The following is a 57,671-nucleotide window of genomic DNA, read 5'->3' as shown; positions in this document are numbered from 1 at the left end:
AAGGGGCGGCCGCCGAGCTGGGGGCGCTGAAAGTCGCCAAATTCAATACGGTGACCGACTATCACAACTTCATGTTCGAGTTCGGCATCACCCCGAAGAAGCTGCGTGATCAAAAAGATCGCGGCAAGTTCTACCGCCTGATCGAAGCCTCCCTCTACGGCGGCATCTCCTCGTCCATCAGCCGTTCCCTGCGCGAATACCTGCTGCCGGAGAACTCTGGGGTGCGCAAGGCGTTTGCAGATATGGAGGCGGCCATCTATGAAAACCGCCGCACGCTGGAGGCCATCAAGGAGACCCAGGGTCAGCGGGATCTGTTCAAGAACCTGATCACCGAGACCACCCACTATGTGGCAGCGGACTATGTGCGCAACGCCGCCGAGAAGAGCCGCCTCTCCGAGCTGGCCCTCAAGGCTCGCCAGGAGCTGGCCGACAAGCGCCGCATTCTGGCCGAAGAGAAACAGCGCGCCATCTATCTGGCCGACGAGGTGGAGCAGCTCACCAACCGCGAAAAATTGCTGACCGACGAGCTGGAGTCCGCCTCCGAGCATCTGGCCAAGGTGATGGCGGCCGTCAGCTTGCAGAAGAAGATCGAGATGTACCGCGCCGATCTGGCTGATCTCTCTGACAAACTCGAACAGCAGCAGGCGGTAGTGGAAGAGATCCACGGCCAGCTGCTGGAGGTGGAAGAGCGCAAGGAGCTGGCGCAGGCCGAGGTAGACAGCCTCAAGACCCAGCTGGCCGACTACCAGCAGGCGCTCGATATCCAGCAGACCCGCGCCATCCAGTACCGTCAGGCGGTGCAGGCGCTGGAAGCTGCCCGCGAGCAGTGCGAGCTGCCGGGGCTGACCGCCGAACAGGCGAGCGACACCCTGCACCAGTTCCGCGCCGCCGAGCAGAGCCTCACCAGCCGGGTGCTGGGGGCAGAACAGCAATTGGCGCTGGCCAAGGCGGCAGTGGCCGAGCACGAAGCGGCGCTGGCGCTGCTGCTCAGCATCGCTCCGGAAACAGTGCGCGAGGCCGCCTGGCCTACCGCGCAGGCGCTGCTCAAGCGTCACATCGAAGACAAGGCCCGCATTGCCCAGGGGCAGGGGCTGCGCGCTGCGCTGGCTCGCCTCGAGAAAGAGAGCGAAAGCCAGAAGAGCCTCTTCAAGCTGCGTGACGAGCTGCAGCAGGCCTCTGGCCAGCTGATTGCCAGCAGCGATGAGCTGGAGATTTTCCTCGAAGCCCAGCGCACCCGTCAGGAGGAGCTCTCCGAGCAGCAGGCGGAGGTGAATCAGTGCCGCGCCAGCCTCGAGCATCAGGGCACCCAGCTGGGTCGCGATATTGCTGAGCTGACCAAGCTGGCGCCGCGCTGGCTCAAATCCTTTGAAAAGCTCGAGCAGCTGCGCGAGCAGAGCGGTTTGCCGCTCGCCACCGCCGAAGAGCTTTCGGCCGGTATGCAGACAGTGCTCGACAAGGAGCGCGAGTTCGAGCAGGAGAGCAACCGCATCGCAGCACAGAAACAGGCGCTGGAGCTGCAAATTCGCAACCTGCAGCTGGGGGCTGGCGAGGCGGATCCCCGTCTTGCCCGCATCGCCGAGCAGGTGGGGGGCGTGCTGCTCTCCGATGTCTACGACGACATCTCCATCGACGATGCCCCTTACTACTCGGCGCTCTATGGCCCGGCTCGCAGCGCTTTGGTGGTGCTCGACCTTGAGGGCGCCATCGAGCGGCTGAAAAAGCTGGAAGATTGCCCGGAAGATATTTACCTGATTCAGGGCAACCCCGACTCCTTTGACGAGGATCTGGTGGAAGCGGATGAGCTGGGGGACGCCGTGCTGGTGCGTACCAGCAAGCGTCAGGTGCGCTTCTCCCGCTACCCCGAGCTGCCGCTGTTTGGTCGCGCCGCCCGGGAAAAACGGATCGAGCAGCTCGACCTTGAGCGCGAAGGTCTGATCGAGGGTTACGCCAAGGCCGCTTTCGAGCAGCAGAAGTACCACCGTCTCTACGGTCACTTTCGCGACTTTATCGGTCAGCATCTGGATATCGCCTTCCGCCCCGACCCCGAAGCCGAAGTGCAGGCCAAACAGGCCGAACTGCGCACGCTGCAAGCAGCCATCGGTGAGTGTGACAAGCAGCTGAGTGATGCCAAAGCGGCGTCGCCCAGCTGACTCGCCATATCCAGCTGGTGCAGGGGATGCTGCCCTTTGCCCACCTGTTTGCCGAGACAGACCTGGCGGCCCGCCTCGAGGCGGCTCATGCCGATGTGGACGCCCTGAAACAGGCCGAAGCCTTTATCGCCAAACACGGCAAATCGCTGGAAAAACTGGAAACCATGGTGCAGGTACTGCGTCAGGATCCGCAGGATCTTGCCGCGTTGCAGGCAGCTTACGATGAGGTGAGCGACCTGCTGGCCGAGCAGAAGCGCCGTTGCTACGCCCTCGATCAACTGGTGGCCCGTCTGCCGCACTTTGCCTATCAGGATGCACAAGATCTGCTGGGCAAGGCCTCCGAGATGAGCGAGCGGCTCAAAGAGAAGCTCAAGGCGGCCGAGCTGGCTGCCCGCACTGCCAGCGAGCAGCACAAGCAGATTGCCCAGCGTCACACCGAGGCGCTGCAGTTGCGCACTGCCCTTAACTCCAGCGTCGAAGCCAAGCGCCAGACCCTGACCGAGTTTGAGCAGGAGCTGGCGGCCATGGGCCTGACCCTCTCTGATGACATGGAAGAGAAGGCGCGCGCCCACAAGAAAGAGATTGAAGAGCTGCTGATCCGCACCCGTTCCCGTCGCACCAGCGCCGAGGCCCAGTTGCAGGTGACCAAGCGCGAGATCGAATCCCTTGGCGGTCGTCTCAAGCTGGAAGGCAAGGATTACTACAGCGCCCGTAAATCCCTGGTGGGTCACAAGGCGAGCTGGTCGCGGGTGGTGCGGCTGGCGCGGGAGACCGACGTCGAGAAGCGCCTCAACAAGCGCGAGCTGGCGTATCTGGACAGCGACGAGCTGCGCTCCATGTCGGACAAGGCCCTCGGCGCTCTGCGGGTGGCGGTGGCGCACGATGAGGCCCTGCGCGATGCGCTGCGTCTCTCCGAGGGCAACCGTAGCACCGAGCAGAAGGTGGCCTTCTATGTGCAGGTCTACCGTTACCTCAAAGATCGCATTCGCAACGACATCATCCGCTCCGATGATCCGGTCGAAGCGATCGAGGAGATGGAGATCGAGCTGGCCCGTCTGGCCGACGAGCTCAAGCAGCGGGAAACCCACCTGTCGCTCTCCTCTCACGAGGTGGCGGCCAAGATCACCAACATCATCCGCCGCGAGCAGAACCGCATCAGGGTGCTCAACCAGGGCTTGCAGAACATCGCCTTCGGTCTGGTGCGCGGAGTGCGCCTCAACGTCAATATCCGCGAGGCCCACACCCGTCTGCTGACGGCGCTGGCCGATCAAACTGCCATGCACAACGATCTGTTCGCCGACAAGGAGCTGAGCTTCTCCGAGGCGATGGCCAAGCTGTTCCAGCGCCTCAATCCGCAGATCGAGCAGGGGGATCGCAGCTATCAGGTGATGGGCGATGTGTTGCTCGACTATCGCAACTATCTGGAGCTGGAGATCGAGGTGCAGCGCGGGGCCGACGGCTGGCTGCGTGCCGAGAGCGGTGCGCTTTCCACTGGTGAGGCGATCGGTACCGGTCAGGCCATCCTCTTGATGGTACTGATCAGCTGGGAGGAGGAGTCACGCCGTCTGCGCGGCAAGGATATCGCCCCCTGCCGCCTGCTGTTCCTCGACGAAGCGGCCCGACTGGATGGCAAATCCATCGCCACCCTGTTCGAGCTGTGCGAGCGGCAGGATATGCAGCTGCTTATCGCGGCGCCCGAGAACATCAGCCCCGAGAAGGGCACCACCTACAAGCTCATCCGCAAGGTACAGGGCAAGCACGAGCATGTGCATGTGGTAGGCCTGCGCGGCTTCGGCTTTGCCGATGACAAGCTGATTGCCTGAGAAGTCGCTGGCCCATCCCGTCACGGGATGACCGGTAACTAGTTGAAAGGGAGGCATTTGCCTCCCTTTTTACATGGAAGATATGGCAAAGTAGCCGCACCGTCGCTGCTGCCTGACAACAAGGCGAGTAACATGGCGAGTGCCTTGGAGCTATGGCAAGGTGAGAGGTTGCTTGCAAACATGCCGCGAGCATCACGGACTGCATCGAAGAGTAAAAATAACGCAGAGCGAAAAGAAGAGAGGAGAGGGGGAAAGGTGCAACATATCCAGAAAGGGCTGCTGTTATCTCTTTGCCTGCTGCTGGTGGCCTGTAGCAGCCGTTATGACGAGAGTCACGGCGGTAGCTGGCGCGGCTATAGCGAGACCGGTTACGCCAGCTATTATGCCGACCGTTATCATGGCAAAAAGACCGCCAGCGGCGAGATCTATCGCAACAACCTCAATAGCGCCGCCCATATGGAATTGCCCTTTGGCGCCATGGTGCGGGTCACCAACCTCGCCAACGGCAAGAGCGTAGTGGTCAAGGTCAATGACCGTGGCGCCTTTAAAAAAGGGCGTATTATCGATCTCTCCAAATCTGCCTTTAGCGCCATCGGCAATATTCGCGACGGGATTATCAAAGTAAAAATAGAGGTGCTCTAGGCTGGGTGAACCCGTTTATACACGAAAATGGATGTTGATGAATGATATTGGAAGGCTGACATCGACCAGTCAGCCTTTCGGTAGATAAAGATATAACATTGACATGGATCAATATTTAATTCAGCTAAAAATGGATTTGTTATCAATGGAAAAAATCGATAATCGTGATTGATATTTATTTTAGCTTATCTCGCCTGTTCGGCCTTACTATGGGGCAAACGGAGGGATTAGTGATGATTATCTATGGTAAATATGGTGGTGCAGCGCTGAGAGCTGTTCATCTGATGGTGCAGAATAATTATGGGCATGCCACCGCCTGGGATATGGCTATTGCTGAAGCATTTGGTGGTGATATCAGTACAGGAAAATTCAAAAATAATCCAAAGGTAACTTTTTTGACTCTTTGCAGTCTTGGTTTTATCAGTTGCATCATGCCAGTTCATTATGTAGCTGCGACCAAAACCAGAGCATATGTGTTGGCTGCCATTGATTTATTGTCACACAAGGATATTACCAAACCGATTAATCCCGAGCAGTTATGGCTGGAGGTGATCTCGGCCTGTAAGAGCGGCAAGGTTGTGAAGCATAACAATCAGATGGATGTCATTCTGACACTCTGGTATGCCGGTGTGCTCAATCCCGAGTGGGATAGGGATGCCATCAGGATAGACTATCGACGAATATAAAAAAGCCAAGGTAATGAATACCTTGGCTATGAAACATCAATTGGTTCTGGTCAGGGATGCACTATCGGAGTGTGCGAATGGCTTGCCATACACCATCAGGTTGGTGGTTTGACTGTATTTGAGGAGATCTTTCTCTGAGAAGTCCAGAGTCATCGAGAAATCCGTGGTGGAATCATTAATGGTCATATAATTGCTTTCCGCAATACCACGCTTGCCCGTCTTGAACTCGATTTTGTTACCCGCTTTGCCTTCAGTGACCACACAGACTGCACGGGGTATACAATATGAGTTGTAAACAAGCTGATTAGTCTTGTCATAAATCAGATAGCCGCGTTGGTCATGAAATTTCCCATTATCGCTTTTTCTGAATACTTCCTGTTTGTAATACATGGCTACCAGATATTGTTCGCTAGCATTTTTTGCATCGGCCGCCGGTTCAAAGGTAATGACTTCGTAAAAGGGTTCAACTGCTGGCCCCCCTTTGCCAACTTTGCTGCCCTCCTGGCCGGGTGCTACATCTACACCACCAGCATCGGTGCTTTTCCATGTGCCAGCCAACTGAGCTAATGGACCAAAATCCAGACCATTGATAATAGTGCTGGACTCTGCGTGAGCGAGCGTGGCACAGGTAATTAATGCTATGGGTAAGATAACTTTATTCATTGTGATAACTCCATCACTAATAATGACTTGCGAATAAATATGTTCAGCAAAGTAATTGTTATAACGGACCAAGGATGTGGTCAATGATATTGAGTGATGGTGGTTAGTTTTTGTGAGTTATGATTTGTTTTTTCGGGGCTAAATAAATTGAATTTGATATAAGACAATATTGTATTTTTTCATCGCGCTTCCTCAGATATATCGTGGTAGCGAGAAAGGAACATTGACATGATGCGATGATTATTATGTCAACGGCGTGAATATTTCACTCAGCCCCATCAATTGAAGGCGATAGTCACTAACTCTGCGGCACCCTGACCCCTTTATCGAGATAGAGGCTGCTGTAGTGGGCGCGGTGGGTGACAAACATCACCTGATGGCGGCTGCCGTCGGAGAGGATAATAAAATCCCCCGCCTGAGCGGGGCTTTGCAAGGTGATCTCCTGCTCGGGGGCGGTCAGGCGGTCGACATCATCTTTGAAGGTGAGGGTGTAAGAGAACATATGGCGCTCCACTGCTGGCTCATATCAAACACTCCGTTGAAGGTAGTTGCTGGCAAGGGGGCGCGCGGCGCCCGATTGGCGCTGTTAGACCAAATATCAGCGATGAGAACGTGCGTGGCTTCAGTCGGGTTGTTCTGCTGAGGTGCGCTTGAGGCGTTTACATCAAGTCCATCGTTATCAAAAGCGATGGGAGAGGGGCAAAAAGGGATGAAAAAACCGCCAGCTGGCGGTTTTTCTTATGCGATGGGCCCTACTTCAGGGCCTTCTTCAGCTTCTTGATCTTGCCTTCATGCTTGGCAATTTTCTCAAGACGAGCGGCGATCTTCTTCTTGATCTCTTTCTTGCTTGCTTTGGCCATCGGTGGCGCCCCTTTGCAGTGGGGACACATGAGGTGTCAGTGTGGGTCTTCCCTTTGACGTCCCAGAGTGCCACAGGGCTCCTTTGTGAACCAGCACTCTGTTGCTTTAATAGCCAGCTCGCTATAACTGCAAGGGGTCGAGCCAGCGCAGCAGTTGCTGGCCCACTTGCGGGCTGGCGAGCAGGGCCATATGGCTGGTGCGATAGACGATCAGGGTATGGGCGGGGAGGAAGGCAAGCTGATGACGCGCCTCGCTGTGCTGACCGAGGGCGCTGCGTAGCGGCACCAGTCCATCGCCAATCAGCCGGTCGGCCAGCAGGCTGCGCTTGGTGGCAGTGGTCGCGGCAATGGCATAGCAGTTGACTCTGCAGGGCAAGGGGAGTGGGACGCGGGGATCGCGCAAGGGCGCGGCAAGGTCGGGTTGGGCCACTTCATCGATCACCTTGCCGTGGCGCAGATCCTTGATGCCAGCACTGCGCAGCCGCGCCAGTCTGACGAAGGGCTCGCTGTAGGCGGTGGTGGGCAGCAACTGCTCCAGCCAGTGACCGGCATGTTCGAGCGGCGCGCCGTGGTGTGGTGTGCCGAGAAAGATCAGGTTGGCAAGGTGCGCAGGCCAGGTGAGCTCGGCCACGTCGGCATGGTGGCAGGCGCTGCGTGCAACTAGCCCCCCCATGCTGTAGCCCATTATCGTTATCTCTTTGAGTTCTCCCGGCCAGTGGGCGAGCAACTGCTCCAGCAACAGGGTCAAGGCCTGCCCGTTCTGTGCGATGGGCAGGCCCGAGTTGTAGCGCAGGTAAAGAGGCTGATAGCCAAGCGCGTTGGCAAGTTGCTCTCCGTGATTGACCGGCTTGCCTTGGTGTTCGGTCTGCCACTGCAGATCGTTCATGCACAGGCCATGGATCATCAGCAGCACCCGTCCCTCGCTGGGTAGATCCTCCGGCATTGCTTGCCAATCGAGGGGCTTGCCCTGATAGCGCAGGGTCATGGGGGTGGCGAGGGCATTGTGGTGCTCGACCAGCTTGTCCCCCAACACGCCGTTGAGCGTGGCGATCAGGGCCGCGCGTTTCGGGGTTTCGGGGATCTGGTGGGGCGGCGGGGTGGCTGGCAGGCGGCTGAGCAGATGGTTGATGCCGCTGCTTAGGTTGTTGGCGGTGCCATGTACCCCCTTGTACACCAGTCCGGTGATCCCGGCTGTTTTTCCCTCATCCCGTCCCTTGAGCCCCATACCACTCAGTACCGCCTGATGTACCGCTTCGGTGATCTCTACCGCGGCGGGCAGCGCCAGAGTCAGCAGGTGCGCCAGCTCGCGGATATCCGAAAGATGCCAGGAAGAGGATGGCGAGGGGTCTGTGGCGTCGGTCATGGCAAGCCCTTATGAAAGCGGGTATCGCGTTGTCGTGCCGCGAAGAGCGCAGCGTATCTCTATATCAAACCAGCTTGCGCCCTTTGTGGCGGGTTTACCAGTAACGGGCCATGCATGGCGGGGTTGATAAGAACCGCTTGCGAAGCCGGTCACGGTAATGACAGGGAAAATCACCTCTACTTCGTCATATGAAGCCACATGGAGAGGTGAGGATGTCGCTGTTTAATGAGGTGCGGGTACAGGATTTGTGTGCACGGTTGCTCGATAGCCAGAACGAGAAGGGCTGCTCCCTTGAGAGCCGGCATGGTAGGGAGTTGAAGGATCTGTTGCAGGCGGTGGGCGGGATCAAGCCGGTTGGCCGTGGTGCTCCTTATGTGTTGACCGAGGCGGGACGGACTTATTTGCTCGGGCAGCTGGAGCAGGTCGTTCCCCCCGAACTGGACAAGCGTAAGCAGTTGCAACGAATGGGAGTGAGTTTGCCTGCACGGCTTAATCAGGCCTGCTTTTATGCCCTCTGGCATGGGGACAGCAAGCATTCGCGGTCAGCATCCCTTGCCGCGCCACAGCTTGCGGAATTGTCGCTCACGCAGGATGAGGTGATCCGCATCCGCACCCTCGAGCCGCTCTCGCTGGTCGATCTGCAGGGTCAGCAGCACGATATGACGGCAATGATGGCGCTGCTGGGGGAGTTTGCGTTGCCGGAGCGGACTCTGGGCACGCTGGCTTCCATCGGCTGGCAAGGGGAGCGGGTCATTACGGTGGAGAACAAGGGGGCCTTTGTCGACTACCCGCTGCAACCCGGGCAACTGCTGCTCTTTGCCCCCGGTCGCAATACCACCCTGGCCAAACAGCTGATCCCGCTGCTGCCTGCGGGCGTGCAGTGGGCCCATTTTGGCGATCTCGATCAACGGGGTATCGATATTGCCATCGAGCTGGCGCACGAGCTAAATCGACCGGCCATGCTCTGGCTTCCCTGTGAGTTGCAACCTTATCTGGATCACTATGCCCGTCCGGTACGCACCTTTGCGACGGACAGTGGCAAGGTGCCCTGGCGTGTGACGATGCAGGCTGATCAGGTCGATGGTCATGGCGCGTTAGCAGGCATTCCCTGGCTCGATAAACTGATCACAGACGGGACTTGGCTGGAACAGGAGGTATTAATTCTGGCCCCTCACTGGCGGAGCTGGTCATTGGAAGAGATAGGCAATCAGGTGTGAAACGGGGAGCCCGCGCTCCCCGTCATTTCGTGGTCAGCTGCTTACTTGGCGTTGATGGGCCCCTTGGTGCCAGCATCATTATCGACCCAGCCATCTTCACCCTTGATGCGGCGATCCCCCTGAATGGTGTAGATGACCATGCCATCCTTGAACACCAGCGTGCCATCGGATTTCTTGGCATTGACCTTCTTGTCGTTGACCCACACCTGATCCTTGCCATCGATGCGGATATTGGCCACGGTAGCGCCGGTTTGGGGGAAGGTGGCGATCCAGTTGCCCGCATAGGGGCTGGCGCTGGTTGCCGCGGCCGGAGCATTGCCAACACTGGCAGCCGCGTTCTCAGCCTTGGTTTTGTTGATATCGCAGCCATTAAGCTCGCTCACCTGAGTGCATCCCGAGCGCTCCAGCTTCTGCTCATAGCTCAGATTCAGACCGCCCTCCGCGGCCGGGCCAAATCCCGCCTTGGCATTTTCCGCTTTGGTTTTGTGAATGTCACAGCCCTGCGCCTCGGTGACCTGGGTACAACCAGATCGCTCCAGCTGCTCGGCATATTTGGTACTGATGGCGTGGGCAGGGGTGATACCGAGCAGGGTCAGGGTGATGAGCAGAGCAGCATTCCTGGACATAGATAATCCCTCAAAGATGTAAGTCATGCAGGTTCACCCGCGTAGTTGCGGTCGTGAACATCGGCCTCTCCTGAGCATCCGAGACAGATGCGCAGCTGGCGTATTCACGTTAGCACCTTGGGCCAACCGCGCCCAGCGATGTGGCCGGAAGATAAGGCGAGAGGTGATACGGGAGTGCAGGGGAGGCGAGATAGCAGCAGTGTCAACGCTGGAGAGATCATTCCAAGAGAAAAGGTGTTGCGGGCATTATCATAATGATAACGACAACCCCGCTGATATCATTTCAGCCCCTGAGACTGGCCTTTGATGATAATTATCACCGACAAAGGGATATTGCCTCTGATTATTATCGCTCGGCTATTTTATGGCTTGGCTGATCCGCTCACCTTTTTATTGAATAAACCGCTTAAATAGCCGCTGATTTTGTGGGTGGCATCACACACTTTCGCCATTTATTAATATCTGCCTGCATTTTATTGGTTTGGCATGGTTATTGATTGCCTCATATCGACGCTAACCGACGCGCTCACCCACAACCGGGATGCTGGTGACATCGTGAGTGAAAGGGGAGCTATCCATATCTCATCCAATGATTGGGGCGAACGATGAAAGCAGTTAACGAATTAATCAAAGAGATCAGAGCACTCAAATCCAACCTGCATGAAAAAGATTTTCTGCTGACCTGGGAGCAAACCCCTCAGGAGCTGGAGCTGGTATTGAAACTGGCCGAATCCCTCAAGACCCTGCGCGCCGAAAATATCTGCACCAAACTGTTTAACAGCGGGCTCGGTATCTCGGTTTTCCGCGATAACTCCACCCGAACCCGCTTCTCTTACGCCTCTGCGCTGAACCTGCTCGGTCTGGCCCAGCAGGATCTGGACGAGGGCAAATCCCAGATCGCCCATGGCGAAACCGTCCGTGAAACGGCCAACATGATCTCCTTCTGCGCCGATGCCATCGGGATCCGTGACGACATGTTCCTCGGTGCTGGCAACGCCTATATGCGCGAAGTGGGCGCCGCCCTGGATGAAGGGTTCGAGAAGGGGGTGCTGCCCCAGCGTCCGGCACTGGTCAACCTGCAGTGCGACATTGATCACCCGACCCAGTCGATGGCTGATCTCGCCTGGTTGCAGGAGCACTTCGGCAGCCTGGAGAGCCTCAAGGGCAAGAAGATTGCCATGACCTGGGCCTACTCCCCCAGCTACGGCAAGCCGCTCTCCGTGCCCCAGGGCATCATCGGCTTGATGACCCGTTTCGGTATGGACGTGACCCTGGCCCATCCGGAAGGGTATGACCTGATCCCGGACGTGATCGAAGTGGCCAAGGAAAATGCCAAGGCCTCCGGCGGCAGCTTCCGTCAGGTCACCTCGATGGAAGAGGCGTTCAAGGATGCCGATATCGTCTATCCGAAGTCCTGGGCCCCCTACAAGGTGATGGAGCAGCGCACCGAGTTGCTGCGTGCCAATGACCACGCAGGCCTCAAAGATCTGGAAAAACATTGCCTTGAGCAGAACGCCAAGCACAAGGATTGGCACTGCACCGAGGAGATGATGAAGCTCACCAAGGGTGGCGAAGCGCTCTATATGCACTGCCTGCCCGCCGATATTTCCGGCGTCTCCTGCAAGGAAGGGGAAGTAACCGAAGGGGTATTCGAGAAATACCGTATCGCCACTTACAAAGAGGCGAGCTGGAAACCCTATATTATCGCCGCCATGATCATGGCCCGTAAATTCTCCGCCCCGGCAGAAACCCTGGAAAATCTGATTAAAGAGGCGCAAAAGCGGGTGAAATAAATTACGGCAGGGCAGGGTGAATATTCATCCTGCCCACGCTGTCGAACCCATTATTTCGAGTTTTCTCCCCGTGGTATCTGAATAACGGATCTCCCGGCGAGGCAGCTCTTTGTCAGGTAACGCCTAGTGAGGTAAGCATGTCCCAATTTTCGCTGAAGATGGATATTGCCGATAACCGCTTTTTTACCGCCGAGCCATCTCCGCTGTTTTCTCGCGCCGAAGCACAAAAGGCTCGTGCCTTTCATAAAAAACTGGCCGGTTATGAGCCGACCCCCTTGTGCGACCTGAAAGATCTGGCCGCCTATATCGGGGTAAAAAATATTCTGGTCAAGGATGAGTCAAAGCGCTTTGGTCTCAATGCCTTCAAGATGCTGGGTGGCGTTTATGCCATCGCCAACCTGCTCTGTGAAAAGTACGGGGTGGCCATCGAGGATTTCTCCTTCGATCTCATCAAACGCACCATCAAGGAGCCGATGACTTTCGCCACCACCACAGATGGCAACCACGGTCGCGGCATTGCCTGGGCCGCCAAGCAGGTGGGTCAGCATGCGGTGGTCTACATGCCCAAGGGCTCGGCCCGGGAGCGGGTGGATCACATCCTCAATCTCGGGGCCGAGTGCATCGTCACCGACATGAACTACGACGACACCGTGCGCCTGACCATGAAGATGGCCGAAGAGCGCGGCTGGCACATCGTTCAGGACACCGCCTGGGAGGGTTACACCAAGATCCCGACCTGGATCATGCAGGGTTACTCCACTCTGGCCGACGAAGCGGTCGAGCAGATGCAGGCCATGGGCATCAAGCAACCGACCCACGTGCTGCTGCAGGCCGGGGTCGGGGCGCTGGCGGGCGGGGTGCTCGGTTATCTGGTGGACTGCTTCGGGGCGAAAAACCTGCACAGCATAGTGGTCGAGCCGGATCAGGCAGACTGTATCTACCGCTCCGGTGTGGTGGGGGAGATGGTCAACGTGGGGGGCGATATGCGCACCATCATGGCCGGTCTCGCCTGCGGCGAACCCAATCCCCTTGGTTGGCCACTGCTCAGAAGCTGCACCACCCAGTTCATCTCCTGCCACGACAAGGTGTCGGCGCTGGGCATGCGGGTGCTGGGCAACCCCCTTGGCAATGATCCACGCATCATCTCCGGCGAATCCGGCTCGGTCGGTACCGGCGTGCTGGCGGCAGTGCGTCACCACCCTGATCGTGCGGCGCTGATGGAACGTCTGGGGCTGGATAGCAACTCGGTCGTGCTGATCATCAACACCGAAGGGGACACCGATGTGAAGCATTACCGGGAAGTGGTGTGGGAAGGCAAGCATCCTGCCTGCGACTAACTCTCCCGCCAGAGCAGAGACACGAATTGAAGAACTGATCGCGCCTCGCCAACGGGGCGCGGTAACGGGCACAGGGCGCTGCCGACGAACAGGTCGCGCACTCTCAGTTGTTATGGAGAATCACAATGAGCAAGCAAATTCCGTTTGAAATGGTGTTGGAGAAGGCCTACCAGTACAAGGCCGAGATGAGTCAGTTCCTGCGTGACATGATCGCCATCCCGAGCGAGAGCTGCGATGAAGAGCGCGTCGTGCTGCGCATCAAGCAGGAGATGGAGAAGGTTGGTTTTGACAAGGTCGAAATCGACCCCATGGGCAACGTGCTGGGCTATATTGGCCACGGTCCGCACCTGATCGCCATGGATGCCCACATCGATACCGTGGGCGTCGGCAACATGGCCAACTGGAAGTTCGACCCCTATGAGGGGATGGAAGATCACGAGATTATTGGTGGTCGCGGCGCCTCCGATCAGGAAGGGGGCATGGCCTCCATGGTCTATGCGGGCAAGATCATCAAGGATCTGGGGCTGGAAGATCAGTACACCCTGCTGGTGACCGGTACCGTGCAGGAGGAGGACTGCGATGGCCTCTGCTGGCAGTACATCATCGAGCAGAGCAAGATCCGCCCCGAGTTCGTGGTCAGTACCGAACCCACCGACTGCCAGATCTACCGTGGCCAGCGTGGCCGCATGGAGATCCGCATCGATGTGCAGGGGGTCAGCTGCCACGGCTCCGCACCGGAGCGCGGTGACAACGCCATCTTCAAGATGGGCCCCATCCTTGGCGAGCTGCAGGAGCTGAGCCACAACCTCGGCAATGACGACTTCCTCGGCAAGGGCACCCTGACCGTCTCCGAGATCTTCTTCACTTCGCCGAGTCGCTGCGCCGTGGCGGACAGCTGCGCCGTCTCTATCGACCGCCGCCTCACCTGGGGCGAAACCTGGCAAGGGGCGCTCGACGAGATCCGCGCTCTGCCAGCGGTAAAAGCCGCCGGTGCCGAGGTCTCCATGTACCAGTACGATCGTCCGGCTTACACCGGTCTGGTCTACCCGACCGAGTGCTACTTCCCGACCTGGAAGGTGGAAGAGGATCACATCACCGTAAAAACACTCTCCAAGGCTTATCGCGAGCTGTTCAACAAGGAGCCGGTGGTGGACAAGTGGACCTTCTCGACCAACGGGGTCTCCATCATGGGTCGCCACGGTATTCCGGTCATCGGTTTTGGCCCGGGTAAAGAGCCGGAAGCCCACGCCCCGAACGAGAAGACCTGGAAAGAGCATCTGGTCAAGTGTGCCGCCATGTACGCCGTGATCCCCATGCTCTATCTGGCCGAGCTGGACAAGTAAGGGGTCTGCCGGGTGGTGACTGCCATCGCCGCCCAGCAGTTGAAAGTGCCCCGTCTCCATTGAGGCGGGGCCTTGCTGTTTGAAGTGATGTTCGAGGTGGTGGGGATGAAACGGCTGATCAAAAACGGTGTGCTGGTCGATGCGCAGGGTGAATATCGTCAGGATCTGCTGATCGAGCACGGGGTGATCCGCGCCCGTGCCGCCGATATCCAGCCCGATGGCGAAACCGAGCTGATCGATGCCAGCGGCTGCTATGTAATGCCGGGCGGTATCGACGTCCACACCCACTTCAACATCGATGTGGGGATTGCCCGCAGTTGCGATGACTTTTTCAGCGGTACCCGTGCCGCCGCCTGTGGTGGCACCACCACCATCGTCGATCACATGGGATTTGGCCCAGCGGGGTGCAATCTGCATCATCAGCTGGCCCGCTATCACGACTACGCCGCCGATCAGGCGGTGATCGACTACAGCTTTCACGGCGTGATCCAGCATGTGGATGACGCCATCCTTAATGAGATGGCCGCCATGGTGCAGGAGGAGGGGATCAGCAGCTTCAAGCTCTACCTCACCTACCAGTACAAGTTGGGGGATCACGACGTGCTACGCGCCCTGGCTTGCCTCAAGGAGGTGGGGGCGCTCGCCACCGTCCATCCCGAGAACGATGCCGCCATCGCGACGCGCCGGGCGGCCCTGCTGGCCGCCGGTCACCATGAGCCCTGGTATCACCCGCAAAGCCGCCCGCTGGAGTGCGAGGCGGAGGCCATCGCCCGGATGATCAATCTGGCGGGGCTGGCGGGCAACGCGCCGCTCTATATCGTCCACCTTTCAAATGGACTGGGGCTGGAGTATCTGAAACTGGCGCGCCGTCAGGGCCAACCGGTCTGGGTGGAGACCTGCCCGCAATATCTGCTTTTGGATGATTCCTGCTACTACCGGGAGAACGGAGTCGACTATCTGCTCAGCCCGCCGCTGCGCTCGCGCCGCGAGCAGGACAAGCTGTGGGTCGGCATCGCTGCGTGCGACATCGACACGGTGGCGACCGATCACTGCAACTTCTCCCACGCCCAGCGCATGACCCTCTCGGGGGCGATTTCAGCCGCTGCCCCAACGGCTTGCCCGGGGTCGAAAACCGGATGCTGCTGCTGTTTGCCCACGGGGTATTGGGCGGACGCATCTCGCCGTCCCGCTTCGTGGTCCTCACCAGCGCCAACCCGGCGCGCCTGTTTGGCCTCTGGCCGCGCAAGGGTAACTTGCAAGCGGGGTCTGATGCCGATCTGGTGCTGATGGATCCCCGTGGCGAGACCCTGATCCGTCACGCCGCCCTGCACGACAACGGCGACTACAGCCCCTACGAGGGGATGCGTTGTCCCGGCCAGATCAGGATGACCCTCAGTCGCGGCGAGATCGTGGCCCGCGACGGCGAATTTACCGGACAACGGGGGCATGGCCGCTTTCTGGCCAGGGCACCCTTTGATCCGCTGCTGGGCGAAGCGGCCCGAGAACAGCAATTAGCACAGTGATAGACAGAACAACCGAGCCGGTATGACGCCGGCCCACCCTTATCATCGGAGAGCACAAGATGAAACAGCGTATCGTACTGGCCCTGGGGGGCAATGCTCTGGGCAATAACCTGCCCGAGCAGATGAAGGCGGTGCAGAGCACGGCGCACACTATCGCCGACCTTATCGCTCAAGGACACGAGGTGGTGGTCACCCACGGCAACGGGCCGCAGGTGGGGATGATCCAGCAGGCGTTCGAGGTGGCGGCCCGCCACGAGCCCAAATCCCCCCATCTGCCCATGTCGGTCTGTGTGGCCCTGAGTCAGGGTTATATCGGCTATGACCTGCAAAATGCCCTGCGCGAAGCCCTGCTGGAACGCGGCATTCACAAGCCGGTCGCCACGCTGGTGACCCAGGTTGAGGTGGATAAAAATGATCCCGCCTTCCTCGACCCCAGCAAGCCCATCGGCGGTTTCTTCAGCAAGGAGGAGGCCGAGGCGCTGATGGCCAAGGGCGAGCGGCTCAAAGAGGATGCCGGCCGTGGCTATCGCCGGGTGGTCGCATCCCCCAAACCCATCGACATCATTGAGAAGGAGACCGTCTCTGCCATGCTGGCCGCCGGTCAGGTGGTGATCACAGTTGGTGGCGGCGGCATTCCGGTGTTGCGCGAAGGCAATCACCTGCGCGGCGCCAGTGCGGTGATCGACAAGGATTGGGCCAGTGCCAAGCTGGCGGAGCTCATCGATGCCGACATGCTGATCATCCTTACCGCCGTGGAGAAAGTCGCCATCAACTTCGGCAAGCCCGATGTGCAGTGGCTCGATACCCTGAGCGTGGCCGATGCCAACAGCTTTATCGCCCAGGGGCAGTTTGCCAAGGGCTCCATGCTGCCCAAGGTGGAGGCGGCGCTCTCGTTCGCCACCTCCTTGCCGGGGCGAAAATCCCTGATCACCTTGTTGGAGAAGGCCGCCGAGGGGATCGCTGGCAAGACCGGGACCGTGATCAGCCTGTAATCATGCGTACTGATCCACAGGGGCATCCGGCCCCCTGACAGAGTGTGGAGCCTTGGCTCCACACTCAGTTTTATTGGGATGGCGGTGACGGATCATCACTGTCGATCGTGTTCTGCAGGCCAGATGAACCGCTCTGTGGGAGTGGCAATGGGGCTAGTTGGAGTGGCAACCGGTTTTTGTGGATGGCAGAAACCTGTAGAGGCCGATACCGGCGAGCAAACCAATCATCGCCAGCAGCAGCCAGATGACTGTGGCGGGGCGGCTGCCCGCATCCCCCAACATAAAACCGATGAGCAGGTTGCCAAAGAGCGCCATGCAGCCGCCAGCGCTGGCATAGAAGCCGTAGTAGCTGCCGAGCTGCTCGGGAGGGGCGTATCGGGGCAACTGGGCGGAAAAGAGCGGGAAGCAGAGAATGGATCCGAGCGATAGCAGGGCTACCTGCGTCAACACGCCTGCCGTCGGCCAAGGTGCCAGCAGCGGTAGAGCCAGGTAGCTCAACCCCATCATCCCGATACCCAACCCCATGGCGAGCGGCACTCCCAGGCGCCTCTCTACCAGACGGGAGGCTGGTAGCTGGAGCAGGACGCCGATCACCGCCGAGAGGGTAAAGACGCCGCCGAGCAGGTAGGTGGCGTCCGGCAGACTCTGGATATGGGCGGGCAGGGCGAGATAGAGCTGGTGGAACAGGATCTGGTAGCTGCCCGCCAGCAGGGTAAACACGATAAATGGGCGCTGGCGCACTATCTCTCTCCATTGGCGCAAAATGGCGCCACGCGGACTCTGGTGGCTCACCGGGCGTTTGGGCAGCACCCGGTATTGCAGCACGCCGAGCAGGGCGAACAGACTCGCCGCCAACAAGCCGGTCAGGGTATAGCTCTGCTGGGTCAGTGTCAGTCCAACCAGGGGCCCGAGCAGCATGCCCGCCTCGCTGGCGAGATTGTGCAGGGCAAAGGCGCGCTGACGCTGGCTCGGGTTGTGGCATTCGCTGGCAAGATACGCCTGGGCGCAAGGGGTGAACAGGGCCCCCGCAAAGCCGGTGAGGGCGGCGGCCAGCAGCAGGATGGGCAGGGACTCGGCCCAGCCGAGCAACACGAAGCCTATGGAGCGCACCAGGCAGCCCCAGACGATGGCGGGGTGATAGCCGATGCGATCCCCAAGGGTGCCCCCCAAGAGAAAGAGCCCCTGCTGGCTGAAGACCCGCATCCCCATGACCAGGCCACAGGCCCAACCGGCGAGACCCAGCCCGCTACCCATGTGCTGGGCGAGGAAGGGCATCATCATGTAGAAGCCGAGGTTGAAGGCCAGCCCGTTGGTGATAAGCAGGCGGGCTGCCGGGCTCATGCCCTGCCAGTCCCGCCAGTAGGAGGCGCTGTTCATCTTCGCCTCCCGTTTGTATGTCGGGATGGGGCCGCAGGGGTTGTGCTGCGCTCTGTCATGAGGCCTTTCGCACGGTTCTGAGGAAGGGGATGCCGCTCTGATCGTGGCTTATCTCCACCGGCACATGGTAGAGGCGCTCGATGAGGGCCGCGTCGAGCACCCGGTCGGGGGGGCCGAAGGCCTGCAGATCGCCCCCTGCCAGCACGATCAACTGATCGGCAAACTGGGCTGCGAGGTTGAGATCGTGCAGCACCACCAGGGTGATCCACTGCTGCTCGCGGGTCTGCTGACACAGGTGCTCCATCAGTTGCATCTGGTGGTGAAGATCCAGGGCGCTGACCGGCTCATCCAGCATCATGATGCGGGGATCGCGTAGCAGCACCTGGGCGAACAGTACCATCTGTCGCTGGCCGCCGCTCAAGGAGTAGAGGGGGCGATCCGCCAGATGGGCGATGCCGAGCGCTTGCAGGGCGCGGCCCGCCGCCAGAATGTCCTCGTCAGCCAGACGCATGGAGAGGCTGTCGAGGCGACCGAGTACCACCACTTCGATGACGCTCAAGTCCAGCTCCAGCTGGATGTTCTGGGGCATGTAGCCAAACTGCTGGCGCCACTTGGCCTGCGTCATCTGGCGGGCACTCTGGCCCCCCAGGCGGATATCGCCGCCATCCGGGGTCAGTTCACCAAACAGGGTGCGCATCAAGGAGGTCTTGCCGGTACCGTTCGGACCGATGATCACGTGGACCTGACCCGGATGCAGGGTGAGGCTGAGATCTCGCAGCAGGGTCTGCTGGCCGAGGGAGAGGGAGAGTCGGGATATTTCAAGCACGTTTACGCCCCCTGCCGAGGATCAACCAGATGAAGAAGGGCACGCCAATCAGGGCGGTGACAATGCCGATGGGAAAGAGAGCCCCCGGAATAATGGACTTGGAGAGCACCGAGGCCGCCGAGAGCATGCAGGCGCCGCACAGGGCCGAGAGCGGGATAAGAAAGCGCTGATCCTCCCCCACCAACATGCGAGCAATATGGGGCGCCACCAAGCCAACGAAGCCGATGACACCGACGAAACTGGTGGCGGTGGCGGTGAGCAGGGCGACCAAGATCAGGGTCTTCATGCGCAGTCTGTCCACATTGACCCCGAGGCTGCGGGCGCGGGCTTCACCGAGGCGAAGGCTGGTGAGGGCCCAGGCATCCCGGTAGATGAGCAGGGTGCAGATCAGGGTGACGGCGGCGGTGATGATCAGGGAGTCCCAGGTGGTGCGCATCAGGCTGCCAAACAGCCAGAACAGGATCTGCTGGTTGAGCTCGGGGGAGGAGAGAAACTGCAGCAGGGAGAGCAGGGATTGGAACAGGAACAGCAGGGCGATGCCCGCCAGGATCAGGGTCTGGCTGCTGACATGGCGCATCATGGCCAGGCCAAATAAAAGGCTCGCGGCAAACATGCAGAGGATGAAGGCGCCAGCCGGAATGGCAATCAGGGGAGGGAGCCCAAGACCGCCGGTATAGAGTGCCAGTGCGGCACCGAGCCCCGCTGCCGCCGCGAGCCCCAGGGTGTAGGGGCTGGCCAGCGGATTGTCCAGCAGGGTCTGCATCTGGACGCCGCCAAGGCCCAGCGCCGCACCGACCACCAGCGCCATCAGGGCGATGGGCAGGCGCATGTCATGGACTATGGTGCGGGTCATGGGATCGGCCTGGGCGGGGGCGAGCAGGGCATCGACCACTTCGCCCAATGGCAGCAGAGAGGGGCCGGTGGCGATGTCGAGCACCAGGGTAATGCACAGCACCAGGGTGAGCAGCAGGAGCCAGTGCCCGCGACGGCGCTCCCGTTGCCGCTGGCGGGCGAGGGTCTGCTGCAGGGCAGCCAAATCATTCATGATGACAATCCTGAAACGGGCGCCATGAGAGGCGCCCACAAGGGTGAAAGAGGGATGAAGAGGGTTCTGCCTAGACAGGCAAAGCCCGAACGACCGGATTCAGTTTGCGTCACCCTGCTTGATGCCCAGCATAAATGTGCCCTGGGGACGGATGGGCAGATAGCGCTGGTAGAAGCCCTGATAGGTGGCCAGGGGATCGAGATCCTGGTACAGATCCGGGTAGAGGGCCTTGGCCATGAACTCGATGAGCGCGGCATCCATGATGCTGCGGGTGGCGCCGTGATAGACCGCATAGAGACGACCCTGCTGCACTGCGGGCAACTCGCTCCAGCCCGGGCGGGCGGCAAAGCCATGCAGGCGCTGGCGCACGGTCTCGGCCGACACATCCTGGCCGACCTGCATCGCCTCTGCGCTGCTCACGCTCTCGTAGCCCGCCATCAGGATGACCTCGGGTTTGCTCGCCAGCAGTTGCTCAGGATGGATGGGGCCCCAGCGCTCGACGAAGGGAGCCGCGACGTTGTCACCCCCGGCCAGCAGGGCCATCGCGCCCCACATGTCCTTGCCATAGGTGTAGCTGTATTCTGCAGGTCCCTTGTCCCCCAGCTCGATATAGACCCGAGGGGGCTGGCGCTTCGCGTTGGCAACGCGGGAGGTGATGATGTCAATCTTGGCCTTGTATTCGTCGGCCATCTGTTGGGCACGAGCTTCCTGACCTGTCACCTTGCCCAGCAGCAAGGTGCTCGCCATGTGGCGCTCCAGGGTCTGGGCGTTGTAGTCGATGACCACCACCGGGATCCCGGCCTGTTCGAAGCGTGGCAGATCCGGGCCGAGAGCCTCATATTGCCACTGTGCCAGGATCAGCAGATCGGGCTTGACCGCCAGGGTCTTCTCGATGGAGAAGCTCTGATCCTGCACATTGCCAAGGTCAGGCACCTTGGCCAGTTGCGGCAGGCTGGCCACATACAGCGACCAGATGGCGGGGCGGGACTTGACGAACCAGCCACGGGACATGCCCACCAGCCGATCGGCGCCGCCTTCACCGGCCACGGCCAGATAATCCTCGGGATAGAAACCGAGCACGATACGGCTGGCCGGCAGGCTGAGGGAGACCTTGCGGCCCATCACATCTTCTACTTCAACCGGGGGATTTGCCTGCGCCATCCAGCTCATCAGGGCGAGCTGACCGAGCAGCAGCAACTTTGCCAGGGGGTGACGAAACATCTTGTGAAAACCTTGAACGGATTTTGGGGTGAGAAGTATTAGCATTTGTATTTAATGATGACAATCGATTTTACTAGGGGGCACATAAGGGAGGTATATAGCGTGTTGGTCGTTCGAGGCCCACCTTGGCAAGGTTCTTCGTCAACGCCCCTCTTCAGGGGGCGTGCACGTTTGGGCTGTCGGCCCCCACAAGAGTAAGATAGTCCTTTTAGGGGCTGGTTAGCCCGGCATGCAGGCGCACAGGCGCCAAAAAGGCAGAGTAATGAGCACAAAGATCAATATGGCGGCGTTGGGGGGACTGGTCCTGCTCACCGCCATCTGGAGTTACAGCTGGATCGTGATGAAGCAGGTGATGCTCTACGCGGGGGCCTTCGAGTTCACCGCCCTGCGCTGTCTGTGCGGTTCATTGGTGTTGTTGCTGGTGCTGGCACTGCGCGGGCGCTGTTATCTCAAGCCCACCCCGTTTCGCTATACCCTGGCCATCGCCCTGTTCCAGACTTGTGGCATGGTGGGGCTGGCCCAGTGGGCGCTGATCAGCGGCGGGGCGGGCAAGGTGGCTATTCTGAGTTACACCATGCCGTTTTGGGTGGTGATCTTCGCGGCGCTCTTTCTCGGCGAGCGGATGCGCAAGCTGCACTATCTGGCTGTCGGGGTGGCGGCCTGCGGCCTGCTGTTGGTGATCCAGCCCTGGTTGCTGCATCTTGAATCCCTCAAGAGTGCCCTCTTGGCAATCCTCTCCGGCATCTGCTGGGGGATCAGCGCCATCATCGCCAAGCGGATGTATGCCCGCCATCCCGGGGTGGATCTGATGTCCCTCACCACCTGGCAGATGATCTACGCCACCATAGTGATGGCGCTGGTGGCGGCGCTGGTGCCGGAGCGCCCCATCGACTGGCAGCCCTACGTGATGGGGGCGCTGGCCTATAGCGCCATCTTCGCCACCGCCATCGCCTGGAGTCTCTGGCTGTTTGTGCTGAAAAAGCTGCCTGCGGGGATTGCCAGCCTCAGCACCCTGGCGGTGCCGGTGACCGGTGTGCTGCTCTCCTGGTGGCTGCTCGGCGAAAATCCGGGGCCGGTGGAGGGGAGCGGTATCGCCCTTATTGTGCTGGCATTGTTGGTGATCAGTCGCAAGGGTAAACGCTCCGTGGTGTCGGTCGCAGGAGAGACCCGCATCAAACACGGTTGAGCCGATTGCTGGCAACGAAATAAAAGGGCCCGCCATCATGGCGGACCCTTCTGGTTTTAAGAACACTCTCTTATCTGCGCTGGGCCAGATGCATCATGGCTTCCAGCACGGCGCCGCCGATGGCGCGGGCCTTGTCAGAGACGGTGGTGGCATCGGCGCGCTCGCCTCTGGGGTCGATATCGCCAATCTTGAAGCCGACTGGCACCTCGATGCCATCGCTGAGCAGCCCCCGCACCATGCCAGAGAGGGGCGCTATGATGGGGGCATCCCCTACATGGGCAATCACATCCCCCTCCTGAACCAGATCGCCGAGCTTGATCAGGCTCTTCATCACGCCGGGGGCGGGGGCGCGTACCACCCGGCGGGCGGAGTGCCCCTCGATCACTCCGGGAATGCCTGTGTTGGGCTGGGCAGGGCCCTGATAGATGACCCGGCCCAGATGATGACCGCGGTTGGTCTCAATGACCGCATCGCAGTCGCGCCCCGCCTCAAACCCCGGGCCAAGGGCCACCGTAATGGGGGCCATCTCCTTGTGGGTGCCGAGATTCTGCTTGGCGAGGATGGCATCCACCAGATAGCGGGGCTTGAGCTCGGCGAGGGTGGCACAGTCAGGGTCAACCAGTAGCGGAATGACGCCCCGATCCAGCTGCTCGAACGCCTGTTCGACGCTCTCGACCCGCTTGGCACGCACTCCCTCGACCCTTGTTTCGCCGTCGAACATCCCCTGAGCGAAGGCGACGGTGCGGCGGATCACCGTGGGCTTGTCGAGATCCAGCATCACCACCTTGAAGCCGGCATTGTGCAGGCGCAGCGCCACCCCGGTGGCGATATCGCCGGAGCCGCGCATCACCACCAGCTGATCCCGCTTGAGGCGCACATCATCCTGCATCAGACCGCCTGCCTTGCCGTTTTTCACCTGCAACAACTCGGCGAGAATGCTGATGGCGATCTCCTCGGGGGTCTCGGCGCCGATGTTGTAGCCGATGGGGGCGTGCAGCTGCTGCAGTTGCTCCTGGCTCACCCCTTGTTGGCGCAGCGCCTGGGTGAAGGTCTGCACCTTGCGCTTGCTGGCGAGCAGCCCCAGATAGGCGAGGGGACGGCTGATGAGCCGATCCAGCGCCTCCTTGTCCTGATGGTTGGTAGCGATGATGACGAAGTTGGCGGGCTCGATGGCCAGCGCCTCGATCACCGCGCTGATGGTATCGGCCTGTTTGAGGTGAGTGCCGACGGGGAAGAGATCGGGATTGAGGCTCCCTTCAAAACAGTCACCCACATGGATATCAAAACCCAGTGGCGCGGCGGCATGGGCCAGCGCCCGGTTGACGTGACCGGCACCAATGAGCACCAGCCGTGGCCGCAGGCCATAGACATCGATATAGACCGACATGGCGCCACCACAGTCCGACCCGACCGCATGTTCGCCGTTGCGGGCCATCCGGCCGTGGAAGATGCGCGGCTTGCGCTCGGCAATGGCGGCCATCGCTTCCTCGATCACCAGCCGCTCGATCATGCCGCCGCCGATGGTGCCTAGGATCTGGCCATCGGCCATTACCAGCATCTGGGCCTGATGGCGGGGGGTGGAGCCACGGCTCTCGATGATCTGGGCCATGGCAAAGGGAATGTTCTCCTGTTCCAGTCGGGCTGCGTGTGCAAACAGATTCATAAGGTACCTCTTCTTATCCTTAAACCATCATGGGTGAGGCGGCTGTGCCTCATCCTGAGCGAAGTAACCGAGTGCGTGGCGAATGGGCTGTGGCTCGCGAACCGCCCCCTGCCAGATGGCATAGATCTCGGGGTGGCGGCTATGCAGCTTTATCAATTCATCGAGCCACGACGCCTCATTTTGATAATCCCCATTGATAAACCAGATCCGGCGCGCCCTGGCCGGGGTGCCCTTGAACAGCCCCTCGGGGTGGGAGAGCAGCTGGTGAAACAGGGCCCAGTCGAGGGGGTCACCGGCCTCTATCCCGCACAGGGCCTGAAGCTCTGCCCAGCGGTGGATCTGCTGCGGGTCGGCCTTGGCACCCACCATGGCGCCGCCCGTCAGGGCGATCACCCAATCACTGCTCTGGGGAATGCAAGGTTCGTGCAAAGCGGGCACTTTCAATAACTTGTGATGGGCGCCATCCGCCTCGACCAGGATGAGATCGAAGCGCTGCTGCCCCTTGATGAGATCAATCTGCTGGGGCGTGGGGCCCGCCACCTTTCCGGTGCGCTCGTCGAGATGGCTGAACAGGGCAACCAGCGCCGGGCCATCCGGTAGCGTCTGACAGCGGGTAAGTTGACGAACGGGATCCGTCTCGATAATCAATTCCCGATAGTGTGACGGGGCAGGCAGAAACATCCGGGTGGTGGTGGTAATTAGCACCCTTTTACCCTGTTGATAAAAATATTCCGCCAGCCAGAACAGGGTGCTGGTTTTTCCACCGGCGCCGCAGAGGCTAATTAAGGTGGTATGGCTATCAATATTTTTTGTGAGCGAGTTTAATAGCGGTTCTATATCTGGAAATGCGACAGCAACAACGTGTGGTAGCGACATAATGACGACCAAAATAAATATCGAAGGGAGTGGAAAACAACGTTGCCAGGAACAAGAGCAGTGTGACTGTATAATAACGGCGGCGGGTTTATCTTCCCGAATGGGTACCTGGAAAATGATGCTACCTTATTGCCAGGGGACAATGCTTGATGCAAGTCTCAAAAATGCCCTGGCTTTTTGTCAGCGGGTTATTCTGGTGGTGGGCCATCGTGGCGAGGAACTTCAAGCGCGCTACGGATCACGGCCGGATATTGCTGTCGTCCACAACCTCGACTATCGGCAGGGGCTGGGCAGCTCCATCCGCTGCGCCCTGGCGGCCAGTGACGCTGACTACCTCTTTATCAGTCACGGGGATCTCCCCTGTATCCCGCGCGAGGTCTATCAACAGCTCTGGCAGGCACGGGGCTGTGAGACACTCTTTCCCACCTGGCTGGGGGAGGCGGGCCATCCGGTGTTGCTGCCAAAATCCCTTGCCCGCGAGTTGGCAGCGGCCCCGGTGCAGTCGTCGGTACGACGCTGGTTGCAAGGGTATCCCCACCGTATGGTGCCCGTCGACAGCCCCGCCATCCTGTTTGATGTGGATACCCCGGAGCGCTATCAGGCGCTGCTGGGTGGCATTCTTGAAAATGAGAGCGAGCCCACGAAATAACCCAGTTTAAAAAGATAACGGGGAGATAAATGGCGTATCAAAGTGATATTTCTCGCACTTGATCTGATAGGGTGAGTTCTTTTTGAACTGTTCATTAAGTAAATTCCAGAGTGATTGATAACTACTCGCAATACCCATAATGGTGGCATCGTAAATTCTCTCCATTAATTGGAGCTGTCTCACGCTTTTACCGTAAAAAATAGTTTTGTAACTGTAGTGGCCTGATTGTTGCTCTTCTCCTTGCCAAGGGGGAACACCCGTGCGGGATACCCCATTTATTCATGCTGCCAATGGGCAGAACAGCTGCAAGGAGATAGCCATGGGCGATATTATGCGACCCGTTCCGTTCAAGAACCTGCTGACCCGTATTTTTGCGGAATATAAAGAGAGTCAGAGCATTTTCGGTATTCCCGCCGCGCAATTCTATCGCAAGCAGGACGAGCGCAAGATCAAGGTGTTCGGTGAAACCTGCGAGACCCCCATTGGCCCGGCAGCCGGCCCCCATACCCAGTTGGCCCAGAACATCGTCACCTCCTGGCTGACCGGCGGGCGCTTTATCGAGCTCAAAACGGTGCAGATCCTGGACCGTCTCGAACTGGAAAAGCCCTGCATCGATGCCGAAGACGAGTGCTTCAACACCGAGTGGTCTACCGAGTTCACCCTGCCCAAGGCGTTTGACGAGTATCTTAAAGCCTGGTTTGCCCTCTACCTGTTAGAAGAGGTGTTCGACCCGCGCCTCGACGGAGAGGCCAAGTCCTTTATCTTCAACATGAGCGTGGGGTACAACCTCGACGGCATCAAACAGCCACCGATGCAGCAGTTTATCCACAGCCTGATGGATGCCGGCAGCAGTCCGAAATTTGCCGAGTACCAGCAGGTGCTGCGCGAGCTGGTGGCCGACGAGCAGTTTATCGCCGAGCTGGGACTGGGGGCGCGCCGCGATCGCCTGCAACAGCTGGTGGATCGTATCCCGGCCAATCTGGTTCATGGTGTCACCCTCTCTACCATGCACGGCTGCCCACCGAACGAGATTGAGGCCATCTGCCGCTACATGCTGGAAGAGAAGGGGCTCAACACCTTCGTCAAACTGAACCCGACCCTGCTGGGTTACCCGCGGGTGCGCGAGATCCTCGACACCTGCGGCTTTGATTACATTGGTCTGAGCGAAGCGTCGTTCGATCACGACCTCAAGCTGGATCAGGCCAAGGCGATGCTGACCCGTCTGATGGCGCTGGGGGCCGAGAAGGGGCTCACCTTCGGGGTCAAGCTGACCAACACCCTGGGCACCATCAACCGCAAGGGGGCGCTGCCGGGGGATGAGATGTATATGTCCGGCCGGGCGCTGTTCCCGCTCTCCATCAACGTGGCGGCCGTGCTGTCCCGCGCCTTCGATGGCAAGCTGCCTATCTCCTACTCGGGCGGCGCCAGCAAGTTCAACATCGCGGAGATCTTCGAGACCGGTATTCGTCCCATTACCATGGCCACCGACCTGCTCAAGCCGGGCGGCTACCTGCGCCAGATCGAGTGCCTCAAAGAGATCGACGCTTCTGACAGCTGGGGCATGGCTCAGGTGGATGTGGCGAAGCTGGAGGCGCTTGCCGCCAAGGCGCTCACCATGGATTACACCCAGAAGGAGTGGAAGTCCGACGATCGCATCGAAGTGGGTGGCGGCCTGCCGCTGACCGACTGCTACGTAGCGCCCTGCGTCACCGCCTGCGCCGTGCATCAGGACATCCCCGAGTACATTCGCCTGATGGGCGAGGGGGAGTATGTGGCAGCCCTTGAGCTGATTTATCAGCGCAACGCCTTGCCCGCCATCACCGGTCATATCTGCGATCACCAGTGTCAGTACAACTGCACCCGCCTCGACTACGACAGCGCGCTCAATATCCGTGAGCTGAAAAAGGTGGCACTGGAGCGCGGCTGGGAAGGGTACAAGGCTCGCTGGCATAAACCGGCAGGCAGTGGTGACAAGCACCCGGTTGCGGTGATTGGCGCAGGCCCCGCCGGTCTCTCCGCCGGTTACTTCCTGGCCCGTGCCGGTCACCCGGTCACCGTGTTCGAGCGCGAAGCGGATGCCGGTGGTGTGGTCAAGCACATCATCCCCGAGTTCCGTATTCCGGCTGAACTGATCCAGCACGACATCGACTTTGTCGCCGCCCACGGGGTCAAGTTCGAGTTTGGCTGCGATCCGGTGCTCACCGTCGACAAGCTGCACGCCCAGGGCTTTACCTATGTCTTCGTCGGCATCGGCGCCGACAAGAATGGCGGCATGCGTCTCGAAGGGGGTCATGATCGGGTCTACAAATCCTTCCACTTCCTGCGCAGCTTCAATCAGGGCAAACCGCTGCCGCTGGGCCGCCATGTGGCGGTGATCGGCGCCGGTAACACCGCCATGGACTGCGCCCGCGCCGCCCTCAAGGTGCCGGGTGTCAGCGATGTGACCGTGATCTACCGTCGCAGCGAAAAAGAGATGCCCGCCTATCGCGAGGAGGTTCTGGAAGCAGTGGAGGATGGGGTACGTTTCTGCTTCCTCACCAATCCGGAGCGTTTTGAGAAAGATGGCAAGCTCACTGTGCGGATGATGGCGCTGGGGGAACCTGACGAGCAGGGCCGCCGCCGTCCGGTGCCTACCGAGCAGACCGAAGTGATGCAGATGGATGCCCTGATCACCGCCATCGGTGAGCAGCCTGATTGCGAAGTATTGAAAGCGATGGGCATTCCCCTTGGCAGCGATGGCTGGCCCGAGGTGGATAGCCAGACTGGCGAAACCAGCCGTCGCAACGTCTTCCTGATCGGTGACGTGCAGAGCGGCCCATCCTCCATCGTCGGTGCCATCGGTGGTGCCCGCCGTGCCGCGGATCTGGTGCTCTCTCGCGAGCATATCGCCAGCCAGCAGAGTGAAGTGACCATCCAGCCGTCGGGCAAGGATGAGATCTACCGCCGCAAGGGGAGCATCGCCGTCACCCTGGTCGACAAGAGCGAGCGGGAGGCCTTTGTGGCGCAAGAGGCGCACCGTTGCCTCGAGTGCAACTACCTCTGCAGCAAGTGCGTGGATGTCTGCCCCAACCGGGCCAACGTCGCCATCGCGGTGCCGGGCTTCAAAGATCAGTTCCAGACCTTGCACCTGGATGCCTACTGCAACGAATGTGGCAACTGCGCCCAGTTCTGCCCGTGGCAGGGCAAGCCCTATCAGGACAAGGTCACCATCTTCAGCCTGCCCGAGGACTTCGACAACAGCCGCAACCCCGGGTTCTATCTGGCGGATGGTGGCGAACTGCGGGTGCGTCAGGATGGCGAGACCTATCGCCTGACCATAGATGCCCAGAGCCGGATCAAGGACGCGCCAGCAGCCCTTGGCGACATGTGCCGGATCATCAGCCATGTCCATGCCCATAACCACTACCTGCTGGGGGCCGTCGAGGCCTGAGCGAACCACGAATAAGCGAAGGAGCAAACCATGTTTATTCTGAAGAACGTCACCGCTGTCCAGCTGGAGCCGACCCGGGTGCTGGAAGGGGTGGATATCGCCATAGAAGGATCGCTTATCAAAGCGGTGGGGCCCAATCTGCGGGCCCTCTACCCGGAGGCCAACTATCGGGAGATGGGGGGCAAGCTGGTGATGCCGGGCATCGTCTGTGCCCACAACCACTTCTACTCCGGCCTGTCGCGGGGGATCATGGCCAATATCGCCCCCTGCCCGGATTTTATCTCCACCCTGAAAAACCTCTGGTGGCGGCTCGATCGGGCGCTTGATGAAGAGTCCCTCTACTACAGCGGCCTCATCTGCTCGCTGGAAGCGATCAAGAGCGGCTGCAGCGCGGTGATCGACCACCACGCTTCGCCCAACTTCATCAAGGGCTCCCTGAATGTGCTGCGCAAAGGGTTTATGGAGGCGGGTCTGCGTGGCATGACCTGCTTCGAGACCACGGATCGCAACGGCGGCCTCGCCGAACTGCAGGCCGGGGTAGAGGAGAACATCCTGTTCGCCCAACAGATAGATGCGGCCAAAGCCAAGGGGAGCGAACCCTATCTGGTGGAGGCCCATATCGGCGCCCACGCCCCCTTCACCGTGCCCGACGAGGGACTCGCCATGCTGCGCGAAGCGGTACAGGTCACCGGTCGTGGTCTGCATATCCATGTGGCTGAAGACCGCTACGACATGGCCCACGGTCACCACCACTATGGCAAGGAGCCCATCGCCCGGCTGGACGAGTTTGGCCTTGTCGACAGCAAGACCCTGATCGCCCACGGTATCTACCTGAGCCCGGCTGACATCGAGCTGCTCAACAGCCGCGATGCCTTCCTGGTACATAACGCCCGCTCCAACATGAACAACCATGTGGGCTACAACATGCACCTGCCGGAGTATCGCAATCTGGCGCTTGGCACCGATGGTATCGGCTCCGACATGCTCGAAGAACTCAAGTTCGCCTACTTCAAGCACAAGGATGCCGGCGGCGCCCTGTGGCCCGACAGCTTTGCCCGCTTCCTCTGGAACGGCAACACCCTGCTGGAGCGCAACTTCGGTGCCAAATTTGGCCGCCTGGAGCCGGGCTACAAGGCCGACCTCACCATTTGCGACTACGACGCACCGACCCCGCTGGCGCCGCGCAACCTCGGCGGCCATCTCGCCTTTGGTATGGGATCGAACAGCGTCAACAGCGTGATGGTGGAGGGGCGCATGGTCTATCAGGACCGCGAGTTCCCGTTCGATGTCGCGCCCATTTATGAGCAGGCCAGCAAGGTGGCGAGCCGCCTGTGGCAACGGATGGATCAGCTGGCCTAGAGCCATCTTCCACAGTTTTGGACCGGATTGCCCGCCCTGTGGATCTCCCCGGCGGCGGGCAGCAAGAGTAAGGACGACACATGATTGAGCAATTCTTCCGACCCGAGCAACTGGGTCAGGCTTTGGAACTCAAGGCCCGCTTTGGCAACGACGCCGTCTACATGGGGGGCGGCAGCAAGCTTAACGCCGCTCCGACCCGCACCGACAAGAAGGTCGCTATCTCGCTGGACAAGCTGGGACTGAACCAGATTGAGCAGCAGCACGGCCAGCTCCATATCGGCGCCACCGTCACCCTGCAGACCCTGAAAGATGATCCCCGTACCCCGGCCGCCCTGTGCGAGGCGCTGGGGTTTGTCTACTCCCGCCATCTGCGCAATCAGGCCACCATCGGCGGCGAACTTGCCTGCCAGCAGCAGGACTCACCCTTGCTGCCGGTACTGCTGGTGCTCGAAGCCGTGGTCGTGCTGGAGAACAACCTGCTGCAACCCATCGACGCCTATCTGGCGGGCCAGCGCAATGCCCTGGTGCTCGGAGTTGTGCTGCCGGAGCCCGAACTGCGCTGCGCCACTCGCCGCATCAGCCGCAATGCCGATGGCTTGGCGGTGATGACCGCCGCCGTGGCCCTCGACAGCATTGGCGAGATGCGGGTAGCCGTCGCTGGCGTTACTCCGCAGCCGATGCGTCTGCGGGATCTGGAGCGCCGCGATCTGCACGATGCCGCGCTGGAGGCCGCCGTGAGCGAGCTAATTGCGCCCCGTGAAGATCTGGCGGGCAGCATAAGTTACAAGCGGTATATCACCGGTGTAGTGGTGGCGGATCTGCTGGTGGATTGCCAGCAGCAGGAGGTGCAAGCATGATGGAACTCAACTTTACCCTGAACGGTGCCCTGCGCACCGTCATCTGCAAGGCCGGTGACAATGCCCAGCGGGTGCTGTTCAACCAGTGCCGGATGCATTCGGTGCGCAACAGCGACGACGGCTTCGGCTTCGCCGGCTCCGACGCCATTCTCTTCAACGGCAAGGTGATCAACGCCTCCCTGCTGATCGCCGCCCAGCTGGATGGAGCCGACGTGCGCACCGCCGAGTCGCTGGGCAGCTGGAACCAGCTCAGTCTGGTACAGCAGGCGATGGTGGACGTGGGGGTGGTGCAGTCCGGCTACAACGATCCGGCCGCCGCGCTCATCGTCACCGACCTGCTTGATCGCCACCCCGAGCCCACCCGTGATCAAATCGACGATGCCCTCTCGGGCCTGTTTCACCGCGATGGCGGTTATCAGCAGTTTTATCAGGCCATCGAGCTTGCCTGTTCACGGATGAAGGATCCCGATTACCTGTGCCAGATCGCCCCGGAATTTCGCGACGATCTGCGCCATATCGGCAAGAGCTGCCCGAAAGTGGACGCCGCCAAGATGGTGCAGGCCAAGCCCTGCTACGTGGAGGATCGGGTTACTGAAGATGCGCTGATCATCAAGATGCTGCGCAGCCCCCATCCCCATGCGGTGATCACCAAACTCGACGTGAGCCGCGCGCAAGCGCTGCCGGGTGTAGTGCATGTCATTACCTATCTCAACTGCCCGGATGTGTTTTACACCCCGGGTGGTCAGAGTGCTCCCGAGCCGTCACCGCTCGATCGCCGTATGTTCAGCCGCAAGGTGCGCCACGTAGGTGACAGGGTCGCCGCCGTGGTGGCCGAGAGCGAAGCCATCGCATTGGCTGCGCTGAAACTCATCGAGGTCGAGTATCAGGTGCTGCCAGCGGTCATGACCATCGATGAGGCGATGGCCCCCAATGCACCGTTGGTGCACGACGAGCCCATCGTCTACATGGCCGGTGCGCCTGCGGATCTCGAGCAGCAGAACGCCTGCTCGGTGCGTCGCGGCGACGAGCACATGATCATCAACTTCCCCATTGGTTCCCGCCCGCACGAGAACCTGGCCGCCAGTGTCCATGGCCAGATCGGCGATGTGGCCAAGGGCTTTGCCGAGGCGGACGAGATTGTCGAGCGCACCTACGAATCGACCCAGGCCCAGCAGTGCCCGACCGAGCCGCACATCTGCTTCACCTATATGGATGGGGATCGTCTGGTCATTCACGCCTCTACTCAGGTGCCGTGGCACGTGCGCCGTCAGGTAGCGCGCATCGTCGGCCTCAAGCAACATCAGGTGCATGTGATCAAGGAGCGGGTAGGGGGCGGCTTTGGCTCCAAGCAGGATATCCTGCTGGAAGAGGTGTGCGCCTGGGCGACCAAGGTCACCGGCCGTCCGGTCACCTTCCGCTACACCCGTGAAGAGGAGTTCATCAGCAACACCTCCCGCCACGTGGCCAAGGTGAAGGTGAAAGTGGGGGCCAAGAAAGATGGCACCATCACCGCCATCGACATGGATTTTCGTGCCAACACCGGCCCTTACGGCAACCACTCATTGACGGTGCCAAGCAACGGTCCTGCGCTCTCTTTGCCGCTCTACCCGTGCGACAACGTGCGCTTTACCGTCAACACCTACTACAGCAACATCTGTCCGACTGGCGCCTATCAGGGTTATGGCGCGCCCAAGGGCAACTTCGCGCTGACCATGGCCATTGCCGAACTTGCCGAGAAACTGGGGATCGATCAGCTCGACATGGTGGAGCACAACCGGGTGCATGAAGGGGATATCCTCAAGGTGCTGGGTGCCATCGGCGAGGGCAAGATGCCGACTTCTGTGCCCCACGCGGCCAGTTGCGCCCTCGAGCCCATCCTCAAACAGGGTCGCGAACTGATTGCCTGGGATAGCCCCAAACCCGCTGACGGGGATTGGCGCATCGGCCGTGGCGTCGCCATCATCATGCAAAAATCGGGGATCCCGGATATCGATCAGGCCAACTGCATGGTCAAGCTGGAATCTGACGGCACCTTTATCGTCCACTCCGGTGGCGCCGATATCGGTACCGGCCTCGATACCGTGGTGGCCAAGCTGACCGCCGAAGTGCTGGGTTGCCCGCTCAGTGATGTGCATGTGATCTCCGGCGACACCGATCACGCCCTGTTCGACAAGGGTGCCTACGCCTCGTCCGGTACCTGCTTCTCCGGTAATGCGGCCAAGATGGCGGCCGAGAACCTCAAGGCGAAGATCCTGTTCCACGGCGCCGCCATGCTGGGGGAACCGGTGGAAGATGTGGAGCTGGTTCACCCGGGCATAGTGCGCGGCAAGCTGGGGGAGGTCTCTCTTGCCAAGATTGCCCACAAGTCAGAGACCGGCACCGGTTTTGGCATTCTGGTGGGCACCGCCAGCTACATCACCTCTGAGCTCGCCTTCCCGTATGGGGCCAACTTCGCCGAGGTGGCGGTCAACGTCAGAACCGGCGAGATCCGCCTCGACAAGTTCTACGCTCTGCTCGACTGCGGCACCCCCATCAACCCGGAGCTGGCCCTCGGCCAGATCTACGGGGCGACCATGCGGGCCATCGGCCACACCATGAGCGAGGAGATCTGCTATGACAGCAAGGGCATCCCGCTCACCCGGGATCTGAAGAGCTATGGCGCACCCAAGATTGGCGATATTCCGCGCGACTTCCGGGCCTTCCTGGTACCGAGTGATGACAAGGTCGGCCCTTACGGCGCCAAGTCCATCTCGGAGATCGGGGTGAACGGGGCCGCGCCCGCCATCGCCACCGCCATCCACGACGCCTGCGGTGTCTGGCTGCGCAAGTGGCACTTCACGCCGGAGCAGATCCTGCGCGAACTGGGCAAGCTGGAGCAAAAAGTGTCGGCATAACAAAAGAAAAGGTGAGGGGCGGGCGCCAGCTCGCCCCCAGCGCCTGACGGCGGAATGAGTACTCCGCCTACATTCTGTGTGATGGGACAAACACGATGTCTAAAACAACACGCAAGCACTCGGATCTCATTTACGAGCTGGAAGACAACCCCCCGTTTTATCAAACCCTGATGGGCGCAGTGACCCATCTGCTGGCCATTTTTGTTCCCATGGTCACCCCGGCGCTGATCGTCGGCGGCGCCCTGGGCCTATCCACCGAGATCACCGCCTATCTGGTCTCCATGGCGATGATCGCCTCCGGTATCGGGACCTGGTTGCAGGTGAACCGTTATGGCCCCATCGGTTCGGGGCTGCTCTCCATCCAGTCGGTCAACTTCTCCTTCGTCACCGTGATGATCGCCCTCGGCGGCGCCATGAAAAAAGATGGCATCCATGAGGAGCTGATCGTCTCGACCCTGCTCGGGGTCTCCTTTGTCGGTGCCTTTCTGGTGATGGGCTCCTCCTTTGTGCTGCCCTACCTCAAGCGGGTGATCACCCCGACCGTGAGCGGGGTAGTGGTACTGATGATTGGCCTGAGCCTTATCAAGGTGGGGATCATCGACTTTGGCGGCGGCTTCTCCGCCATGAGCAGCGGCACCTTTGGCAAATACGAACACATCGGGCTGGGGCTTTTGGTGCTCTGCGTCATCGTCGCCTTCAACTGCAGCAAAAGCCCGCTGCTGCGGATGAGCGGGATTGCCATCGGTCTGATGGTGGGCTATGCGGTGGCCTTGATGCTCGGCATGGTGGATTTCTCCGCCCTTGAGAACCTGCCGCTTATTACGGTGCCGATCCCGTTCAAGTACGGTTTTTCCTTCGATTTTCACGCCTTTATGTTGGCGGGCACCATCTATCTGTTGAGCGTGCTGGAGGCGGTGGGGGACATCACCGCCACCGCCATGGTCTCCCACCGGGATATTCAGGGCCCCGAGTTTCAAAAGCGGCTCTCCGGCGGCGTACTGGCGGACGGTCTGGTATCGGTGATCGCCTCGGCCCTCGGCTCTTTGCCACTCACCACCTTTGCCCAGAACAACGGCGTCATCCAGATGACCGGGGTGGCCTCGCGCCACGTGGGCAAGTTTATTGCCGTCATTCTGGTGCTGCTGGGGCTTTTCCCCGTAGTAGGGCGCTTCTTTACCACCATACCGTCACCTGTGATGGGGGGCGCCATGGTCATCATGTTCTCCATGATCGCCATCGCCGGTGGTCGCATCATCATCAGCCACGGCTTCGATCGGCGGGAGACTTTGATCGTCGCCACCTCGCTGGGTCTTGGGCTCGGTGTCTCCTATGACCCGAACGTCTTCAAGGTGCTGCCGGCGGGTATTTACATGCTGGTGGAGAACCCCATCTGCGCCGGCGGCATCACCGCCATCATCATGAATCTGGTGCTGCCGCAAAGCCGCAAGCGCAAGGCCGCCGTCAGGGATGCCGAGGCGGTGGAGGTGATCCAGCTGAGTGACAAGCCGGATGTGATCTTTACCGCCCGCAGTGCCGGCCAGCCATTGGCCAGCAAGGGTAAGGGTTCACCAGAGCCAGAGCCAGTGCCCGGGCAGGCGGTGGCGCCACAAGTGGAACGGATCTGATGGTTAAACCGGCAAAAAACGTCAACAGAACAAGAAAAACAGGGAAACGGTTATGAAAAACGACAACTCTGTCAAAGCGGTACGCGGCAGCTTCTTCGATATCACCCGGGTGGTGGATCAGCCCGAGGAGATTGAGTCCAACGCCCGCCTTATCGAGGATGGTCTGCTGATCATTCGCAACGGTTGCATCGACTGGTTCGGTGAGTGGGAGGAGGGGAAAGATCGCATTCCGGCCGAGGTGCGGGTGCGGGATTATCGCGGCAAGATGATAGTGCCTGGTTTTGTCGATACCCACATTCACTATCCCCAAAGTGAAATGGTGGGGGCCTATGGCGAGCAGCTGCTGGAGTGGCTCAACCGCCACACCTTCCCGGCCGAGCGGCGTTACAACGATCTCGAATATGCCCGCGAGATGTCCACCTTCTTTATCAAGCAGCTGCTGCGCAACGGCACCACCACGGCGCTGGTGTTCGGCACCGTTCACCCCGAGTCGGTAGACGCTCTGTTCGAGGCGGCCAGCCGCATCAATATGCGGATGATCGCGGGCAAAGTGATGATGGATCGCAATGCGCCCGATTATCTGCTCGATACCGCCGAGAGCAGCTATGTGCAGAGCAAGCAGCTTATCGAGCGCTGGCACGGCAATGGTCGCCTGCTCTATGCCATCACACCACGATTTGCACCCACCTCGACACCCGAGCAGCTGGCGATGGCGCGGCGACTGCGCGAAGAGTTTCCCACCACCTATCTGCACACCCATCTGTGCGAGAACAAGGACGAGATCGCCTGGGTCAAATCCCTCTTTCCGGCGCACAAGGGTTATCTCGATGTCTATCACCAGCATGGCCTGACCGGCCACAACTGTGTGTTTGCCCACTGCGTCCATCTGGAAGAACAGGAGTGGGATTGCCTGAAGGAGACCGGATCCACCATCGCGTTTTGTCCCACCTCGAATCTTTATCTCGGCAGTGGCCTCTTCAAGCTGCACAAGGCGTGGCGCAAGCAGGTGAAGGTGGGGATGGGCACCGACATCGGCGCCGGCACCACCTTCAACATGCTGCAGACCCTCAACGAGGCCTACAAGGTGATGCAGTTGCAGGGCGAGCGGCTCTCGGCCTATCAGGCCTTCTATCTGGCGACCCTGGGCGGCGCCCATTCGCTGGGGCTTGACGAGAAGATCGGCAGCTTTGCGGTGGGCAAGGAGGCGGACTTCGTGGTGCTCGACCCGGTCGCCACCCCGCTGCAGCAGCTGCGTTATGACAACTCCACCACCCTGCGGGACAAGCTCTTTGTGCTGTTGACCCTGGGGGATGACAGATCCATCTACCGCACCTATGTGGATGGTCAGCTGGTGCATGAACGGGGGTAGGGGCTGGAGTGGGTTGCCGCGGCGCAGCCCCAACGAATACGGCGGCTGGCGTGCTCCACAGGGGCGCCAGTCTTGCCGCACCACAGGGGATCTCCCCGCATAGAACGTGAAATGGCCCGGTTTTTTTGACCAGCAAGGCAAACGTTTGAGTCAAGGCTGCCTGCCCTGGTCTGTCTGTCGCATCCTCTGCCACCATCGCCTGTTTCTCATCAGACTGGCGCGAGGCAGACCCGCAGATCCTGTCGCCATTTCGTCATGGAACATTCAGGCGCGTGTGAAGGAGTTGGGTATGACCCAAGCAAACAGCAGGACAAACAGCGTGGAACAGCTGGCCAATGATGACGCCAGCCAGAGCGCAGCAAAGCAACAGCCGCTAACGGCTCTTGATCGCTATTTTATGATCAGCGAGCGGGGCAGCAACGTCAGACAGGAGGTGCTGGCGGGCCTCACCACCTTCCTTGCCATGGTCTACTCGGTGATCGTGGTGCCGAGCATGCTCGGCAAGGCGGGCTTTCCCCCCGGCGCCGTGTTTGTCGCCACCTGTCTGGTGGCGGGGTTTGGTTCGCTCTTGATGGGGCTCTGGGCCAAGTTGCCGATGGCCATCGGTTGCGCTATTTCCCTCACGGCGTTTACTGCCTTCAGTCTGGTGCTGGGGCAGCAGATCCCCATTCCGGTGGCGCTGGGCGCCGTCTTCCTTATGGGGGTGCTGTTTACCGCCATCTCGGTGACCGGGGTGCGTAGCTGGATCCTCGACAACCTGCCCATGGGGATTGCCCACGGCACCGGCATCGGTATCGGTCTCTTCCTGCTGCTTATCGCCGCCAACGGGGTGGGGCTGGTGATCAAGAACCCGCTGGAGGGGCTGCCGGTGGCGCTGGGGGCCTTCACCTCCATGCCGGTCATCATGTCCCTGATCGGCCTTGCGGTGATCTTCGGGCTGGAGAAGCTGAGAGTACCGGGGGGGATCTTGCTGGTGATTATCGCCATCTCAATCTTCGGCCTGATTTTCGATCCGGCGGTGAAGTATCAGGGCTTGTTCGCTCTGCCGAGCCTCTCCGACGATCAGGGCAAGTCCCTCATCTTCAGTCTGGATATCATGGGGGCCCTCTCGCCGCTGGTGTTGCCCAGCGTGCTGGCACTGGTGATGACGGCGGTATTTGATGCCACCGGCACCATCCGCGCCGTGGCGGGGCAGGCCAACCTGCTGGATAAGGATGGTCACATCATCAACAGCGGCAAGGCGCTCAGTGCCGACTCGGTCAGCAGCATCTTCTCCAGTCTGGTGGGGGCGGCACCGGCTGCCGTCTATATCGAATCGGCCGCGGGCACGGCGGCGGGAGGCAAAACCGGCCTGACCGCGACTGTGGTCGGCGGCCTGTTCCTGCTGATGCTGTTCCTCTCGCCGCTCTCCTATCTGGTGCCCGCCTATGCCACTGCACCGGCCCTGATGTATGTGGGGCTCTTGATGCTGAGCAACGTCACCAAGCTCGATTTCGATGACTTTGTCGGGGCCATGTCCGGGCTAGTCTGTGCGGTCTTTATCGTGCTCACCTGCAATATCGTCACCGGCATCATGCTTGGCTTCAGCTCGCTGGTGATCGGCCGCATCTGCTCCAAGGAGTGGCACAAGCTCAACGTCGGCACCGTGGTCATCGCCCTGGCGCTGGTGCTCTTTTATGCTGGAGGGTGGGCTATTTAGGGATAACCCTCCCGTTTGGGGCCGCACTGGCGGCCCCATTTTTATATCTGCGGCGCTCTGATCGTCAACGCTGGTTACCATGCCTTAGCCGCTGGTGCCATCGCGATACCATTTTGATAAATCCCCCTACCAGATTGATAGGCTCCCACCCTTGCTCTTCTCGATCTGCCGCTTTTTTCACCGCTGATGTGCCCCGTTTGCTCAGGGGCTGCCCCTGGCTTGTCGCTTCTGGCCAACAAAAGCGGGCTAGATGGGATCCCCTTCACACTTCTCCCCATTCTCCTGACGATGGCGGGAAACAGGCGCATATCTTGCTGTTTTTTATGCCGGTTCCAGATTTTTCCATTCGAAAAAGGACTTGCATATGTCCATAGGATTACCGCTCAAGCGGGTGGATGCCGAGGCCAAGGTGACCGGCAGCGCCCGCTATACCGATGACAACATCATGCTCGGTATGCGCCACGCCAAGTACGTGCGAAGCAATATCGCCCATGGCAAGGTGCTTGCCATCGATGCGACCGAGGCACTGGCCCTGCACGGGGTCGAAGCCGTGTTTACCCATGAAGATGTCCCTACCACCTGTTTTCGTACCGCCGGTCACGCCTGGTCTCTCGATGAGGCGAAACGGGATGTGAAAGACCGCCGCCTGCTAACCGACCATGTACGCCACTTTGGCGATGGGGTCGCCATAGTCGTAGCCCGTGAACCGCTGGTGGCCGAGAAGGCGGCCGCGCTGGTCAAGGTGACCTACGAGCCACTGCCGGTGATGACGGATGCCCAAAGCGCGCTGGCCGACGATGCCTATCCCATTCACCCGAGCGGCAATCTGCTACGCCAAAGCCAGCTTCGCGCCAATGACCCGGAGCAGGCCATTGCGGCGGCAGATCTGCAGTTTCAGGGGCACTACCGGACGCCGGTGGTGCAGCACTGCCATCTGGAGACGGTGACCTGTTACGCCTACATGGATCAACCGGACCACATCATCGTCGTCAGCAGCACCCAGATCCCCCAGATAGTGCGCAGCCGGGTGGCCAAGTCCCTCGGTCTGCCCTGGTCGAGCGTGCGTGTGATCAAGCCCTATATGGGCGGCGGTTTTGGCAACAAGCAGGATGTGCTGGAAGAGCCGATGGCGGCGTTTTTGAGCTACAAGCTCGGCGGCGTGCCGGTCAAGGTGACTCTGAACCGGGAGGAGTGCTTTTTTGCCTCCCGCACCCGCCACGGCTTTGCGATCGATGGCAAGATGGGCCTCAACCGCGACGGCACCCTCAAGGGCTATCAGCTCGACGTGCTTTCCAACACCGGCGGCTATGCCTCTCACGGCCACTCCATCGCTAGCGCCGGTGGCAACAAGATCAGCTACCTCTATCCGCGCAGCGCCTTCGGTTATGACGCCAAAACCTTCTACAGCAACCTGCCCACCGCCGGTGCCATGCGCGGTTACGGCGCGCCGCAGGTGATTTTTGCCCTCGAATGCATGCTGGATGACGCCTGCGCCAAACTGGGGCTGGATCCGCTTGATGTGCGGATTGCCAACGTGGCGCGGGAAGGGGACGTCAATCAGGTCAACCAGAAGACCATCTACAGCGCCGGGTTGCCGGACTGCCTGCTGCGTGGCCGCGAGATGTTCGAGTGGGATCGGCTTAAGGCCGAGTGTCTGGGGCAGGATCCTGCAAGCCGGGTGCGGCGTGGCATTGGGGTTGCGTGCTTTAGCTACGGCTCCAACACCTATCCGGTGGGGGTTGAAATTGCTGGCGCCCGCATGCTGCTCAATCAGGATGGCACCGTCAATCTGCAGATCGGTGCCACCGAGATAGGGCAGGGGTCGGATACCGTCTTTGCCCAGATGGCGGCCCAGACGTTAGGCATTCCGTTTGAGCAGATCCGGGTGATCTCGACTCAGGATACCGACATCACCGCCTATGATCCGGGCTCGTTCGCCTCGCGCCAGAGTTATGTGGCGGCCCCTGCCATCCATCAGGCGGCGCTGCAGTTGCGGGCCCGCATCCTCTCGCTGGCGGCCCAGCTCTGCCATCAGGATGTAGGGTCGCTGACTCTGATCGATGGCTACGTGGTGTTGGCCGGTGCGCCGGACAAGGTGCTGATCAGCGTGGCCGAGGTGTCGGTCAACGCCTATTACCACCTCACTATCGGCGGCCAGATCACCTCCGAGGTCTCCCACAAGACCACCACCAATCCGCCGAGCTTTGGTTGCACCTTGGTCGATCTCAGCGTCGATATCGATCTCTGCAAGGTAACCATCAATCGCATCATCAACCTGCACGATGCAGGCAAGATCCTCAATCCGCAGCTGGCGGAGGGACAGGTGCACGGCGGCATGGGGATGGGGATCGGCTGGTCCCTGTTCGAGGAGATGATCATCGACGCCAAGACTGGCGTGGTACGCAACCCCAACCTGCTCGACTACAAGTTCCCCACCATGCTGGATTTGCCGGAGCTTGAATGCGACTTCGTGCAGACCTACGAGCCCCAGTCGGTCTATGGCCACAAATCCCTGGGGGAACCGCCCATCATCTCGCCGGGCCCCGCCATCCGTAACGCCATCCGCATGGCGACCGGGGTGGCCATCAACGAGTTGCCCATCACCCCCAAAACCCTGTTCCGGGAGTTTGTCGCGGCGGGTTTGATTGGCGAGGGATCAGGGGAGGAGCAACACCATGTTTGATATTGCCCGTTACTACAAGGCCCGCAGTGTGGCCGAGGCGGTCGCCCTGCGTCAGGCAGACCCTGAGGCGCGTCTCCTGGCTGGCGGCACCGATGTGATGATCCAGCTGCATCACCTCAACGCCGCCTATCGCCATATCGTCGATATTCACGACTTGCCCGAGCTCAAAGGGGTGAGCGAGTTGCCTGATGGGTCGATCCGTATCGGCTCAGGCACCACCTTTACCGAGATCATCGAAAACGAACTGGTGCAGCGTCGCCTGCCGATGCTTGCCGAGGCGGCCGCTACCATCGCCGGCCCGCAGATCCGCAACGTCGCCACCTATGGCGGCAATATCTGCAATGGCGCCACCAGTGCTGACTCGGCAGCGCCGACTGTCGCGCTGGAAGCAGAGCTTGAAATTGTGGGGCCCGATGGCACACGCCGCATCCCCATCGCCGGTTTTCATACCGGCCCCGGCAAGGTGGCGCTGCAACCGGCAGAAATCCTGGTGGCGTTTCACTTTGCGCCGGATTCTCACCCCCATGTGGGCTCCCACTACTTCAAGTACGCCATGCGTGATGCCATGGATATCGCCACCATCGGCTGCGCCGCCTACTGCCAGATTGAGCATGGTCACTTCAAGCGCCTGCGGCTGGCCTATGGGGTGGCGGCCCCAACGCCGGTGCGCACGCCCCACGCGGAAGCTGCGGCCGAGGGGCAACCCCTGACTCGCGCCACACTGGCCGCGATTGCCGAAGCGGTGGTAGCAGATGTGGCGCCGCGCTCCTCCTGGCGGGCGGAAAAAGAGTTTCGCCTGCACCTCATCAAAACCCTGGCGCAGCGGGTGGTCGCCTGCGCAGTCGAACGTGCCGGAGGCAAGATCCTATGATGCAACCGCAAAGCTGTCCCGCCGTGGAGATCCAGTGCGAGATCAACGGCAAGCCATACTCCTACGCGGTGTCGCCCACCATGTCGCTGCTCCACTTCCTGCGTGGGCAGGGGCTGATCAGTGTGAAAGAGGGGTGCAGTGTCGGTGAGTGCGGCGCCTGTACCGTGCGGGTGAATGGCACGGCTATCGACAGCTGCCTCTATCTGGCGGTCTGGGCCGATGGCAAATCCATTCGCACCGTGGAGGGGGAACGCAAAGGTAACGAGCTCTCTGATGTGCAGCAGGCCTTTATCGACGAGGGGGCGGTGCAGTGCGGTTTTTGCACCCCGGGCCTCGTGATGGCGAGTGCCGCCCTGCTCGACAAGACCGAACGCCGTTCGCTGACCGATGCGGAGATCCGCCGCGGGCTGTCGGGCAACCTCTGCCGCTGTACCGGTTATCAGAACGTGGTACGGGCGGTGAAGAAGTGCTGCAAGGGGTGATAGTTCGGGTGCCGTGAGTGGTGCGTGCTGTTGTGTGAGAAAGGAAACAAGCCGCCCAAAATACAGGCCCGCCTTGAAAGAGGCGGGCCTGCTGCTGAATTGCGCCAGGAGAAATCACACTTTTGGCTGGTCGATCACCAATTTGCCATCCTTGACCGGAATGGTGGCGCCGGGGGCTTGCTTCATGCGGATCACCCCCTCCTGACCTGCGAGGCGATAGGTCACGTCATAACCAATGGTGTTGACGCTCGTATCCTGTACGGTTTTGCAGCGCTGCTCGGTGGTGGTGTAGGTATCGCCCGCCTGCATATTGCCCTGCACCTGATTGCCGGCATAACCTCCCGCGACCGCCCCGGCGGCGGTAGCCACCTTCTTGCCGCTGCCGCCGCCAAACTGGTGGCCGACCACGCCACCCAGCGCCGCGCCCACCACGGTGCCGAGGATCTTGTGCTCATCCTGTACCGGCTTGCGGTGGGTCACGGTGACGTTGCGACACTCCTGTCGGGGAGTCTTGATGGTCTCGGTGATCGGCTTGCTGGCGATCACCTCGGCAAAGGTGGGCTGGGGTGTAAAGAGGGAGCCGCTGGCCGCCGCCGAGAGCGCCAGGGCCGAGGCGATGCCAATACCGATACCTGCCATCATGGATCTGTTCATTTTATGGTTCTCCTGCATACCCATACGGGCTGTTCCAATCTGGCGCCATCTTGTCATAACCGGTTGGCCGGACAAGGCGAGGGGGATGGGCCTGCGACAGGCACTGGCAAGGTCAAAAAATAGCCACCATAAAAAAGTGTCTGACTTTGGCGACAACGAACTAAAAGTGACCGGTTTCCGGCGCATGGCGGGCTTTGCTTGTGTGATAAGGAGCAATTCGAGTCGCAATTTGCAAGGCGGGCGGTGAGCAGCATGCCAGAGTGGCAAAGTGCTGACGGGGGCAGGTCAAGGGAGGTCTTGAACAAGGGCTCTGTTCGTTGAGATGGCCACGCAAGTGGTTGATAAATGGCTCCAGCCCCATCGGATGTTGGCCGATAAGAGATCACGGCAAGCATTTTGCTTTGATTGGGTGAAGCAGAGGGTGAACGGGTCGGCAGACAATGGCGTAAGACCGAAATAAAGATGTTCACCCGAGATCACCGGATCAACGAGGGGGAGATATGTCAATGTTACCCAGCTGGATCACCCCGGCCATCCAGGCCAACATCATCACGGTGCAGCAGGCCGAACGCCTGCTCTCATCCCTCTACCGACCCCTGGCCGAGCAGGGAGAGGAGCTTCCCGCCGATATCGCCGACATCAGCCTTAAACTCTACTGCTTCCGCCAGCAGGGGCGGGTTCGCCACTAACGATGATTGAGGTAAAGCCTTCGCCATTGGCGGGGGCTCGCTTGCCTGTCCTCGCACCGAATACCTCTTCCGCTCTTCCTCTAAGACGTTTTGCTAATACCTGCCGCCGCAGGCTCACTGTTAGGCTGTCATCCCCATAAGAGACCAGTGACGGGCAGGATGCCCATGTCGCTTGCTGATCTCTGAATCATCCCGAAACTGCCCGTTTTGTGCCACCTGTGAGGAAGGAACCCGATGACAGTGCAGAACATCTATGAGCGTGACCTTGCCAAAACCGCCGCCAATTTCGAGGCCCTGACCCCCATCAGCTTTTTGGGGAGGGCGGAGCGGGTCTATCCCGACTATCCGGCGCTGATCCACGGTTCGCTGCGCCAGAGCTGGGGCGAGACCGCCCGCCGTTGCCGCCAGCTTGCCTCGGCCCTGCGGCTTCGCGGTATCGGGGAGGGGGATACCGTCTCCATCGTTGCGCCCAATATCCCGGCGATGTTTGAAGCGCATTTCGGCGTGCCCATGAGCGGTGCTGTGCTCAACACCATCAATACCCGGCTCGATGCCGAGTCGATGGCTTTTATCTTTCAGCATGCCCAGAGCAAGGTGGTGCTGGTGGACAGGGAGTTTGGCCCTGTGGTGCGCAAGGCGCTGGATCTGCTGAAGAGCCAACCGCTGGTCATCGCCATCGACGATCCCCTCTACCGGGAGGGGGCGCTTGTCAGTGACCTCGACTATGAGACCTTTATTGCCACTGGTTACGGCGATGAACCCGGCTGGTTGCCAGAGGATGAGTGGCAGGCCATCTCCCTTAACTACACCTCCGGCACTACCGGCAACCCCAAGGGGGTGGTCTATCACCATCGCGGCGCCCACCTCAACGCCATCAACAACGTGCTCTCCTGGGAGCTGCCCAAACATCCCGTCTATCTCTGGACCTTGCCGATGTTTCACTGCAACGGCTGGTGCTTCCCCTGGACGCTGGCGGCCACCGCCGGGGTGAGCGTCTGCCTGCGGCATGTGCAGGCGGCCGCCATTTATGAGGCGCTGCACGAGCACAAGGTGAGCCACTTCTGCGCGGCGCCCATCGTGCTCAATATGCTCAACAATGCCGATCCGGCGCTCAAGCAGGGGCTGGATCACCCCATCAAGGTGATGACCGCTGGCGCTGCGCCGCCCGCCACCGTGATTGCCGGTATGGAAGCGATGGGGATCGCCGTGACCCACGTCTATGGCCTCACCGAAACCTATGGCCCCTGCGTGTTGTGCGAACCGCAAAGAAGCTGGCAAGGTCAGGATGCCACGGCGCTCTCCCGCCTCAAGGCGCGCCAGGGGTTGCGTCGCCTCTGCAGGGGGAGATGCGGGTCATCAATCCGGTCAGTGGCGAGCCGGTGGCCAAAGATGGCAAAACCATGGGAGAAATAGTGCTGCGCGGCAATGTAGTTATGAAGGGCTATCTAAAAATCCGGCTGCCAGCGCCGAGGCGATGGCGGAGGGGTGGTTTCGCAGTGGCGATCTGGCGGTGTGGCACCCGGACGGTTATGTGGAGGTCAAGGACAGATCCAAGGACATCATCATCTCGGGCGGGGAGAATATCTCCAGTCTGGAGGTGGAAGATGTGCTCTATCGCCATCCCGATGTGGACGAAGCGGCGGTGATCGCCATGCCCGATGAGAAGTGGGGGAGGTGCCCTGCGCCTTCGTCAAACTGAAAGAGGGGCGAGAGGCCACCCAGGCGGAGCTGATCGCCTTTTGTCGTGAGCAGATGGCCCACTTCAAGGCCCCCAAACGCATCATCTTCACCCCGCTGCCGAAAACCTCGACCGGCAAGGTGCAAAAGTTTGTGCTGCGCAAACAGCTGGGGTAGCAGCCTGTTCGTAAGGAGCCAGCACAGCCATTCATAGGAGGGAGATACAAGGGGTCTGGAGGGCTGCTGGCCCTCCCATTGTGTGGCTAGGGAGCCTTGCAGGCAACGCAGTTGCGGCCGCTCTGTTTGGCCTGATAGAGCATCTGATCGGCGCGGGCGTAGAGGTTCTCCATCAGCTCCCCCTCGCCATTTTCCACCAGTCCGGCGCTGATGGTGATAACCAGCTTATCCCCATCGGGCAAGGGCAGCGGGCTTTGCATCACCTGCAGGCGCAGCCGCTCGGCCAGAGATGCGGCGGCCGAGAGGGTGGTGTTGGGTAGCAAGATGGCAAACTCGTCACCACCGATGCGGGCCAACACATCTTCGCTGCGCAGCACCGATTGCATCACCCTGCCTAGATGCATCAGCGCGCTATCCCCAAGGGGATGCCCGAAGCGATCGTTGATGCACTTGAACTGATCCACATCCAGCACGATCAGCACTGAGGTGAGGTGGTGGCGCATGTCCAGACTGAGGTTCTTCTCGCACATTTCGAAAAAGAAACGGCGGTTGTAGAGACCGGTGAGGCCATCGCGCACCGACTGCTGGTGTAGCTGCTCCTTGAGCTGGTGCAGTTCGGTAATGTCGGAGGAGATCCCGATCAGGGTCGGGGTGCCATCCCCCAGCAGAAAGGGCACCTTGACCGACCAGTAGTAGTGCTGATTGCCTTCGGGATCGGTCAGCATCTCTTCCCCGGCTTGCAGCTCGCCGGTTTCGAATACCCGGTTGTCCAGCCGCCACAGCTGGCAGGCGCTGGCAGCCGGGATCACCTCATCATCGCGCCGATTGATGATCTGCTCGGCAGGAAGGCCCAGCAGATCGGCGACCTTTTGGTTGACGTAGAGAAAGCGGTGCAGGCTGTCCTTCATATAGATATGGGCATCCACGTTGGCGAGGATGATTTCCAGCAGCTGATGCTGCTCCGCCATGCGGGCCTCAATCAGCTTGTGTTCGGTGATATCGGTGGAGATGCCGCACAGGCCGATCAGGTTGCCATCCTTGTCATGGATGGGCTTTTTAACTGTCCAGTAGCAGCGCTTTTCCCCGGTGGATTTGAGGTAGTTGATCTCCTCCTGGGCGATGGCGAGTTGCTGCTCCAGTACCAACCGGTCGTTGCGTTGAATGGTGTCGGAGAATTCGAGATCAAAAAAGGCCCGATCATCCTGCCCCTGCAACTCGGCGAGGGTGCAGCCAAAGAGATCCAGCACCGCCTGATTGGCATAGGTGTAACGGCCCGCCAGATCCTTGGTAAACATGTAGGCGTCCGTCTCGTTGAAGATGGCTTTGAGGTGATCCAGCTCATGCTGTAACTGGATAGAGAAGGGTTCATCCTTCATGGGGCTAGCCATCCTTGGGTCGCTACGATGGGTCGGTTGAACAAGACGCGCAACAGAGATCAACAGCTTTAAATAAAGCACCGAACAGGTCAGGTTTCGCGTTTATTTCCGCAAGTTCTGCGCCATGTCACACGGTTGTCATCGTTGGCGAGCTCAAAGGCAATCAACCGAGTCTGTGGCTGTACAGATCACCGTGTTCCCCCCTTTATCGGCCCGGCATTATTGGTTAGCAGCAGAGAAATTAATCAGCAATCAAATACGCCACCCCGAGCGGCAGAAAGGGCAACAAACAGGTCTTTAATCAAACTATTTTCACTGTGCCCCTGATATCATCCTCAGCAACGCAATATGGAGAGATACGAGATGGCAGTGGCACCGTTTAATTGGGATGACGCAGTTCAGTGGGACGGGCCGGGGGCCATTGCGGGTAGCGAAGAGATCTTGAGTGCCGACCGGCTGGATCGCGCCCGCTATGCCGAATTTCTGACCAACTACCTCGCCGCCGAAGGCAAGCAGCGCAACTATGTGCTCAACCTCAATGCTGAGTGGGGGGCGGGTAAAACCTGGTTTATCAAACGCTGGTATATGGAGCTGACAGCGCACTATCCCACCGTCTATATCGATGCCTGGCAGCAGGATTTTTCCGATGATCCCTTATTGACGGTGATTTCGTCTATTATCGATCAATTGAAAGATGCAACAGGAAATAAGGTTTCCATACCTGATGGCATCAAGCCCAAGCTATTGGGTTTGCTCAAGCTGGGCGGAAAATTGGTGCTCAAGTCTGCTATTAAAAAAGCTGGACTTGAAGATGGTGATTTTTCTGTGGAAGGCGAAGACGCAGATAAGCTGGTTGATACGCTTTGTAGCAATCATAAAGAGCGTTATGAATCTATCCAGTATCTTAAACAAGAAATTCGGCAATGGGTTGAGGGAGCTGTTGGTTTAAGTGAAGGAGAGCTGGATTATCCCGCATTTATTTTGATTGATGAGCTGGATCGCTGTCGCCCCTCTTATGCAGTGGAAATGCTGGAAACCATAAAGCATATTTTCGATATTCCTAAAGTTGTTTTTGTATTGGCTACGGATACCGAGCAATTGCAACATGCAGTGAAGGTGATTTACGGCGCTGATTTTGATGCACATACATATTTAAGTCGTTTTTTTAGTAGGCGCTTTAGCTTGTTAGCTGGCTCAAAACGACATTTTATAGAAAGTAATTTATCTAATAGTGTACTTGTAGATCATTATTTTGATAAGGTCTGGCCTAAAGGGTTAAATATAGAAGCTATTACTACAGTATTGTCATCTATATCTGATGCATGCCACTTATCTTTGCGAAGTACTGAGAAGTTAATTGACCGTATGACATTGGTACTTTTAAATTTAGAGAAAGACGATATTAATGTAGTCTTCTTGGCTTATATGCTTGCATTACATGAGATAAAACCATCCGATTATGAAATGATAATCACAATGGCAAGAAGTAGACAGAAACTGGAAAATGTAAAAATGCAGGAAATAAAGCCAAAGGCATTAAATGAACTGCAAGGATCAATAGATCTCTCGATGAGAGCAGTACAGGGAGTAGAATTTGTTGCTGGCGACTATAGTATTAAAATTGAAAATTTAATTAGAGACTATCTTTGGAGTTATCTTGGTGAACACGATAATGCATTTGCTCATCTATTAGGTCAAAATAAAATTTTAATTGATCAACATCCTCGGTTTACTAGAGATGAGCATAGCGAGGCTTTGAAGTATTACATTTTAAATGTAGAGCTATATGAAAAATCCAGATTAGATATGTCGGTATATAGAAGCTGGGTTGAGTTAGCTATCTCATTTGAATGAGATTAACGGGCCAAATAGCCCGTTAATCAATAAGAAAATTTATTTATTATGCCGCTCATAAAGCCGCTGTACCACATCCTGTAATCCCAGCCCTTCATTTTGCAGCAGCACGGTCAGGTGGTAGAGCAGATCGGCGGATTCGTTAATGAGCTCCTCCCGATCCTTGGCCATGGCGGCCAGCGCCACTTCAACACCTTCCTCACCTACCTTCTGGGCGATGCGCTTGGTGCCTTTGCCGTAGAGGCTGGCGGTGTAGCTGGTGGCCGGATCGGCCCCTTTGCGAGAAGCCAGCACCTGCTCCAGCTCTGCCAGAAAACCGAGGGGGGGCACCGGGTGACCATGGAAGCAGGAGGTTGTCCCCTTGTGGCAAGTGGGGCCGACGGGGTTGGCGGCGATCAGCAGGGAGTCCTGATCGCAGTCGGTGCTGATGGCCACGAGTTGGAGCACATTGCCCGAGCTTTCACCCTTGGTCCAGAGCCGCTGTTTGCTGCGGCTAAAGAAGGTGACCTGACCGGTGGTCTGGGTCTTCTCCAGCGCTTCGCGGGTCATAAAGCCCTGCATCAGCACCTCGCCGCTGGCGGCATGCTGGACGATAGCGGGGATCATGCCGTCACATTTTTCCCAGTCGAGCCGCTCCACGAGCGGGATTTGGTTTGCAATCTCTTGATTATTCACGGATGGCGACTCCTTCGTTTTTCAGCCAGCGTTTCAATTCGGGAATGGGGATAAGACCCTTGTGGAACACAGAGGCGGCCAGCGCCCCGTCCACATCGGCGAGGGTAAAGGCATCGCGAAAGTGTTCCATGGCGCCGGCGCCGCCGGAGGCGATCAGCGGCACCTTGCAGACGCTGCGCACCAGCTTGAGCTGGTCGAGGTCATAACCCTGACGCATGCCGTCCTGATTCATCACGTTCAGCACGATTTCGCCTGCGCCGCGTTTTTGCACCTCCTGCACCCAGTCGAGGGTGTGCCAGGCGGTGGTGCGGGTGCGGCTCTCGTCACCGGTAAACTGTTTGACCTGATAGTGGCCCGTGTCGGCGTCGAAGTAGGAGTCAATGCCCACCACCACGCACTGCACGCCAAATCGCTCGGCCAGTCGGCTGATCAGAGTCGGGTCGGCAAGGGCCGGAGAGTTGATGGAGACCTTGTCGGCGCCAAATTCGAGGATCTGGCGGGCATCCTCGACACTTTTGATGCCACCGGCGACGCAGAAGGGGATATCGATCACCTCCGCTACCCGGCTCACCCAGCTCTTGTCCACCACCCGGGCGTCGCTGGAGGCGGTGATGTCATAGAACACCAGCTCGTCAGCCCCTTCCTCGGCGTAGCGGCGCGCCAGCTCGACAATGCCGCCCATCACCTCGTGATTGCGAAACTGAACCCCCTTGACCACCACGCCATCTTTTACGTCGAGGCAGGGGATAATACGTCTTGCCAGCATCAGTTGCCTCCTGTGGTATCGGCTGCGGGGGCTTGCCAGCAGGCGATGGCGTCACCTACCGAGAATTTGCCCTCCAACAGGGCGCGGCCAAGGATGATCCCTTTGACGCCGGAGCCCTTGAGCGCCTCGATATCCGCGATGCCGCCAATGCCGCCGGAGGCCTGAAAGGCGACGCTCGGGTAGCGGGCACAGAGATCCCGATAGAGCGCGACGTTGGTGCCAGCCAGGGTGCCGTCACGGCTGATGTCGGTGCAGAGCACATGCTTGAGTCCGGCGGGGAGGAAGCGCTCGATCAGTGCCTCGATGGTCACGCCGCTGTTCTCCTGCCAGCCTGCCACCGCGATATGGCGATTGCCCTGCTCATCGATATTGACGTCCAGCGCCAGCACGATCTGCTCGGGGCCATATTTCTCCATCCAGCTCGCCACCAGATCCGGGGATTTGACGGCGGTGGAGCCAATTACCACCCGGCTGGCACCGGCGGCCAGCAGATCCGCCACATCCTGTTCGGTGCGGACTCCGCCACCGACCTGAACCGGCGCTTCGGTGGCTGACAGCAGTTGGGTCAGCAGGGGCAGCTGGCGCGCCTTGGCATCCTTGGCACCGTCCAGATCCACCAGATGGAGCTGCACCGCTCCCTGGGAGACATATTCATCGAAGCGGGCCTGCGGGCTGCTGCTGTATTCGGTCTTCTGCTCGTAGTCCCCCTGATAGAGGCGAACTACCTGACCGTTGATAAGGTCAATTGCGGGAATGATCATTCATAGCTCCAGAAAATTTTGCAGCAAACGGGCACCGGCTGCGCCTGAGCGCTCCGGGTGGAATTGGGCGCCGAAGAAGTTGTTACGGGCGACAATCGCGGTAAACGGCTGGCCGTAGTCGCAGGTCGCCAGCGTCGCTTCGGTTACCTCCAGCGCATAGGAGTGAACGAAGTAGAAGTAGCTGCCGCTCGGGATCCCCTTGAGCAGAGGATGGGTCTCGTCATGCTCAATCTGGTTCCAGCCCATATGGGGCAGGCGCATGCTTGACTGGTGTAAGGTGCCGACCTCCATCAACCGGATCTTGCCCGGCACTATGCCAAGGCAGTCGATAAGCCGCTCTGACGAGTCATCCGTACCCATGCTCTCTTCGGAGGCCTCTGCCAGCATCTGCATGCCGAGACAAAAGCCCAGCAGCGGCTGCTTGGCGGCGCGAATAAGGGGCACCAGCCCCCGTTCGTTGAGGTTTTTCATGGCGGCCACCGCGGTGCCGACACCGGGCAGGATCAGCTTGTCCGCCTGCTCGATATCGGCCGCCACGCTTGAGACCAGCGGCTGTAAGCCGAGGCGCTCGAACGCCATTCTGACCGAGGCCAGATTGGCGCAGCCAGTATCGATAATGACCAGCTTCTGCTTGCTCACATCCATCACAGCACTCCCTTGCTGGAGGGAAGCTCGCTCCCTTCCACCCGAATGGCCTGACGCAGGGCGCGGCCAAAGCCTTTGAACAGCGCCTCCACCTGATGGTGGGTGTTGCCGCTGCCCACCTTCATCTGCAAGGTGATGGCCATGGCGTCCGACAGCGAGCGGAAGAAGTGGGGCACCATCTCGGTGGCCATCTCGCCCACCTTGTCGCGGCCAAAGCCGCTCGGGCAGTCGAACACGAAGTAGGGGCGACCGCTGAGATCCAGCGCCGTGCTCACCTCCTGCTCGGTCAGCGGACGCGCATCGATCACTGCCTGCACTTCATCCATCGCCAGCACGAAGCCGAAGCGACCGATGCCGCGCTTGTTGCCAAGGGCTTGGCGCAGTGCCTGACCGAGGGCCAGACCGACGTCTTCCACCGTGTGGTGATCGTCGATATGCAGATCGCCGCTGACGTTCAGCTTGAGCTGGAAACCGGCGTGGGTCGCTATCTGATCCAGCATGTGATCAAAGAAGCCGATGCCGGTGGCGATCTGGTTGCCGCCGCTCTTGTCTAAATCCACTGCCGCCTGGATGCGGGTCTCCTTGGTATAGCGCTCCACCGAGGCTACGCGCCCCTTGGATAACAGCTGATCACGGATGGCGAGCCAGTCGTGATCCTGCGGGTGGTAGCGAATACCGCCAATGCCCATATTCTCGGCCAGCTGCAGATCGGTCTGGCGATCGCCAATCACGAAGGAGTTGGCAAAGTCGATGCGACCCGAGGCGAGATACTCCTTTACCAGCCCGAGGTGGGGCTTGCGGCAGCTGCAACCGTCGGTGGGGAAGTGCGGGCAGATCAACACCTGCTCCCACTTCACCCCTTGCGATTCAAACAGGTGCATCATTAGATCATGGGGCGGCTGGAAGTTCTCCAGCGGCAGGCTGGCGGTGCCCAGCCCATCCTGATTGGTCACCATCACCAGCACGTAGCCGGCGGTCTGCAACTCGCGCAGCACCGGAATGACCATGGGCTCGAAGCGCAGCTTGGCGAGGCTATCCACCTGCTTGTCGGTCACCGGCTCTTCAATCAGGGTGCCGTCGCGGTCGATAAACAAAAACGGGGTCTTCATCGCTACATCCTTGTCTTACAAAGTGGGAGAGGGCAGATCACGCAGTACCGCCAGCACGGCATCCATCTCGCCCTGATAGCCGATGGTGACGCGAATGCTGTTATCAAGGCCGGGTTTGGTCGAGAAATCCCGCAGTATGATGCCGGCGGCCTTCATGGCAGCAAAGACGGCGGCGCCATCCACAAAGCGCACCAGCACGAAGTTGCCCTTGTCCTCGAATACTTCCCTTACGCAGGCAAGCGTTGTCAGCTCTGCCTTGAAGGCGGCTTTTTGCTTGTTGAGCTCTATCACTCGCTCGCGCATCAGCTCCAGCCCCATGGGGGAGAGGGCCTGCGTCGCGATCTGGGCGATGGGCTCGGGGATGGGATAGGGGGCGATCACCTTGGCCAGCATGGCGATCACCTCGGGGCTTGCCAGCGTAAAGCCGCAGCGGATCCCCGCCAGGGCAAAAGCCTTGGAGAGGGTGCGGGTCACCACCAGATTGGGGAAGCGGGCCAGCAGGTCCACCACGGACGCCTCGGGGCAGAACTCGATATAGGCTTCGTCCACCACCACGATGGCGCGATCCCGGGCTTTCTCCAGCAAAGCGATGAGACCGTCGCGACCCACCAGATCCCCGGTGGGGTTGTTGGGGGAGCAGAGGAACACCAGTTTCACGTCACTGAGGCGATCGGCGATGGCGGGCCAGTCAGGCTGGCGGCTGGCGGTCAGCGGCTGCTCGACGATACCGACGCCACAGGTCTCGGCGCTGATGGCGTACATGCCGTAGGTGGGCGGGCAGATGAGGATCTGATCCTCACCCGCTTCGCAGAAGGTGCGAATAAGCAGCTCGATGGCCTCGTCAGCGCCGCGGCTCACTAGCACCTGATCGGGATTAACCCCGGCGTAGGCGGCATAGCCGTTCACCACCTCGGCCGGTTGGCACTCGGGGTAGCGGTTGAGGCGGCTTGCCTCGATGGTGAAGGGATAGGCCTGTGGCGCCTCATTGGCGTTGAGCCAGACGTGGCCCTTGCCGCCAATGCGGCGGGCGGATTGATAAGGGGTGAGGGCCCGCACCACGCGGCGCGCCAGATTGGCAATGCTCATGACAAATCCTTCTGCTGTGCTGTTGGTTGGGGCGCGGCGGCCAGGGCGTTCAATCTGAGGGTGACGGCATTTTTGTGGCCATCGAGCCCTTCGGCCTGAGCAATGCGCTCGACAATGGGGCCAAGGCCGCGAATACCTTCGGCGCTCAGCTCCTGCACTGTGTAGCGGCGCTGATAATCGGCGAGGCCAAGGCTGGAGCAGGTGCGGGCATAGCCGTAGGTGGGCAGGGTGTGGTTGGTGCCGCTGGCGTAATCGCCGACCGATTCCGGTGTCCATGCCCCGAGGAAGATGGAGCCGGCGTTTTCAAGCTGGTCCAGCAGCTCGCGCGGGGCGCGGGTCTGCACGATCAGGTGCTCCGGCGCGTAGGCGTTGGAGATGGCACACGCCTCGGCCAGATCGTCACAGAGGATCACCAGACTGCTGCCGAGCGCCTGCGCGGCGATATCGCGGCGGCTCAGTTTGGCCAGCTGGCTCTTGATTTCTCCTGCGATGGCATCGGCCAGCAGGGGCGAGGTGGTGACCAGCACCACCTGGCTGTCGGGGCCGTGCTCGGCCTGGGAGAGCAGATCCGCTGCCACGAAGGCGGGGTCGGCACTCTCGTCGGCGATCACCAGCACCTCGGATGGGCCAGCCGGCATGTCGATGGCGGCGCCGCGCCAGTCGCGCGAAACCTGCCCCTTGGCTTCGGTCACATAGGCGTTGCCCGGGCCGAAGATCTTGTCCACCTTGGGAATGCTCTCTGTGCCGTACGCCATGGCGGCGATGGCCTGGGCGCCGCCAATCGCGAACACCTTCTCGACCCCGCAAGCGCGGGCGGCAAACAGGATCTCGTCGCTCGCCGGAGACGGGGTGCAGAGCACCACTTCACGGCAACCGGCGATAGCCGCCGGAATAGCCAGCATCATCACGGTGGAGGGGAGCGGCGCGCTGCCCCCCGGCACATAGAGGCCGACCCGACTGATGGGCTGGGTGCGCAGCTCGCATACCACCCCGGGTTGGGTTTCCACTCTTACCACCGGCTGCACTTGTGCGGCGTGGAAGGTGCGAATATTGGCAATGGCCGCTTCGATGGCATTTTTGATGTCGTCATCCAGCCGCGTGCAGGCAGTTTCAATCTCGGACTCGCTGACGCGCAACTGTTCACGGGGGGCGCGCTCGAAGCGCAGGCTCAGCTCGCGCAAGGCCTCATCGCCACGGCTGCGCACCGAGGCGATGATATCCCGCACCACGAGGCCTATATCGGCCTCGTCACTCAAGGCCGGCCGAGTCAGCACGTCGGCCTGCTGGGCAGGGGAGAGGGTCTTCCAGATCAGGGTCTGCATGATATCCCTTCCTTATTCCATCATTTTTTCGATGGGCAGCACCAGAATGGAGCTGGCACCCAGAGCCTTGAGCTGCTCCATGGTCTCCCAGAACAGGGTCTCGCTGGAGACGACGTGCAGCGCCACCTGATTGGTGTCACCGGCCAGTTGCATGATGGTGGGGCGCTCGGCACCCGGCAGCAGATCGGTGATGGCATCGAGCTTGTCCTTGGGGGCGTGCAGCATGATGTACTTGCTCTCGCGGGCCTGCTGCATCCCCTGAATGCGGGGCAGCAGTTTGTCGATGAGCTTCTGCTTGGCATCGGACAGGGGGTTGGGGGCCTGTACCAGTACCGCCTTGGAACGGTAGATCACTTCCACCTCTTTGAGGCCATTGGCTTCCAGGGTCGCGCCGGTGGAGACCAGATCGCAGATGGCATCAGCCAAGCCCGCTCGGGGTGCCACTTCCACCGAGCCGCCCAGCATAACGCTCTTGAAGCCGAGCCCTTTTTCGTCGAAGAAGCGCTTGAGCAGCCCCGGGTAGGAGGTGGCAATGCGCTTCCCCGCCAGACTCTGTGGCCCTGTGTAGGTCACATCTTCCGGTACCGCCAGCGAGAGGCGGCAGCCACCGAAGTCCAGCTGCTTGAGGGTTTTGACCTCCGCAGGCAATCCTTGTGAAGCGCGAATAAGCTGCACCTCTTCCAGCACGTTCTCGCCGATGATGCCAAGGTCGACCACCCCTTCCATCACCAGACCCGGGATGTCGTCATCACGCACCCGCAGAATATCGATGGGCATGTTCTCGACATGGGCGATAAGGCGCTGCTCGCGCAGGTTGATCTTGAGGCCACAGCTCTTGAACAGGGCTTGGGAGTCCTGGCTCAGACGACCGGACTTTTGCATGGCGATACGCAGACGTTGTGTTTCCATTTGCTCGATTTCCTTCTAGTCAAAAACGAAAAAACCCTCGGAAGTGGGTGCTTCCGAGGGTTTATGAATCTTGCGGTCCTTTTGGAAGTCACCAGTTAAGTGTCTTCCAGCAGTCAACCTCCTGAAAGACTAGTCGGGATGATGATGGTGGTAATGAGTCTTCAGGGTGGTGAACTTCATGTAATCAATCCTTTACAAAATAAGATGTCGTAATTGACGCCTGATTTAAACTACCTGCCTTGACAGAAAATGCAACCCGAAATTGTGATTTGATCGATTAAAGTGGCGAAAACGGTTTTCTGGTCGATAACTAGACAATAACCCCTGCAGGAGTCGCCATCATGCCCAGCCAGGACCTGTTGTTCCCCATTTTGCCCCGGGCGCCTGCCGCGCCCGGCAGCGAAGAGATCAAGCGGGAAGTGAACCAGATCAGCAAAAAGCACCAGCTGCGCAAGACCAGCACTGACAACAGTGACTCCCAGCAGCGCCAGCAGGCGTATAGCACGCCCGCCAAGCGTGATCAGCCAAAGGCGGAGGAGGGCGATCACAAGCCGGATCCCGAGCATCAGATCGATCTGTTCGTCTAGGCAGATTATCTGTCCCGCTTTTGCCGCGCTTTTGGCATAATGGCCGCTTTTGCTGCGGGACGCCCTTTTGACCATCCAGACCCTGTTCAAGCCAGATGGCCCTCTGGCCAGCCATATCGACGGTTTCAAAGCCCGCGCTCCCCAACTGGAGATGGCCGAAGCGGTCGCGCGCGCCATCAAAAGTGGTGGCCGTCTGCTGGTTGAGGCAGGAACCGGTACCGGCAAGACCTACGCCTATCTGGTGCCTGCGCTGG

42 protein-coding genes, 4 pseudogenes and 1 other annotated feature (2 of these 47 only partly in view) are annotated in these 57,671 nt (G+C 59.8%); of the genes and pseudogenes, 26 read left to right on the top strand and 20 right to left on the bottom strand.

The annotated features are described in order from the left end of the window. From mukB to WBR25_RS10860, 3 genes and pseudogenes are all read left to right on the top strand, one after another. A pseudogene (mukB, locus tag WBR25_RS10870) lies at nt 1-3,973 on the top strand (chromosome partition protein MukB) (it extends 454 nt beyond the left edge of the window). Nucleotides 3,974-4,228: 255 nt separating this feature from the next. After that, nucleotides 4,229-4,615, top strand: a complete 387-nt coding sequence (locus WBR25_RS10865; RefSeq protein ID WP_429106601.1) for a septal ring lytic transglycosylase RlpA family protein — start codon at nt 4,229-4,231, stop codon at nt 4,613-4,615. A gap of 164 nt (nt 4,616-4,779) precedes the next feature. After that, on the top strand, nt 4,780-5,301 hold the full coding sequence (locus tag WBR25_RS10860; protein ID WP_429106604.1) for a DUF6979 family protein: 522 nt from the start codon (nt 4,780-4,782) through the stop codon (nt 5,299-5,301). Between the two features lie 36 nt (nt 5,302-5,337). Here the strand turns inward: WBR25_RS10860 and WBR25_RS10855 are convergent, their stop codons facing one another. The 3 genes from WBR25_RS10855 to WBR25_RS10845 form a co-directional block, all read right to left on the bottom strand. Further along, a complete protein-coding gene (locus WBR25_RS10855) occupies nt 5,338-5,964 on the bottom strand; it encodes a heme-binding beta-barrel domain-containing protein (protein ID WP_042055942.1) in 627 nt (208 codons plus the stop codon). Nucleotides 5,965-6,262: 298 nt separating this feature from the next. Further along, nucleotides 6,263-6,466, bottom strand: a complete 204-nt coding sequence (locus WBR25_RS10850) for a hypothetical protein (protein ID WP_167556490.1) — start codon at nt 6,464-6,466, stop codon at nt 6,263-6,265. 479 nt (nt 6,467-6,945) lie between these two features. Next, complete coding sequence (locus WBR25_RS10845) at nt 6,946-8,187, bottom strand: esterase/lipase family protein (RefSeq protein WP_429106606.1); 1,242 nt, start codon at nt 8,185-8,187, stop codon at nt 6,946-6,948. Between the two features lie 212 nt (nt 8,188-8,399). On the opposite strand from WBR25_RS10845, the gene WBR25_RS10840 reads away from it, so the two are divergent. After that, the gene (locus WBR25_RS10840) at nt 8,400-9,404 is read left to right on the top strand and encodes a Wadjet anti-phage system protein JetD domain-containing protein (protein ID WP_429106608.1); all 1,005 of its coding nucleotides are present in this window, start codon (nt 8,400-8,402) and stop codon (nt 9,402-9,404) included. Between the two features lie 41 nt (nt 9,405-9,445). On the opposite strand, the gene WBR25_RS10835 is transcribed toward WBR25_RS10840, so the two are convergent. After that, entirely contained in the window at nt 9,446-10,030 is a 585-nt protein-coding gene (locus tag WBR25_RS10835; RefSeq protein ID WP_429106610.1) for a hypothetical protein, read from the bottom strand. A 605-nt stretch (nt 10,031-10,635) separates the two neighbouring features. Here WBR25_RS10835 and ygeW point away from each other — a divergent pair. From ygeW to arcC, 5 genes and pseudogenes are all read left to right on the top strand, one after another. Continuing rightward, a complete protein-coding gene (gene ygeW / locus WBR25_RS10830) occupies nt 10,636-11,823 on the top strand; it encodes a knotted carbamoyltransferase YgeW (RefSeq protein ID WP_043820254.1) in 1,188 nt (395 codons plus the stop codon). A 137-nt stretch (nt 11,824-11,960) separates the two neighbouring features. After that, nucleotides 11,961-13,160 (top strand): diaminopropionate ammonia-lyase, encoded by a 1,200-nt coding sequence (dpaL, locus tag WBR25_RS10825; RefSeq protein ID WP_429106613.1) that lies wholly within the window; start codon nt 11,961-11,963, stop codon nt 13,158-13,160. Between the two features lie 125 nt (nt 13,161-13,285). Then, nucleotides 13,286-14,503: a YgeY family selenium metabolism-linked hydrolase gene (locus WBR25_RS10820; protein ID WP_033113252.1), complete on the top strand. Its 1,218-nt coding sequence runs from the start codon at nt 13,286-13,288 to the stop codon at nt 14,501-14,503. 105 nt (nt 14,504-14,608) lie between these two features. Next, nucleotides 14,609-16,026: pseudogene (gene hydA, locus WBR25_RS10815) on the top strand (dihydropyrimidinase). 59 nt (nt 16,027-16,085) lie between these two features. Continuing rightward, nucleotides 16,086-17,018 (top strand): carbamate kinase, encoded by a 933-nt coding sequence (gene arcC / locus WBR25_RS10810; RefSeq protein WP_429106615.1) that lies wholly within the window; start codon nt 16,086-16,088, stop codon nt 17,016-17,018. A gap of 153 nt (nt 17,019-17,171) precedes the next feature. Here arcC and WBR25_RS10805 read toward each other — a convergent pair whose 3' ends face one another. The 4 genes from WBR25_RS10805 to WBR25_RS10790 all read right to left on the bottom strand — a co-directional run bounded on the left by WBR25_RS10805 (nt 17,172) and on the right by WBR25_RS10790 (nt 21,487). Next, the gene (locus tag WBR25_RS10805) at nt 17,172-18,395 is read right to left on the bottom strand and encodes an MFS transporter (RefSeq protein WP_319920218.1); all 1,224 of its coding nucleotides are present in this window, start codon (nt 18,393-18,395) and stop codon (nt 17,172-17,174) included. A gap of 55 nt (nt 18,396-18,450) precedes the next feature. After that, nucleotides 18,451-19,221, bottom strand: coding sequence for an ABC transporter ATP-binding protein (locus WBR25_RS10800; protein ID WP_429106617.1), 771 nt, complete (start codon nt 19,219-19,221; stop codon nt 18,451-18,453). Then, nucleotides 19,214-20,266: a FecCD family ABC transporter permease gene (locus WBR25_RS10795; RefSeq protein WP_129503974.1), complete on the bottom strand. Its 1,053-nt coding sequence runs from the start codon at nt 20,264-20,266 to the stop codon at nt 19,214-19,216. The genes WBR25_RS10800 and WBR25_RS10795 overlap by 8 nt, the downstream gene beginning before the upstream one ends. Nucleotides 20,267-20,365: 99 nt before the next feature. Next, on the bottom strand, nt 20,366-21,487 hold the full coding sequence (locus tag WBR25_RS10790) for an ABC transporter substrate-binding protein (RefSeq protein WP_429106619.1): 1,122 nt from the start codon (nt 21,485-21,487) through the stop codon (nt 20,366-20,368). Between the two features lie 262 nt (nt 21,488-21,749). Here WBR25_RS10790 and WBR25_RS10785 point away from each other — a divergent pair, with 262 nt between their 5' ends. Beyond that, nucleotides 21,750-22,673 (top strand): DMT family transporter, encoded by a 924-nt coding sequence (locus tag WBR25_RS10785; protein WP_421319981.1) that lies wholly within the window; start codon nt 21,750-21,752, stop codon nt 22,671-22,673. Nucleotides 22,674-22,743: 70 nt separating this feature from the next. Here the strand turns inward: WBR25_RS10785 and yqeB are convergent, their stop codons facing one another. Together yqeB and yqeC are read right to left on the bottom strand one after the other, a co-directional pair. Then, complete coding sequence (gene yqeB, locus WBR25_RS10780; protein ID WP_429106622.1) at nt 22,744-24,336, bottom strand: selenium-dependent molybdenum cofactor biosynthesis protein YqeB; 1,593 nt, start codon at nt 24,334-24,336, stop codon at nt 22,744-22,746. Nucleotides 24,337-24,363: 27 nt separating this feature from the next. Continuing rightward, nucleotides 24,364-25,212: a selenium cofactor biosynthesis protein YqeC gene (gene yqeC / locus WBR25_RS10775; RefSeq protein WP_335849248.1), complete on the bottom strand. Its 849-nt coding sequence runs from the start codon at nt 25,210-25,212 to the stop codon at nt 24,364-24,366. 1 nt (nt 25,213) lies between these two features. Here yqeC and mocA point away from each other — a divergent pair, with 1 nt between their 5' ends. From mocA to xdhC, 11 genes are all read left to right on the top strand, one after another. Continuing rightward, nucleotides 25,214-25,861 (top strand): molybdenum cofactor cytidylyltransferase, encoded by a 648-nt coding sequence (gene mocA, locus WBR25_RS10770; RefSeq protein ID WP_429106623.1) that lies wholly within the window; start codon nt 25,214-25,216, stop codon nt 25,859-25,861. 319 nt (nt 25,862-26,180) lie between these two features. After that, a complete protein-coding gene (gene ygfK / locus WBR25_RS10765) occupies nt 26,181-29,291 on the top strand; it encodes a putative selenate reductase subunit YgfK (protein ID WP_429106625.1) in 3,111 nt (1,036 codons plus the stop codon). Between the two features lie 30 nt (nt 29,292-29,321). Next, nucleotides 29,322-30,650, top strand: a complete 1,329-nt coding sequence (gene ssnA / locus WBR25_RS10760) for a putative aminohydrolase SsnA (RefSeq protein ID WP_421269550.1) — start codon at nt 29,322-29,324, stop codon at nt 30,648-30,650. An 80-nt stretch (nt 30,651-30,730) separates the two neighbouring features. Continuing rightward, nucleotides 30,731-31,507, top strand: a complete 777-nt coding sequence (gene ygfM / locus WBR25_RS10755) for a molybdopterin-dependent oxidoreductase FAD-binding subunit (RefSeq protein WP_429106629.1) — start codon at nt 30,731-30,733, stop codon at nt 31,505-31,507. Beyond that, nucleotides 31,504-34,401, top strand: a complete 2,898-nt coding sequence (locus tag WBR25_RS10750; RefSeq protein WP_479747901.1) for a molybdopterin-dependent oxidoreductase Mo/Fe-S-binding subunit — start codon at nt 31,504-31,506, stop codon at nt 34,399-34,401. Before ygfM ends, WBR25_RS10750 begins: the two co-directional genes overlap by 4 nt. A gap of 95 nt (nt 34,402-34,496) precedes the next feature. Continuing rightward, entirely contained in the window at nt 34,497-36,026 is a 1,530-nt protein-coding gene (locus WBR25_RS10745; protein WP_479747899.1) for a nucleobase:cation symporter-2 family protein, read from the top strand. 52 nt (nt 36,027-36,078) lie between these two features. Then, nucleotides 36,079-37,395, top strand: a complete 1,317-nt coding sequence (guaD, locus tag WBR25_RS10740) for a guanine deaminase (RefSeq protein ID WP_005336781.1) — start codon at nt 36,079-36,081, stop codon at nt 37,393-37,395. A 397-nt stretch (nt 37,396-37,792) separates the two neighbouring features. Next, on the top strand, nt 37,793-39,094 hold the full coding sequence (locus WBR25_RS10735) for an NCS2 family permease (RefSeq protein WP_180343373.1): 1,302 nt from the start codon (nt 37,793-37,795) through the stop codon (nt 39,092-39,094). 364 nt (nt 39,095-39,458) lie between these two features. Continuing rightward, nucleotides 39,459-41,777 (top strand): xanthine dehydrogenase molybdenum-binding subunit XdhA, encoded by a 2,319-nt coding sequence (xdhA, locus tag WBR25_RS10730; protein WP_479747897.1) that lies wholly within the window; start codon nt 39,459-39,461, stop codon nt 41,775-41,777. Next, the gene (gene xdhB, locus WBR25_RS10725) at nt 41,770-42,648 is read left to right on the top strand and encodes a xanthine dehydrogenase FAD-binding subunit XdhB (RefSeq protein ID WP_323894489.1); all 879 of its coding nucleotides are present in this window, start codon (nt 41,770-41,772) and stop codon (nt 42,646-42,648) included. Before xdhA ends, xdhB begins: the two co-directional genes overlap by 8 nt. Continuing rightward, on the top strand, nt 42,645-43,130 hold the full coding sequence (xdhC, locus tag WBR25_RS10720; protein ID WP_479747895.1) for a xanthine dehydrogenase iron sulfur-binding subunit XdhC: 486 nt from the start codon (nt 42,645-42,647) through the stop codon (nt 43,128-43,130). The genes xdhB and xdhC overlap by 4 nt, the downstream gene beginning before the upstream one ends. A gap of 114 nt (nt 43,131-43,244) precedes the next feature. On the opposite strand, the gene WBR25_RS10715 is transcribed toward xdhC, so the two are convergent. Further along, nucleotides 43,245-43,784: a glycine zipper 2TM domain-containing protein gene (locus tag WBR25_RS10715; RefSeq protein WP_026035120.1), complete on the bottom strand. Its 540-nt coding sequence runs from the start codon at nt 43,782-43,784 to the stop codon at nt 43,245-43,247. A gap of 500 nt (nt 43,785-44,284) precedes the next feature. Here WBR25_RS10715 and WBR25_RS10710 point away from each other — a divergent pair, with 500 nt between their 5' ends. After that, the gene (locus WBR25_RS10710; RefSeq protein ID WP_005345660.1) at nt 44,285-44,473 is read left to right on the top strand and encodes a hypothetical protein; all 189 of its coding nucleotides are present in this window, start codon (nt 44,285-44,287) and stop codon (nt 44,471-44,473) included. Between the two features lie 234 nt (nt 44,474-44,707). After that, nucleotides 44,708-46,327 (top strand): annotated as a pseudogene (locus WBR25_RS10705) (acyl-CoA synthetase). 86 nt (nt 46,328-46,413) lie between these two features. Here WBR25_RS10705 and WBR25_RS10700 read toward each other — a convergent pair. Then, complete coding sequence (locus tag WBR25_RS10700; RefSeq protein ID WP_429106638.1) at nt 46,414-47,703, bottom strand: sensor domain-containing diguanylate cyclase; 1,290 nt, start codon at nt 47,701-47,703, stop codon at nt 46,414-46,416. A 363-nt stretch (nt 47,704-48,066) separates the two neighbouring features. On the opposite strand from WBR25_RS10700, the gene WBR25_RS10695 reads away from it, so the two are divergent. After that, nucleotides 48,067-49,557, top strand: a complete 1,491-nt coding sequence (locus WBR25_RS10695) for a KAP family P-loop NTPase fold protein (RefSeq protein WP_479747892.1) — start codon at nt 48,067-48,069, stop codon at nt 49,555-49,557. A gap of 39 nt (nt 49,558-49,596) precedes the next feature. On the opposite strand, the gene hisIE is transcribed toward WBR25_RS10695, so the two are convergent. Genes hisIE through hisG form a run of 8 tightly spaced genes read right to left on the bottom strand, consistent with a single transcriptional unit; the run spans nt 49,597 to nt 56,830 of the window. Further along, nucleotides 49,597-50,232 carry a bifunctional phosphoribosyl-AMP cyclohydrolase/phosphoribosyl-ATP diphosphatase HisIE gene (gene hisIE, locus WBR25_RS10690; RefSeq protein WP_479747890.1) on the bottom strand — a complete coding sequence of 212 codons (636 nt, stop codon included), beginning with the start codon at nt 50,230-50,232 and terminating at the stop codon, nt 49,597-49,599. Continuing rightward, the gene (gene hisF / locus WBR25_RS10685; protein ID WP_204479346.1) at nt 50,225-50,998 is read right to left on the bottom strand and encodes an imidazole glycerol phosphate synthase subunit HisF; all 774 of its coding nucleotides are present in this window, start codon (nt 50,996-50,998) and stop codon (nt 50,225-50,227) included. The genes hisIE and hisF overlap by 8 nt, the downstream gene beginning before the upstream one ends. Further along, the gene (gene hisA / locus WBR25_RS10680) at nt 50,998-51,759 is read right to left on the bottom strand and encodes a 1-(5-phosphoribosyl)-5-[(5-phosphoribosylamino)methylideneamino]imidazole-4-carboxamide isomerase (protein WP_429106645.1); all 762 of its coding nucleotides are present in this window, start codon (nt 51,757-51,759) and stop codon (nt 50,998-51,000) included. The genes hisF and hisA overlap by 1 nt, the downstream gene beginning before the upstream one ends. After that, nucleotides 51,760-52,404 carry an imidazole glycerol phosphate synthase subunit HisH gene (gene hisH / locus WBR25_RS10675; protein WP_429106646.1) on the bottom strand — a complete coding sequence of 215 codons (645 nt, stop codon included), beginning with the start codon at nt 52,402-52,404 and terminating at the stop codon, nt 51,760-51,762. Next, a complete protein-coding gene (gene hisB, locus WBR25_RS10670; RefSeq protein ID WP_429106648.1) occupies nt 52,404-53,513 on the bottom strand; it encodes a bifunctional histidinol-phosphatase/imidazoleglycerol-phosphate dehydratase HisB in 1,110 nt (369 codons plus the stop codon). The genes hisH and hisB overlap by 1 nt, the downstream gene beginning before the upstream one ends. Nucleotides 53,514-53,528: 15 nt before the next feature. Next, nucleotides 53,529-54,599, bottom strand: a complete 1,071-nt coding sequence (gene hisC, locus WBR25_RS10665; RefSeq protein ID WP_429106649.1) for a histidinol-phosphate transaminase — start codon at nt 54,597-54,599, stop codon at nt 53,529-53,531. Continuing rightward, nucleotides 54,596-55,921 (bottom strand): histidinol dehydrogenase, encoded by a 1,326-nt coding sequence (hisD, locus tag WBR25_RS10660; RefSeq protein WP_429106651.1) that lies wholly within the window; start codon nt 55,919-55,921, stop codon nt 54,596-54,598. The genes hisC and hisD overlap by 4 nt, the downstream gene beginning before the upstream one ends. Before the next feature lie 12 nt (nt 55,922-55,933). Next, nucleotides 55,934-56,830 (bottom strand): ATP phosphoribosyltransferase, encoded by an 897-nt coding sequence (hisG, locus tag WBR25_RS10655; RefSeq protein ID WP_042080809.1) that lies wholly within the window; start codon nt 56,828-56,830, stop codon nt 55,934-55,936. A gap of 25 nt (nt 56,831-56,855) precedes the next feature. Next, nucleotides 56,856-56,984 (bottom strand) — a sequence feature (His leader region). Between the two features lie 187 nt (nt 56,985-57,171). Between hisG and WBR25_RS10650 the strand changes: the two genes are divergently transcribed. Further along, nucleotides 57,172-57,417 (top strand): hypothetical protein, encoded by a 246-nt coding sequence (locus WBR25_RS10650; RefSeq protein WP_005336755.1) that lies wholly within the window; start codon nt 57,172-57,174, stop codon nt 57,415-57,417. Nucleotides 57,418-57,484: 67 nt separating this feature from the next. Further along, nucleotides 57,485-57,671, top strand: a pseudogene (gene yoaA, locus WBR25_RS10645) (DNA repair helicase YoaA) (it continues 1,731 nt past the right edge of the window).

Source organism: Aeromonas sp. MTB, assembly GCF_056632455.1.
Note: the sequence above shows the minus strand (reverse complement) of the source record. Positions and strands in the feature narration are given on the sequence as shown.

Bases quoted from the DNA above. Each gene is read 5' to 3' on its own strand.
- ygfK (WP_429106625.1), top strand. From the start codon at position 26,181: ATGGGCGATATTATGCGACCCGTTCCGTTCAAGAACCTGCTGACCCGT.
- WBR25_RS10710 (WP_005345660.1), top strand. From the start codon at position 44,285: ATGTCAATGTTACCCAGCTGGATCACCCCGGCCATCCAGGCCAACATC.
- hisB (WP_429106648.1), bottom strand. From the start codon at position 53,513: ATGAAGACCCCGTTTTTGTTTATCGACCGCGACGGCACCCTGATTGAA.
- ygfM (WP_429106629.1), top strand. From the start codon at position 30,731: ATGATTGAGCAATTCTTCCGACCCGAGCAACTGGGTCAGGCTTTGGAA.
- WBR25_RS10840 (WP_429106608.1), top strand. From the start codon at position 8,400: ATGTCGCTGTTTAATGAGGTGCGGGTACAGGATTTGTGTGCACGGTTG.
- ygeW (WP_043820254.1), top strand. From the start codon at position 10,636: ATGAAAGCAGTTAACGAATTAATCAAAGAGATCAGAGCACTCAAATCC.
- hisG (WP_042080809.1), bottom strand. From the start codon at position 56,830: ATGGAAACACAACGTCTGCGTATCGCCATGCAAAAGTCCGGTCGTCTG.
- WBR25_RS10695 (WP_479747892.1), top strand. From the start codon at position 48,067: ATGGCAGTGGCACCGTTTAATTGGGATGACGCAGTTCAGTGGGACGGG.
- hisF (WP_204479346.1), bottom strand. From the start codon at position 50,998: ATGCTGGCAAGACGTATTATCCCCTGCCTCGACGTAAAAGATGGCGTG.
- hisC (WP_429106649.1), bottom strand. From the start codon at position 54,599: ATGAGCATTGCCAATCTGGCGCGCCGCGTGGTGCGGGCCCTCACCCCT.
- WBR25_RS10850 (WP_167556490.1), bottom strand. From the start codon at position 6,466: ATGTTCTCTTACACCCTCACCTTCAAAGATGATGTCGACCGCCTGACC.
- xdhA (WP_479747897.1), top strand. From the start codon at position 39,459: ATGTCCATAGGATTACCGCTCAAGCGGGTGGATGCCGAGGCCAAGGTG.
- mocA (WP_429106623.1), top strand. From the start codon at position 25,214: ATGACGACCAAAATAAATATCGAAGGGAGTGGAAAACAACGTTGCCAG.
- WBR25_RS10805 (WP_319920218.1), bottom strand. From the start codon at position 18,395: ATGAACAGCGCCTCCTACTGGCGGGACTGGCAGGGCATGAGCCCGGCA.
- yqeC (WP_335849248.1), bottom strand. From the start codon at position 25,212: ATGTCGCTACCACACGTTGTTGCTGTCGCATTTCCAGATATAGAACCG.
- guaD (WP_005336781.1), top strand. From the start codon at position 36,079: ATGAAAAACGACAACTCTGTCAAAGCGGTACGCGGCAGCTTCTTCGAT.
- ssnA (WP_421269550.1), top strand. From the start codon at position 29,322: ATGTTTATTCTGAAGAACGTCACCGCTGTCCAGCTGGAGCCGACCCGG.
- WBR25_RS10700 (WP_429106638.1), bottom strand. From the start codon at position 47,703: ATGAAGGATGAACCCTTCTCTATCCAGTTACAGCATGAGCTGGATCAC.
- WBR25_RS10735 (WP_180343373.1), top strand. From the start codon at position 37,793: ATGATCAGCGAGCGGGGCAGCAACGTCAGACAGGAGGTGCTGGCGGGC.
- WBR25_RS10650 (WP_005336755.1), top strand. From the start codon at position 57,172: ATGCCCAGCCAGGACCTGTTGTTCCCCATTTTGCCCCGGGCGCCTGCC.
- hisH (WP_429106646.1), bottom strand. From the start codon at position 52,404: ATGGATGTGAGCAAGCAGAAGCTGGTCATTATCGATACTGGCTGCGCC.
- WBR25_RS10790 (WP_429106619.1), bottom strand. From the start codon at position 21,487: ATGTTTCGTCACCCCCTGGCAAAGTTGCTGCTGCTCGGTCAGCTCGCC.
- WBR25_RS10845 (WP_429106606.1), bottom strand. From the start codon at position 8,187: ATGACCGACGCCACAGACCCCTCGCCATCCTCTTCCTGGCATCTTTCG.
- hisA (WP_429106645.1), bottom strand. From the start codon at position 51,759: ATGATCATTCCCGCAATTGACCTTATCAACGGTCAGGTAGTTCGCCTC.
- xdhC (WP_479747895.1), top strand. From the start codon at position 42,645: ATGATGCAACCGCAAAGCTGTCCCGCCGTGGAGATCCAGTGCGAGATC.
- WBR25_RS10750 (WP_479747901.1), top strand. From the start codon at position 31,504: ATGATGGAACTCAACTTTACCCTGAACGGTGCCCTGCGCACCGTCATC.
- yqeB (WP_429106622.1), bottom strand. From the start codon at position 24,336: ATGAATCTGTTTGCACACGCAGCCCGACTGGAACAGGAGAACATTCCC.
- WBR25_RS10745 (WP_479747899.1), top strand. From the start codon at position 34,497: ATGTCTAAAACAACACGCAAGCACTCGGATCTCATTTACGAGCTGGAA.
- xdhB (WP_323894489.1), top strand. From the start codon at position 41,770: ATGTTTGATATTGCCCGTTACTACAAGGCCCGCAGTGTGGCCGAGGCG.
- WBR25_RS10795 (WP_129503974.1), bottom strand. From the start codon at position 20,266: ATGAATGATTTGGCTGCCCTGCAGCAGACCCTCGCCCGCCAGCGGCAA.
- arcC (WP_429106615.1), top strand. From the start codon at position 16,086: ATGAAACAGCGTATCGTACTGGCCCTGGGGGGCAATGCTCTGGGCAAT.
- WBR25_RS10715 (WP_026035120.1), bottom strand. From the start codon at position 43,784: ATGAACAGATCCATGATGGCAGGTATCGGTATTGGCATCGCCTCGGCC.
- WBR25_RS10785 (WP_421319981.1), top strand. From the start codon at position 21,750: ATGAGCACAAAGATCAATATGGCGGCGTTGGGGGGACTGGTCCTGCTC.
- WBR25_RS10855 (WP_042055942.1), bottom strand. From the start codon at position 5,964: ATGAATAAAGTTATCTTACCCATAGCATTAATTACCTGTGCCACGCTC.
- WBR25_RS10820 (WP_033113252.1), top strand. From the start codon at position 13,286: ATGAGCAAGCAAATTCCGTTTGAAATGGTGTTGGAGAAGGCCTACCAG.
- dpaL (WP_429106613.1), top strand. From the start codon at position 11,961: ATGTCCCAATTTTCGCTGAAGATGGATATTGCCGATAACCGCTTTTTT.
- WBR25_RS10835 (WP_429106610.1), bottom strand. From the start codon at position 10,030: ATGTCCAGGAATGCTGCTCTGCTCATCACCCTGACCCTGCTCGGTATC.
- hisD (WP_429106651.1), bottom strand. From the start codon at position 55,921: ATGCAGACCCTGATCTGGAAGACCCTCTCCCCTGCCCAGCAGGCCGAC.